Origin of the sequence: Leucobacter sp. CX87 (assembly GCF_018682295.1) — a bacterium.
Lineage (GTDB): Bacteria > Actinomycetota > Actinomycetes > Actinomycetales > Microbacteriaceae > Cx-87.
In genome coordinates this window covers 113,108-168,006 of the sequence record NZ_JAFIRI010000007.1, presented here as the reverse complement: position 1 = coordinate 168,006, position 54,899 = coordinate 113,108, and the positions used below count along the sequence as shown (strand labels likewise).

General features: G+C 65.5%; 66 protein-coding genes and 1 tRNA gene (2 of these 67 running past the window's edge). 55 read left to right on the top strand and 12 right to left on the bottom strand.

Translation table 11 applies throughout. From position 1 onward, the window contains the following. On the bottom strand, positions 1 to 391 hold the 5' portion of the coding sequence (locus tag KOE53_RS11700) for an HAD-IIB family hydrolase (protein WP_188058589.1). Its footprint begins 365 nt before the window's first position; 391 of the gene's 756 nt are visible here — the first part of the coding sequence; its start codon is at positions 389 to 391; the stop codon falls past the left edge of the window. Between the two features lie 105 nt (positions 392 to 496). Here KOE53_RS11700 and KOE53_RS11695 point away from each other — a divergent pair. Then, positions 497 to 570, top strand: a tRNA-Pro gene (locus KOE53_RS11695). An 85-nt stretch (positions 571 to 655) separates the two neighbouring features. Here KOE53_RS11695 and KOE53_RS11690 read toward each other — a convergent pair. From KOE53_RS11690 to KOE53_RS11675, 4 genes are read right to left on the bottom strand one after another with little or no spacing between them, the layout of a single operon-like run. After that, entirely contained in the window at positions 656 to 1,399 is a 744-nt protein-coding gene (locus tag KOE53_RS11690; protein ID WP_188058614.1) for a polyprenol monophosphomannose synthase, read from the bottom strand. Positions 1,400 to 1,427: 28 nt separating this feature from the next. Continuing rightward, positions 1,428 to 2,096 (bottom strand): GntR family transcriptional regulator, encoded by a 669-nt coding sequence (locus tag KOE53_RS11685; protein WP_188058588.1) that lies wholly within the window; start codon positions 2,094 to 2,096, stop codon positions 1,428 to 1,430. Positions 2,097 to 2,145: 49 nt separating this feature from the next. Beyond that, positions 2,146 to 2,901 carry a glutamine amidotransferase gene (locus KOE53_RS11680; protein ID WP_188058587.1) on the bottom strand — a complete coding sequence of 252 codons (756 nt, stop codon included), beginning with the start codon at positions 2,899 to 2,901 and terminating at the stop codon, positions 2,146 to 2,148. Positions 2,902 to 2,906: 5 nt separating this feature from the next. Further along, entirely contained in the window at positions 2,907 to 3,629 is a 723-nt protein-coding gene (locus tag KOE53_RS11675) for an alpha/beta hydrolase (RefSeq protein WP_188058586.1), read from the bottom strand. Positions 3,630 to 3,701: 72 nt separating this feature from the next. On the opposite strand from KOE53_RS11675, the gene KOE53_RS11670 reads away from it, so the two are divergent. Further along, positions 3,702 to 4,262, top strand: a complete 561-nt coding sequence (locus KOE53_RS11670) for a DUF4916 domain-containing protein (protein WP_188058585.1) — start codon at positions 3,702 to 3,704, stop codon at positions 4,260 to 4,262. Between the two features lie 36 nt (positions 4,263 to 4,298). After that, entirely contained in the window at positions 4,299 to 4,862 is a 564-nt protein-coding gene (locus tag KOE53_RS11665; protein ID WP_188045765.1) for a GNAT family N-acetyltransferase, read from the top strand. A 22-nt stretch (positions 4,863 to 4,884) separates the two neighbouring features. On the opposite strand, the gene KOE53_RS11660 is transcribed toward KOE53_RS11665, so the two are convergent. From KOE53_RS11660 to KOE53_RS11645, 4 genes are read right to left on the bottom strand one after another with little or no spacing between them, the layout of a single operon-like run. Further along, positions 4,885 to 5,349, bottom strand: a complete 465-nt coding sequence (locus KOE53_RS11660; RefSeq protein ID WP_188058584.1) for a SprT-like domain-containing protein — start codon at positions 5,347 to 5,349, stop codon at positions 4,885 to 4,887. A 2-nt stretch (positions 5,350 to 5,351) separates the two neighbouring features. After that, entirely contained in the window at positions 5,352 to 6,206 is an 855-nt protein-coding gene (locus tag KOE53_RS11655) for a spermidine synthase (protein ID WP_188045763.1), read from the bottom strand. Positions 6,207 to 6,249: 43 nt separating this feature from the next. Then, positions 6,250 to 6,516, bottom strand: coding sequence for a glutaredoxin domain-containing protein (locus tag KOE53_RS11650; protein ID WP_188045762.1), 267 nt, complete (start codon positions 6,514 to 6,516; stop codon positions 6,250 to 6,252). Positions 6,517 to 6,526: 10 nt separating this feature from the next. After that, the gene (locus tag KOE53_RS11645; RefSeq protein WP_188058583.1) at positions 6,527 to 7,204 is read right to left on the bottom strand and encodes a phosphatase PAP2 family protein; all 678 of its coding nucleotides are present in this window, start codon (positions 7,202 to 7,204) and stop codon (positions 6,527 to 6,529) included. A gap of 211 nt (positions 7,205 to 7,415) precedes the next feature. Between KOE53_RS11645 and rpoB the strand changes: the two genes are divergently transcribed. The 9 genes from rpoB (at position 7,416) to tuf (ending at position 21,929) form a co-directional block, all read left to right on the top strand. Then, positions 7,416 to 10,913 carry a DNA-directed RNA polymerase subunit beta gene (gene rpoB, locus KOE53_RS11640; protein WP_188058582.1) on the top strand — a complete coding sequence of 1,166 codons (3,498 nt, stop codon included), beginning with the start codon at positions 7,416 to 7,418 and terminating at the stop codon, positions 10,911 to 10,913. Between the two features lie 36 nt (positions 10,914 to 10,949). Beyond that, positions 10,950 to 14,843, top strand: a complete 3,894-nt coding sequence (gene rpoC, locus KOE53_RS11635; protein ID WP_188058581.1) for a DNA-directed RNA polymerase subunit beta' — start codon at positions 10,950 to 10,952, stop codon at positions 14,841 to 14,843. A 235-nt stretch (positions 14,844 to 15,078) separates the two neighbouring features. Next, positions 15,079 to 15,984, top strand: coding sequence for a hypothetical protein (locus tag KOE53_RS11630; RefSeq protein ID WP_188045758.1), 906 nt, complete (start codon positions 15,079 to 15,081; stop codon positions 15,982 to 15,984). A gap of 2 nt (positions 15,985 to 15,986) precedes the next feature. Continuing rightward, complete coding sequence (locus KOE53_RS11625) at positions 15,987 to 16,523, top strand: hypothetical protein (protein ID WP_188058580.1); 537 nt, start codon at positions 15,987 to 15,989, stop codon at positions 16,521 to 16,523. 92 nt (positions 16,524 to 16,615) lie between these two features. After that, entirely contained in the window at positions 16,616 to 17,224 is a 609-nt protein-coding gene (locus KOE53_RS11620) for a spermidine/putrescine ABC transporter substrate-binding protein (RefSeq protein ID WP_188045839.1), read from the top strand. Positions 17,225 to 17,498: 274 nt separating this feature from the next. Further along, positions 17,499 to 17,873, top strand: a complete 375-nt coding sequence (gene rpsL / locus KOE53_RS11615) for a 30S ribosomal protein S12 (protein WP_188045756.1) — start codon at positions 17,499 to 17,501, stop codon at positions 17,871 to 17,873. Then, the gene (gene rpsG, locus KOE53_RS11610) at positions 17,873 to 18,343 is read left to right on the top strand and encodes a 30S ribosomal protein S7 (RefSeq protein ID WP_188045755.1); all 471 of its coding nucleotides are present in this window, start codon (positions 17,873 to 17,875) and stop codon (positions 18,341 to 18,343) included. Before rpsL ends, rpsG begins: the two co-directional genes overlap by 1 nt. A gap of 117 nt (positions 18,344 to 18,460) precedes the next feature. Further along, positions 18,461 to 20,575: an elongation factor G gene (fusA, locus tag KOE53_RS11605; protein ID WP_188045754.1), complete on the top strand. Its 2,115-nt coding sequence runs from the start codon at positions 18,461 to 18,463 to the stop codon at positions 20,573 to 20,575. A 160-nt stretch (positions 20,576 to 20,735) separates the two neighbouring features. Next, positions 20,736 to 21,929: an elongation factor Tu gene (gene tuf / locus KOE53_RS11600; protein ID WP_188045753.1), complete on the top strand. Its 1,194-nt coding sequence runs from the start codon at positions 20,736 to 20,738 to the stop codon at positions 21,927 to 21,929. 101 nt (positions 21,930 to 22,030) lie between these two features. Here tuf and KOE53_RS11595 read toward each other — a convergent pair whose 3' ends face one another. Beyond that, a complete protein-coding gene (locus tag KOE53_RS11595) occupies positions 22,031 to 22,267 on the bottom strand; it encodes an antitoxin (RefSeq protein ID WP_188045752.1) in 237 nt (78 codons plus the stop codon). 167 nt (positions 22,268 to 22,434) lie between these two features. Between KOE53_RS11595 and KOE53_RS11590 the strand changes: the two genes are divergently transcribed. The 31 genes from KOE53_RS11590 (at position 22,435) to rplQ (ending at position 41,127) form a co-directional block, all read left to right on the top strand. After that, positions 22,435 to 24,270, top strand: coding sequence for a polysaccharide biosynthesis protein (locus KOE53_RS11590; RefSeq protein WP_353055644.1), 1,836 nt, complete (start codon positions 22,435 to 22,437; stop codon positions 24,268 to 24,270). Then, positions 24,267 to 25,295, top strand: a complete 1,029-nt coding sequence (locus KOE53_RS11585) for an MraY family glycosyltransferase (protein ID WP_353055643.1) — start codon at positions 24,267 to 24,269, stop codon at positions 25,293 to 25,295. The genes KOE53_RS11590 and KOE53_RS11585 overlap by 4 nt, the downstream gene beginning before the upstream one ends. A gap of 345 nt (positions 25,296 to 25,640) precedes the next feature. Further along, positions 25,641 to 25,949 (top strand): 30S ribosomal protein S10, encoded by a 309-nt coding sequence (gene rpsJ / locus KOE53_RS11580; RefSeq protein WP_010156393.1) that lies wholly within the window; start codon positions 25,641 to 25,643, stop codon positions 25,947 to 25,949. Between the two features lie 11 nt (positions 25,950 to 25,960). Next, positions 25,961 to 26,617 (top strand): 50S ribosomal protein L3, encoded by a 657-nt coding sequence (gene rplC, locus KOE53_RS11575; RefSeq protein WP_188045750.1) that lies wholly within the window; start codon positions 25,961 to 25,963, stop codon positions 26,615 to 26,617. Between the two features lie 3 nt (positions 26,618 to 26,620). Further along, positions 26,621 to 27,274 carry a 50S ribosomal protein L4 gene (gene rplD, locus KOE53_RS11570; RefSeq protein WP_188045749.1) on the top strand — a complete coding sequence of 218 codons (654 nt, stop codon included), beginning with the start codon at positions 26,621 to 26,623 and terminating at the stop codon, positions 27,272 to 27,274. Further along, on the top strand, positions 27,274 to 27,573 hold the full coding sequence (gene rplW, locus KOE53_RS11565; protein WP_188045748.1) for a 50S ribosomal protein L23: 300 nt from the start codon (positions 27,274 to 27,276) through the stop codon (positions 27,571 to 27,573). The genes rplD and rplW overlap by 1 nt, the downstream gene beginning before the upstream one ends. 22 nt (positions 27,574 to 27,595) lie before the next feature. Continuing rightward, a complete protein-coding gene (gene rplB / locus KOE53_RS11560; RefSeq protein WP_188045747.1) occupies positions 27,596 to 28,432 on the top strand; it encodes a 50S ribosomal protein L2 in 837 nt (278 codons plus the stop codon). A gap of 13 nt (positions 28,433 to 28,445) precedes the next feature. Beyond that, positions 28,446 to 28,727: a 30S ribosomal protein S19 gene (gene rpsS / locus KOE53_RS11555; protein ID WP_188045746.1), complete on the top strand. Its 282-nt coding sequence runs from the start codon at positions 28,446 to 28,448 to the stop codon at positions 28,725 to 28,727. A 26-nt stretch (positions 28,728 to 28,753) separates the two neighbouring features. Next, complete coding sequence (rplV, locus tag KOE53_RS11550) at positions 28,754 to 29,137, top strand: 50S ribosomal protein L22 (RefSeq protein WP_188045745.1); 384 nt, start codon at positions 28,754 to 28,756, stop codon at positions 29,135 to 29,137. Continuing rightward, on the top strand, positions 29,138 to 29,902 hold the full coding sequence (gene rpsC, locus KOE53_RS11545; protein WP_188045744.1) for a 30S ribosomal protein S3: 765 nt from the start codon (positions 29,138 to 29,140) through the stop codon (positions 29,900 to 29,902). A gap of 2 nt (positions 29,903 to 29,904) precedes the next feature. Beyond that, on the top strand, positions 29,905 to 30,324 hold the full coding sequence (rplP, locus tag KOE53_RS11540; RefSeq protein ID WP_188045743.1) for a 50S ribosomal protein L16: 420 nt from the start codon (positions 29,905 to 29,907) through the stop codon (positions 30,322 to 30,324). Then, positions 30,324 to 30,620 (top strand): 50S ribosomal protein L29, encoded by a 297-nt coding sequence (gene rpmC, locus KOE53_RS11535; RefSeq protein ID WP_188045742.1) that lies wholly within the window; start codon positions 30,324 to 30,326, stop codon positions 30,618 to 30,620. Before rplP ends, rpmC begins: the two co-directional genes overlap by 1 nt. Positions 30,621 to 30,622: 2 nt before the next feature. Beyond that, complete coding sequence (gene rpsQ / locus KOE53_RS11530) at positions 30,623 to 30,916, top strand: 30S ribosomal protein S17 (RefSeq protein ID WP_188045741.1); 294 nt, start codon at positions 30,623 to 30,625, stop codon at positions 30,914 to 30,916. Between the two features lie 33 nt (positions 30,917 to 30,949). Next, positions 30,950 to 31,318 (top strand): 50S ribosomal protein L14, encoded by a 369-nt coding sequence (gene rplN / locus KOE53_RS11525; RefSeq protein WP_188045740.1) that lies wholly within the window; start codon positions 30,950 to 30,952, stop codon positions 31,316 to 31,318. Between the two features lie 2 nt (positions 31,319 to 31,320). After that, entirely contained in the window at positions 31,321 to 31,683 is a 363-nt protein-coding gene (rplX, locus tag KOE53_RS11520; RefSeq protein ID WP_188045739.1) for a 50S ribosomal protein L24, read from the top strand. Then, positions 31,683 to 32,252 (top strand): 50S ribosomal protein L5, encoded by a 570-nt coding sequence (rplE, locus tag KOE53_RS11515; protein WP_188045738.1) that lies wholly within the window; start codon positions 31,683 to 31,685, stop codon positions 32,250 to 32,252. Before rplX ends, rplE begins: the two co-directional genes overlap by 1 nt. Before the next feature lie 104 nt (positions 32,253 to 32,356). Next, entirely contained in the window at positions 32,357 to 32,755 is a 399-nt protein-coding gene (gene rpsH, locus KOE53_RS11510; protein WP_188045737.1) for a 30S ribosomal protein S8, read from the top strand. A 6-nt stretch (positions 32,756 to 32,761) separates the two neighbouring features. Further along, entirely contained in the window at positions 32,762 to 33,298 is a 537-nt protein-coding gene (gene rplF / locus KOE53_RS11505) for a 50S ribosomal protein L6 (RefSeq protein WP_188045736.1), read from the top strand. A gap of 2 nt (positions 33,299 to 33,300) precedes the next feature. Then, positions 33,301 to 33,675, top strand: a complete 375-nt coding sequence (gene rplR, locus KOE53_RS11500; RefSeq protein ID WP_188045735.1) for a 50S ribosomal protein L18 — start codon at positions 33,301 to 33,303, stop codon at positions 33,673 to 33,675. Next, positions 33,672 to 34,394, top strand: a complete 723-nt coding sequence (gene rpsE, locus KOE53_RS13625; protein ID WP_188045734.1) for a 30S ribosomal protein S5 — start codon at positions 33,672 to 33,674, stop codon at positions 34,392 to 34,394. The genes rplR and rpsE overlap by 4 nt, the downstream gene beginning before the upstream one ends. Then, a complete protein-coding gene (gene rpmD / locus KOE53_RS11490; protein ID WP_188045733.1) occupies positions 34,394 to 34,579 on the top strand; it encodes a 50S ribosomal protein L30 in 186 nt (61 codons plus the stop codon). The genes rpsE and rpmD overlap by 1 nt, the downstream gene beginning before the upstream one ends. Continuing rightward, positions 34,579 to 35,052: a 50S ribosomal protein L15 gene (gene rplO, locus KOE53_RS11485; protein ID WP_188045732.1), complete on the top strand. Its 474-nt coding sequence runs from the start codon at positions 34,579 to 34,581 to the stop codon at positions 35,050 to 35,052. The genes rpmD and rplO overlap by 1 nt, the downstream gene beginning before the upstream one ends. Before the next feature lie 165 nt (positions 35,053 to 35,217). Beyond that, a complete protein-coding gene (gene secY / locus KOE53_RS11480) occupies positions 35,218 to 36,537 on the top strand; it encodes a preprotein translocase subunit SecY (protein WP_188045731.1) in 1,320 nt (439 codons plus the stop codon). Then, complete coding sequence (locus tag KOE53_RS11475; protein ID WP_188045730.1) at positions 36,537 to 37,130, top strand: adenylate kinase; 594 nt, start codon at positions 36,537 to 36,539, stop codon at positions 37,128 to 37,130. The genes secY and KOE53_RS11475 overlap by 1 nt, the downstream gene beginning before the upstream one ends. Positions 37,131 to 37,146: 16 nt before the next feature. Then, positions 37,147 to 37,974, top strand: coding sequence for a type I methionyl aminopeptidase (map, locus tag KOE53_RS11470; protein WP_370566975.1), 828 nt, complete (start codon positions 37,147 to 37,149; stop codon positions 37,972 to 37,974). Positions 37,975 to 38,101: 127 nt separating this feature from the next. Further along, complete coding sequence (gene infA / locus KOE53_RS11465) at positions 38,102 to 38,323, top strand: translation initiation factor IF-1 (protein WP_188045728.1); 222 nt, start codon at positions 38,102 to 38,104, stop codon at positions 38,321 to 38,323. Between the two features lie 71 nt (positions 38,324 to 38,394). Then, entirely contained in the window at positions 38,395 to 38,508 is a 114-nt protein-coding gene (rpmJ, locus tag KOE53_RS11460; protein ID WP_009199219.1) for a 50S ribosomal protein L36, read from the top strand. Positions 38,509 to 38,670: 162 nt separating this feature from the next. Then, the gene (gene rpsM, locus KOE53_RS11455; RefSeq protein WP_188045727.1) at positions 38,671 to 39,042 is read left to right on the top strand and encodes a 30S ribosomal protein S13; all 372 of its coding nucleotides are present in this window, start codon (positions 38,671 to 38,673) and stop codon (positions 39,040 to 39,042) included. Between the two features lie 51 nt (positions 39,043 to 39,093). Then, on the top strand, positions 39,094 to 39,492 hold the full coding sequence (gene rpsK, locus KOE53_RS11450) for a 30S ribosomal protein S11 (RefSeq protein WP_188045726.1): 399 nt from the start codon (positions 39,094 to 39,096) through the stop codon (positions 39,490 to 39,492). Between the two features lie 118 nt (positions 39,493 to 39,610). Then, on the top strand, positions 39,611 to 40,600 hold the full coding sequence (locus KOE53_RS11445; RefSeq protein WP_188045725.1) for a DNA-directed RNA polymerase subunit alpha: 990 nt from the start codon (positions 39,611 to 39,613) through the stop codon (positions 40,598 to 40,600). Positions 40,601 to 40,650: 50 nt separating this feature from the next. Continuing rightward, on the top strand, positions 40,651 to 41,127 hold the full coding sequence (gene rplQ, locus KOE53_RS11440; protein WP_188045724.1) for a 50S ribosomal protein L17: 477 nt from the start codon (positions 40,651 to 40,653) through the stop codon (positions 41,125 to 41,127). 144 nt (positions 41,128 to 41,271) lie between these two features. On the opposite strand, the gene KOE53_RS11435 is transcribed toward rplQ, so the two are convergent. Beyond that, complete coding sequence (locus tag KOE53_RS11435) at positions 41,272 to 43,179, bottom strand: acyltransferase family protein (RefSeq protein WP_251364314.1); 1,908 nt, start codon at positions 43,177 to 43,179, stop codon at positions 41,272 to 41,274. A gap of 97 nt (positions 43,180 to 43,276) precedes the next feature. Here KOE53_RS11435 and truA point away from each other — a divergent pair, with 97 nt between their 5' ends. The 8 genes from truA (at position 43,277) to KOE53_RS11395 (ending at position 50,332) form a co-directional block, all read left to right on the top strand. Then, positions 43,277 to 44,296, top strand: a complete 1,020-nt coding sequence (gene truA, locus KOE53_RS11430; RefSeq protein ID WP_353055642.1) for a tRNA pseudouridine(38-40) synthase TruA — start codon at positions 43,277 to 43,279, stop codon at positions 44,294 to 44,296. A 197-nt stretch (positions 44,297 to 44,493) separates the two neighbouring features. Beyond that, the gene (gene rplM, locus KOE53_RS11425; RefSeq protein WP_188045722.1) at positions 44,494 to 44,940 is read left to right on the top strand and encodes a 50S ribosomal protein L13; all 447 of its coding nucleotides are present in this window, start codon (positions 44,494 to 44,496) and stop codon (positions 44,938 to 44,940) included. 42 nt (positions 44,941 to 44,982) lie between these two features. Beyond that, positions 44,983 to 45,465 carry a 30S ribosomal protein S9 gene (gene rpsI / locus KOE53_RS11420; RefSeq protein ID WP_188045721.1) on the top strand — a complete coding sequence of 161 codons (483 nt, stop codon included), beginning with the start codon at positions 44,983 to 44,985 and terminating at the stop codon, positions 45,463 to 45,465. A gap of 22 nt (positions 45,466 to 45,487) precedes the next feature. Continuing rightward, positions 45,488 to 46,837, top strand: a complete 1,350-nt coding sequence (glmM, locus tag KOE53_RS11415; protein WP_188045720.1) for a phosphoglucosamine mutase — start codon at positions 45,488 to 45,490, stop codon at positions 46,835 to 46,837. A gap of 226 nt (positions 46,838 to 47,063) precedes the next feature. Continuing rightward, on the top strand, positions 47,064 to 47,915 hold the full coding sequence (locus KOE53_RS11410) for an ABC transporter ATP-binding protein (RefSeq protein WP_188058578.1): 852 nt from the start codon (positions 47,064 to 47,066) through the stop codon (positions 47,913 to 47,915). Further along, positions 47,912 to 48,616: an ABC transporter permease gene (locus KOE53_RS11405; protein WP_188058577.1), complete on the top strand. Its 705-nt coding sequence runs from the start codon at positions 47,912 to 47,914 to the stop codon at positions 48,614 to 48,616. Before KOE53_RS11410 ends, KOE53_RS11405 begins: the two co-directional genes overlap by 4 nt. Next, positions 48,601 to 49,398, top strand: coding sequence for an ABC transporter permease (locus KOE53_RS11400; protein ID WP_188058576.1), 798 nt, complete (start codon positions 48,601 to 48,603; stop codon positions 49,396 to 49,398). The genes KOE53_RS11405 and KOE53_RS11400 overlap by 16 nt, the downstream gene beginning before the upstream one ends. A gap of 4 nt (positions 49,399 to 49,402) precedes the next feature. Then, entirely contained in the window at positions 49,403 to 50,332 is a 930-nt protein-coding gene (locus tag KOE53_RS11395; RefSeq protein ID WP_188058575.1) for an ABC transporter substrate-binding protein, read from the top strand. Positions 50,333 to 50,347: 15 nt separating this feature from the next. Here the strand turns inward: KOE53_RS11395 and coaA are convergent, their stop codons facing one another. Then, positions 50,348 to 51,316, bottom strand: coding sequence for a type I pantothenate kinase (gene coaA / locus KOE53_RS11390; RefSeq protein ID WP_188045715.1), 969 nt, complete (start codon positions 51,314 to 51,316; stop codon positions 50,348 to 50,350). 32 nt (positions 51,317 to 51,348) lie between these two features. Here coaA and glmS point away from each other — a divergent pair, with 32 nt between their 5' ends. The 4 genes in view from glmS to tsaE are tightly spaced (at most 47 nt apart) and all read left to right on the top strand, a layout consistent with a single transcriptional unit that may run on beyond the window. Beyond that, complete coding sequence (glmS, locus tag KOE53_RS11385; protein ID WP_188045714.1) at positions 51,349 to 53,199, top strand: glutamine--fructose-6-phosphate transaminase (isomerizing); 1,851 nt, start codon at positions 51,349 to 51,351, stop codon at positions 53,197 to 53,199. A 26-nt stretch (positions 53,200 to 53,225) separates the two neighbouring features. After that, positions 53,226 to 53,630 (top strand): holo-ACP synthase, encoded by a 405-nt coding sequence (locus KOE53_RS11380; RefSeq protein ID WP_188058574.1) that lies wholly within the window; start codon positions 53,226 to 53,228, stop codon positions 53,628 to 53,630. Between the two features lie 11 nt (positions 53,631 to 53,641). Next, positions 53,642 to 54,766, top strand: coding sequence for an alanine racemase (gene alr / locus KOE53_RS11375; RefSeq protein ID WP_188058573.1), 1,125 nt, complete (start codon positions 53,642 to 53,644; stop codon positions 54,764 to 54,766). A 47-nt stretch (positions 54,767 to 54,813) separates the two neighbouring features. After that, positions 54,814 to 54,899: the beginning of a tRNA (adenosine(37)-N6)-threonylcarbamoyltransferase complex ATPase subunit type 1 TsaE gene (tsaE, locus tag KOE53_RS11370; RefSeq protein WP_188058610.1), read on the top strand. It continues 397 nt past the right edge of the window; only the first 86 of its 483 coding nucleotides appear in the window; the start codon lies at positions 54,814 to 54,816; the stop codon falls past the right edge of the window.

Genomic DNA, 54,899 nt, shown 5'->3' with positions numbered 1-54,899 from the left:
CGCGGTCTTCCAGGATCTCGCCCCAGACGCGTGACTCCCAGAGCCCGAGCCGTTCGGCCTCCTCGCGCAAGGCGGTCAGCGCCGACGCACGCTCATCGGGCGTGAGGTTTTCTTCGTACACGCTTACCCACGCGCCGTCCTGACGCCGCACATAGCGGGTGCCGCAGGTCGGCATCAGGTGCAATCGCTCGAGCCGTGACTCGGGGATCGCACCGAGGCGGTCGAGGATCTGGGCCTCGAACTGGGCGAAGTTTCCACCCGAGATGACCGCCACGCTGGTGGCTTCGAGCAGTCGTTCCAGGAGCCCGAGCATGCGTGGGTCGAGCGGGGACTTTGACGGGGCGAGGGTGTCGTCGAGGTCAAAGGCGATGAGTGCGGGGAGGGAAGTCACACGTCTGATTCTTCCACGTACGCCAGCGTGCCCCGCCCGGGAAGCGACCTCATTTTCGTTTTTCGCGCAGCGTTCGGTAGGGTTGTCCTTGCATGAAAATGCGATCGGGATGTGGCGCAGCTTGGTAGCGCACGTCGTTCGGGACGACGGGGTCGCAGGTTCAAATCCTGTCATCCCGACAAATTGCCCCGGAACAACGTTGAGAAATCAACGAGGTTCCGGGGCTTTCTTGTTTCAGTCCAGGGCTTCGCGCCCGTGCCGTTCCTATTTCGAGGTGGAAAGCGGTGTTCCGGCGACCGGTGTGGGGAGTCGGCCCGGCCGGAACCGGCGCATGAATCCCCACCGCAGCACCGCATAGAGCGCCTCCAACACGATCGCGGCGCTCATCTTCGACCTGCCGCCCTCGCGCTCGACGAAAGTGATCGGAACCTCGACGATTTTCGCCCCGAACCGCTCAAGCGTCCAGGCGAGTTCGACCTGAAAACCATAGCCGTGTGAGGTGAGGGTGCCGAGGGGCACCGACGCGAGTGCGATTGTCCGGATGGCGCGGAACCCGCTCGTCGCGTCGCGCAGCCGAGAACCAAGCACCAGGCGCGTCACCGCGGTGCCCGCGCGTGAGATCCACTGTCGATATCGCGGCCAGCCGTGAATGACGCCGCCAGGGACCCAGCGCGAACCCAGGGCGAGATCGGCCCCTCCCGCGACCGCCCTGAGCATAGACGGGAGCTGCTCGGGCAGGTGCGACCCGTCGGCGTCGATCTCGATGGCCACTGTGTAGCCCTCGGCGAGTGCACACTCAAACCCCGTGATGTACGCCGTCCCGAGGCCCAACTTTCCCGGCCGATGCAGCACGCGAACGGCGGGATCCTGCGCCGCCAATGCCTCGACGATCGCGCCCGTGCCGTCGGGGCTCGCGTCGTCGACGACCAGGATGTCGGCATGCGGGACCGCGGCGCGCACCCGTGCGATCACGGCCCCGATGGTGGCCGCCTCGTTGTAGCTCGGCATCACGACGAGAATGCGGGGGAGCGCCACGTTACTTCCCCGCGAGCGCGCGCAGGCCGTCGGCGTCGTGTGCAGACGTACCGTCGCGGTGCTCGCGCATCAGCCGCTCGATCTCGGCGGGAACCGCCCCCGCAGCGATGCGGTCGAGCAGCTCGGTGTGTTCCTGCGACAGCCGTTCGGCGATGTCGGCGCTGTACCCGATGACGGCCGCCCGGACGGCGGCAATGCGCAGCTGCCCGCGCTCGAGCGTCTCGCGCAAATACCGGTTCGGGCAGGCCGACTGCAGGATCCGGTGGAACTCCAGGCTGCCTTCGTTGTAGCGGTGGAAGTCGCCGTCTCGGTGCGCCGCGTCCATGTCTCGGTTGAGTTCCCGTGCGCGGTCGAGCTCGTCAAGCGTGAGGTGCGGGGCCGAGAGGGACACGGCGAGCGCCTCGAGCACGGCCTGCGTCTGCATGACGTCGCGGTAGGCGTTCGGCCCCACCTCCGCCACGCGCGCGCCGCGATGGTGCTCGACGATGATCACGCCCTCGGACTGCAGGCGGCGCAGCGCCTCGCGTACCGGAATCATGCTCACCCCGGTCTCGCTCGCGATGATGCCGATATTCAAGTTCTGACCTGGAACCAGCCGGCCGCCGACGACGCCCTCAAGCAGGTGGTCATAGACCCGTTGAGACTTGCTCGGCGTCGGGGAAGCGGTCATATCAATCACTGTATCGCGGCCTACGCGCCTGCGCCCGGGGACCGCCGACCTAGGCGGACAGCGTGCGCGGGGTGGCGCGCGCGTACTGCTCGACGAACCGACCCAGCACGAGGTGCGAGGCGCGGACGTCAGCGGTGGCGACGCCGTGTAGGATCTCCCCGATCGTCTCGGGGGCGAAGTAGCCGTGCTGTGAGTAGGCCTCGACCCTGGCCGCCATCGCTGCCTGATCAAGCTCGGGGTGGAACTGGGTCGCGTAGACGTTTTCGCCCACCCGGAAGGCCTGCACCGGGCAGCTGGGCGAGCTCGCGAGCACGGCGATATGCGCGGGGACGTCGCTGATGGCCTCCTTGTGGCTGACGAACGCCTCGAACTCCGGCGGTAGCTCCCGAAACAGCGGGTCGACGAGCCCGGCTTCGGTCAGCGCGATCCGCACCGCCTGGGAGGTCTCGCCGTAGACGTTGTTGACGGAGGCTCCCTGATGCGCGCCGATGGTCCCGATGCCGTAACAGACCCCGAGGAACGGCACGTCTCGCGCCACCACCTCGTCGAGCAGTTCCGCGAGCTCCCGCTCGACGCGCAGCTCGACCGCTGACTTACGCTCGATGGGCTCGCTCACGGTGAACGGGCTTCCCGCCAGGATCACACCGGAGTAGCTGGCAAGGTCGAGCTGGCCGAGCGGGGCCTGGTCAGCCCGGCGCCATTCGAGGTCGTCGCCCTCGAGCCCCGTGAGGGTGCAATACGAGGCATACTCCCCGGCGGCGACTTCGTCGTCGTCGCGGGTAGTGATGAGGAGAAACGGCTGCATGGGTTCTACCGTATCGGCAGAGCCCCCGGCACGTTCTGAGAGAGGAACACGAAGACGTCGTCGAGCTCGTCACGACTGACGGAGTGGCCGACGCCGGGGTACTCGCGCGCTTCGAGCGTCGAGTGCGTCGGTAGCCACGCGGCGGTGCGCGCGATTGCCTCTGCGCCGATGACGGGGTCGGCGACGTCTCGGCCCCAGAACAGGGGCGGGCGGAGCGCTTCGAGTTCGGCATCGCCCGGGAACACGCCAGGGGCGGTGAAGCCCGAGCAGTTGACGGCCGCGGCGAACCGTTGCGGCCGCGCGCGCAGCATCGAGGTGGCCATCACCCCGCCCTGGGAAAAGCCCATCACTGCGGAAGTCACCTGCGCGCCGGGCACGCGCGCTTCGACGTCATCGAGCCACTCCAGCACCGCCTGCGCGGCCAGCCAGGCGGCGTTCTCGGCACGGGACTCGGGGGCCGCGTCAGCCGACTGCAGCGACTCAGGGAACCAGGTGTACCCGCCGGTCAGAGGCGCGGCGACCGCGAACGGTGCGCGCAGCGACGCACAGACGAAGCCCTGGGGGAGCAGCGGCACGAGCCCGATCAGGTCACCCTCGTGCGAGCCGAGGCCGTGCATGAGGATGAGCAGCGGCCGTTCGGCGAGCGCGGCGACTGCGGAGGCTTCGTCGGCGGGCACGCCGCCGATCGTCCAACGAATGACCTGGGGATCGAGTGCGAGGGCGTGCATGCCGCCCAGACTAGCGATGAATGGTGAGTGATGCCTCTCCCCAGAGCCGCCCGCGTCAGGCAGAATGGCACCATGAGTGTGGACACCGAGGACCTCCCCGAACCGTCGCGCGTGCCGAACGAGAATCCCGGCTGGCTGAGTGAGCGCGAGCTCACCGAGGCCCGTGGCCGACTGCCGATGCTCTATGTCGAGGCGGTCCCGGTGCGCGTCGACGGGGTCGGCCAGGTGACCGAGGTTGGCTTGCTCTTGCGCAGCACCCCCGACGGCGTGATGACGCGTGCGCTGGTCGCCGGCCGTGTGCGGTTCGGCGAGACCATTCGCGACGCCCTGTTTCGTCACCTAGAGACGGACCTCGGCCCGATGGCGTTCCCGCTCATCCCGGCTGCCCCGGTCCCGGCGCAGGTCGCCGAGTACTTCCCGATGCCGGGGATGTCGCCGTACACCGACGAACGCCAGCACGCCGTGTCGCTCGTCTTCGTGGTGCCGGTGACGGGCACGTGCAACCCCCGCCACGACGCGCTCGAGGTGACCTGGATGGCGCCGGAGGAGGCGCTCTCGGGCGAGATGTCCCTCGAGCTCTCCGGCGGACGCGGGCGCCTGTTGCGCCAGGCCCTCGCGACCGTGGGCTGCTAGCGCACGCGGCGTTCGCCCGGCCGGTATTCTCGAGGGGTGAGCGACATCATCCTCGAGACCGAACGACTGACCCTGCGCCGGCCGACCGAAGCCGACCGCGCGACCGTCATTGACGCGTGCAACGACCCGGCGATCGTGCAGTGGGTGCCCCGCATCCCGAACCCTTACACGGGCGGCGACTTCGAGTGGTTCCTGCACACCTTCGTCGCCGACGGCTGGGACGCCGGCACCTTCTACACCTGGGCCATCGAGCACGAGGGCGAGCTCGTGGGCATGGTGAGCCTTGACAACATCGGATCCGGACAGTGCACGCTCGGATACTGGATGACGCCCGGCTCACGGGGCAAGGGGCTGCTTATGGAGGCGGTGCGCCGCGCCATTGACTACGCCTTCGCGACGGACGGCCTCGCGCTCGAGCGCATCGAGTGGCACGCGCTCGCCGGTAACGAGGCCTCGGCCCGGATCGCCCAGCGCGCGGGGTTCCGCTACGAGGGCCTGCTCCGCAAGGGCGAGGCCGGTCGCAATGGCCGCGTCGACGGACTCGTCGCCGGCCTCCTGGCGACGGACGAGCGCTCGCCGCAGGACTGGCAGCTGGCTTAGCGGCAGGATCCGGCCCGAGGGCTCACGCGGCGTCGGCCTCACGGCGACGCCAACGGATGAGGTGCTCGGGCGAGAACCGTTTCGCGCACTTGCCGCAGGACTGCGGCCGTGTGGGCTTGCGGTACCTGGCGTGCGCGTGACCCGCCGGGCAGTCGCCCAGCCACGGCGCGAGGTGCTGCGACGCGGCGTCGTCGTGGGTGCGGCCACCGACATAGCCGAGCTCGCGCGCGATGGCCTTCCACCTGGGGCCGTGCCCGGCGTGCGGTCCGGCGAGCGCGTGCGCGATTTCGTGCAGGATTACCTGGTGCACGTCGTCGTCCTTGCCGAGTTCGGCGAGCGGGCGAGACAGCGTGATCCGGTGGTCGGTGAAGTTGCAGAGGCCGGCCCGGCGCTTGGCCCGGTCGAACCCGAACGTCCAGACGTTCGGGTCGAGGTGTGTCCTGATGAGCGCCTCCGCCCAAATCCGAACCTTCGCCGGGTCGCTCATGGCTAGCGCTTCTCGAAGATCCGTCGCGCCGGCTCGGGGGACGCCGTCGCAGTCTCGTCGTTCACCGGCTTCGCGCCGGCGATCAGGGTGCGAAGCTCTGCGCCCTCGACCATGCGTGCCGGGTGCGGGCCGCCGGCGAGCAGGCGCGGCAGCCAGTCCCAGGCGTCGGGATCCTGCCCCGCGACGATGACGACATTGCCGAAGCGGCGCCCCTTGAGGACCTGCGCCTCCGCGACCGCAGCGACGGCGGGAAAGAGCGCGCGGAGCGTCGCGAGTTGCCCGCGCACGAATGGCAGGCCCGGACCGTCGGCAGCATTGATAGCGATCACGCCGCCGGGGGCCAGCAGCGGTGCGAGCAGCCGATAGAACTCGAGACTTGTGACGTGGGCCGGGGTGCGGGCGCCGGCGAACACATCGACGACGATGACGTCGCAGGCGCCGTGCAGCCCAGCCGGAAGCTTCGCGACCACTTCGCGGGCATCGCCGCGGCGCACCCGAATTTTCGCGCGTTTGGGCAGCGGGAACGACTCGCGGACGTAATCGACGAGGTCGCCCTCGAGCTCGATCACCTGCTGCGATGAGCCGGGGCGCGTCGCCTCGACATAGCGTGGGAGAGTGAACGCGCCGCCGCCCAGGTGCAGCGCGGTGATGGGCTCGCGATCGGGCCGCACCAGGTCAATCACATGCCCGATGCGGCGCACGTACTCGAAGAACAGGTCGCTCGGGTCGTCAAGGTTCACGTGCGACTGCGGGGTGCCGTCGATGAGGAGCTGCACGGCACCTTGGACGTACTTGTCCTCCTCGAACTCGGCGAGGTGACCTGATCCGGTCAGGGTACGGGGAGGGGGAATGATCACCCCTCGATGGTACGCGGCGGCACCGACACCCACCGACCGTGGGCTAGGCCAGCCCGAGCTCTGCGATCTTCGCGAGCATGTCCGCGTTGGACGGCTCCACCTGGTGGCTGCGGTCCGGGTACAGGATCACCGGAATGTTCGTTCGCCCGCTGATCTCGCGCGCGATTTCTGCCGCAGACTCTTCCGCCACCAGGTCGACGTACCGGTAGCTGGCGCCCGCCTCATCGAATACCCGCTTCGCGCGTCGGCAGTCACCGCACCAGTCCGCGCCAAAGATGATCGTTTCGCCGGAAGTGTTCGTCGCTGTCATGGCCGGGAGTCTACGCCGCGACGCTGACGGTGGGCTTGGGCGGTACGCAGAGCCTGCGGGCGATGAGTGCCGCTCCGATGCCGAGCGCGGCGCCGGCGAGCGTGTCGCTGAGCCAGTGCACATGCAGCGCGGTGCGGCTCCACATCATCACGAGGGTCCACGCGATCGCGAGCACCGTCGCGGCGCGGGAGAGGCGGCGGTCGAGATCGCGTGCGCCCAGGGCTACGAGCGCGAGGGACACCGCGAGCGCCGCCGCGGCCATCGAGTGCCCAGACGGGTAGGAATAGCCGTGTGAGGAGAAGAACTGCTCGGGCGGGCGGGGTCGCTGCACCAAGCGTTTCAGGATTTCTGAGCCTGCGACTCCGAGTACCCCAGCAAATCCGACAGCGAGAGCATCCCGCCCACGGCGTGCGAGGATGAGAATGCCGAACGCGATGACGAAGCAAACGAGCGCGCCAATTTGCCCGCCAACGATGGCCAGGAAGGCGGCAATCGCATGTAGCGCAGTCCCTGGTGCGGCGCCCACGTGCGCGTGCCACCAGGAATCTACGGGCAGTGGGCCGGATCCTGCGATGAAGAAATAGACACCGCCGGCCGCCACAAGCAGCACCAGAACGGCGCCAATCAGCGCCGCATATCGAGGCGACGGACGGGCCAGAGGTCCGGCGGGATCAGAATTCGAGCTCATGCGGGGGAGGGTACCGGGAGAAATTTCGCGATCGCGCTGGACACGCCCGAGTTCTTCGCATAAAGTAGAGCTTTGCGCTTCGGATACATTTCTGCCTTCATATTGCGGTCGGCCGGCATACCTCCATTGGGGGTTCGTGCACCGTCTCCGTCGTCGCTTCTTCTGCAACAATCGGCTATCCGACCCGACGGGGTCCACGGAGGTAACTTCCTTGGCTGCTGCGCGCAACGCAACTTCCAGCAACATGCCCAAGAACGGCCGCGATCACTCGCGCGTCTCGTTCGCCAAGATTTCCGACACCTTGACGGTTCCGGACCTGCTGGCATTGCAGACTGAGAGCTTTGACTGGCTCGTCGGCAACGATGCCTGGAAGGCGCGCGTCGCCGAGGGTACGGCTCAGGGGCGCGACGACCTCGCGCTGAAGAGCGGCCTCGAGGAGATCTTCGAGGAGATCTCTCCCATCGAGGACAACGCCGGCACGATGCAACTGTCGTTCGAGAACCCGATTCTCGACGAGCAGAAGTACACGATCGACGAGTGCAAGGAGCGCGGTAAGACGTACTCCGCCCCGCTCTACGTCGAGGCGGCGTTCTACAACACCGAGACTCAGGTACTGAAGAGCCAGACGGTCTACATGGGCGATTTCCCCATCATGACCGGCAAGGGCACCTTCATCATCAACGGCACCGAGCGCGTCATCGTTTCGCAGCTGGTCCGTAGCCCCGGTGTGTACTTCGAGCGCGCTCAGGAGAAGACCTCCGATAAGGACGTCTTCACCGCACGCGTAATCCCGAGCCGTGGCGCATGGCTCGAGTTCGAGATCGACAAGCGCGACCAGGTGGGCGTCCGCATCGACCGCAAGCGCAAGCAGTCGGTCACGGTCTTCCTCAAGGCGCTCGGCATGACGAGCGAAGAGATCTTGGAAGAGTTCGCCGGCTACGAGTCGATCGCCCTCACGCTGGAGAAGGACGCTGTCCTCACCCAGGAGGAGGCGCTCAAGGACATCTACCGCAAGCAGCGCCCGGGCGAGCAGGTGGCCATCGAGGCGGCGCGTGCGCTCCTCGACAACAGCTACTTCAACTCGAAGCGCTACGACCTGGCGAAGGTCGGTCGCTACAAGATCAACCGCAAGCTCGGCATCGATGCGCCGATCACCGATTCGGTGCTCTCGCTCGAGGACATCGTTCGCACGATCAAGTACCTCGTCGGCCTCCACGCTGAGACCGAGACCATCCCGGGCGTTCGCGACGGCAAGGTCATCGACCTCCGCCTCGACACGGACGACATCGATCACTTCGGCAACCGTCGCATCCGCGCCGTGGGCGAGCTGATCCAGAACCAGGTCCGTACCGGCCTGTCGCGCATGGAGCGCGTCGTGCGCGAGCGCATGACGACCCAGGACATCGAAGCGATCACCCCGAACACCCTGATCAACACGCGCCCCGTGCTCGCGGCGATCAAGGAGTTCTTCGGTACCTCGCAGCTGTCGCAGTTCATGGATCAGAACAACCCGCTCGCGGGCCTGACCAACAAGCGCCGCCTGTCGGCCCTCGGCCCGGGTGGTCTCTCACGTGACCGCGCAGGCGTCGAGGTTCGTGACGTTCACCCGTCGCACTACGGCCGCATGTGCCCCATTGAGACCCCGGAAGGCCCGAACATTGGTCTGATCGGTGCGCTCGCAACCTTCGCACGCATCAACGCGTTCGGCTTCATCGAGACGCCGTACCGTCGCGTGCTCGACGGTCAGGTCACCGACCAGGTTGACTACCTCACCGCGCACGAAGAGGACGAGTTCCTCATCGCGCAGGCAGGCGCCCCGCTGACTCCGCAGGGCACCTTCGCCGAGGCTCAGGTGCTCGCTCGCCCCCGTGGCTCCGAGGTGATCCTGGTCGACGCAGGCCGCGTTGACTACATGGACGTCTCGCCCCGCCAGATGGTGTCGGTCGCGACCTCGCTCATCCCGTTCCTCGAGCACGACGATGCGAACCGCGCCCTCATGGGTGCCAACATGCAGCGTCAGGCGGTCCCGCTGGTGCGCAGCGAGAGCCCGCTCGTCGGTACCGGCATGGAGGGCTACGCAGCCATCGACGCCGGTGACGTCGTCATCGCGAAGGATGCCGGCGTGATCGCCGACGTCTCGGCCGATGTCGTCACGGTGCAGCTGGACGAGGGCGGCACGCGCTCGTACTACATGCGCAAGTTCGACCGCTCGAACCAGGGCACGAGCTACAACCACCGCGTCATCGTCAAGGCTGGCGAGCGCATCGAAGCCGGCGAGGTTATCGCCGACGGCCCTGCAACGGAGAATGGCGAGCTCGCGCTCGGCAAGAACCTCCTCGTGGCATTCATGCCGTGGGAGGGTCACAACTTCGAGGACGCGATCATCCTGAGCCAGAACCTGGTGAAGGACGACACCCTCTCCTCGATTCACATCGAAGAGTACGACGTCGACGCTCGCGACACGAAGCTCGGCAAGGAAGAGCTCACGCGCGACCTGCCGAACGCTTCGATGGAGGCCCTCAAGGACCTCGATGAGCGCGGCGTGATCCGCATCGGCGCCGAGGTTCGCCCCGGCGACATCCTCGTCGGCAAGGTCACGCCCAAGGGCGAGACCGAGCTCTCCGCCGAGGAGCGCCTGCTCCGCGCGATCTTCAACGAGAAGAGCCGCGAGGTTCGCGACACGTCGCTCAAGGTGCCTCACGGCGTCTCGGGCACCGTCACCTCCGTCAAGGTGTTCGACGCAGAGAACAACAAGGAAGACGAGCTCGGCTCTGGTGTCAACCAGCGCGTCGTCGTCTACATTGCTCAGCGTCGTAAGATCACCGAGGGCGACAAGCTTGCTGGCCGTCACGGCAACAAGGGCGTCATCTCGAAGATCCTCCCGATCGAGGACATGCCGTTCCTCGAAGACGGTACGCCGGTCGACATCATCCTGAACCCGATGGGTATCCCGGGCCGAATGAACTTCGGTCAGGTCCTCGAGACCCACCTGGGCTGGATCGCGAAGCAGGGCTACAAGGTCGAGGGCACCCCCGAGTGGGCTGCTCAGCTGGCCGACAACGCCCGCGAGGTCGCTCCGAACACGAAGCTTGCTACCCCCGTGTTCGACGGCGCTTCCGAGCTCGAGATCGAGGGGCTGCTCGACTCGACGCTGCCCACCCGTGACGGCGTGCGCCTGATCGACTCCTCCGGCAAGACCCGTCTCTTCGACGGTCGCTCGGGCGAGCCGTTCCCGTACCCGGTCTCGGTCGGGTACATGTACATCTTGAAGCTGCACCACCTGGTGGACGACAAGATTCACGCTCGCTCGACGGGTCCGTACTCGATGATCACCCAGCAGCCGCTCGGCGGTAAGGCCCAGTTCGGTGGCCAGCGCTTCGGTGAGATGGAAGTGTGGGCGCTCGAGGCCTACGGTGCGGCATACGCACTGCAGGAGCTCCTCACCGTCAAGTCGGACGACATCCTCGGCCGCGTGAAGGTGTACGAGGCGATCGTGCGTGGCGAGAACATTCCGGAGCCTGGTGTTCCCGAGTCGTTCCGCGTGCTCATGAAGGAAATGCAGTCGCTCTGCCTGAACGTTGAGGTGCTCGGCGCAGACGGCCAGGCCGTGAACCTGCGTGACAACGATGATGAAGCCCACCGCACTGCGGAAGAGCTCGGTATCAACCTCTCGACTCGCTTTGAGTCCTCGTCTATCGACGAGATCTAAGCCAGTCCCAGACAGAATTTGATTCAAGGAGAGAAATTGCTCGAGCGCGAGAATTTTAACGAGCTGCAGATCCGTCTGGCGACTGCCGATGATATCCGTAGCTGGTCGTATGGCGAGGTCAAGAAGCCTGAGACCATCAACTACCGCACCCTGAAGCCCGAGAAGGACGGTCTGTTCGGCGAGCAGATCTTCGGACCGAGCCGCGACTGGGAGTGCGCGTGTGGCAAGTACAAGCGTGTCCGTTACAAGGGCATCATTTGTGAGCGTTGTGGCGTAGAGGTCACGAAGTCCAGCGTGCGTCGTGAGCGGATGGGTCACATCGAGCTGGCCGCTCCCGTCACGCACATCTGGTACTTCAAGGGTGTGCCGAGCCGTCTCGGTTACCTGCTCGACATGGCGCCGAAGGACCTCGAGAAGGTCATCTACTTCGCTGCGTACATGGTCATCTCGATCGACGAGGAGGGCCGTCACGAAGACATGCCCGGTCTCGAGAACGAGCTTCGGCTCGAGCTCAAGACCCTCGAGGATCAGCGCGACATCGCCATCGGCGAGCGTCAGCAGCAGGCGGAGAGCGACCTTGCGGCGCTCGAGGCCGAGGGTGCGAAGGCCGACCAGCGCCGCCGCGCCCGCGACTCTGCGGACAAGGACATGGCGTCGCTGCGCAAGCGTTACGACGACGAGATTGCTCGTCTCGAGCGCGTGTGGGAAGACTTCCGCAACCTGAAGGTCGGCGATCTCAAGCCCGAGGACGCAGTCTTCGCTGAGCTCATGGACCGCTACGGCAGCTACTTCGACGCCTTCATGGGCGCCGAGGCGATCAAGCGTCGCCTGCTGGCGTTTGACCTCGCGGCCGAGTCGGAGATGCTGCACCTGCAGATCGCCGAGGGCAAGGGTCAGAAGAAGATCCGTGCGATCAAGCGTCTGAAGGTTGTCAGCTCGTTCCTGCAGACGGGCGCAAGCCCGGCTGCGATGGTCCTCGACGTTGTCCCGGTGATCCCGCCGGAGCTGCGCCCGATGGTGCAGCTCGACGGTGGCCGCTTCGCGACCTCGGATCTCAACGATTTGTACCGCCGCGTGATCAACCGCAACAACCGCCTGCGTCGTCTGCTCGATCTCGGTGCTCCCGAGATCATCGTGAACAACGAGAAGCGCATGCTGCAGGAAGCCGTCGACGCACTGTTCGACAACGGCCGCCGTGGTCGCCCCGTTACGGGCACCGGCAACCGTGCGCTGAAGTCACTGTCCGACATGCTCAAGGGCAAGCAGGGCCGGTTCCGCCAGAACCTGCTCGGCAAGCGCGTGGATTACTCGGGCCGTTCGGTCATCGTGGTCGGCCCGCAGCTCAAGCTGCACCAGTGTGGTCTGCCCAAGCAGATGGCACTCGAGCTGTTCAAGCCGTACGTGATCAAGCGCCTCATCGATCTGTCGCACGCACAGAACATCAAGGCCGCGAAGCGCATGGTCGAGCGCAGCCGTTCCGAGGTCTGGGACGTGCTCGAGGAGATCATCCGCGAGCGCCCCGTGCTGCTGAACCGCGCACCGACGCTGCACCGCCTGGGCATCCAGGCCTTCGAGCCGATGCTCGTTGAGGGTAAGGCCATCCAGCTGCACCCGCTCGTCTGCACCGCGTTCAACGCAGACTTCGATGGTGACCAGATGGCAGTCCACCTGCCGCTGTCGGTCGAGGCTCAGGCCGAGGCCCGCGTGCTGATGCTCGCGTCGAACAACATCCTGAAGCCGTCTGATGGCCGCCCGGTGACCCTGCCCTCGCAGGATATGATCATCGGTCTGCACCACATCACCACGGTGAAGGCTGGGGCGGCCGGCGAAGGCCGCGCGTTCTCGTCGGTCGCTGAGGCGATCCTGGCGAAGGATCAGGGCTCGCTCGATCTCGGCGCGGTCGTCAAGATCCGCCTGCTCGGGTACACGAGCGCCGAGGGTGTCACGACGGAGGGTCCGCTCCTCGTCGAGACCACACTTGGTCGCGCGCTGTTCAACGAGACCCTTCCGGTCGACTACCCGTACTTCGAGCGGGTTGCCGACAAGACGAGTCTCTCGGCGCTGGTCAACGACCTCGCCGAGCGCTACCCCAAGGTGGAGGTCGCCGCAACGCTCGACCGCATCAAGGACGCGGGTTTCTACTGGGCTACTCGCTCGGGCGTCACCGTCGCACTCTCGGACATCGTGACTCCGTCGAACAAGGCAGAGATCCTCGAGAGCCACGAGAAGAAGGCCGCGGACGTTCAGAAGAAGTTCGACAAGGGTCTCATCACCGACGCCGAGCGTCGCAGCGAGCTCGTCGAGATCTGGACGGAGGCGACCGACGAGGTTGCCGCCGCCATGCGCGCGGCGTTCACCGAGGACAACACCATCTACCGGATGGTCTCGTCAGGTGCTCGTGGTAACTGGCTCCAGATCCGCAACATTGCGGGTATGCGCGGCCTGGTGAACAACCCGAAGGGTGAGATTATCCCTCGCCCGATCATCTCCTCGTACCGTGAGGGCCTGTCGGTTGCGGAGTACTTCATCGCGACCCACGGTGCTCGTAAGGGCCTGGCTGATACCGCTCTGCGTACCGCCGACTCGGGTTACCTGACCCGTCGTCTGGTGGACGTCTCGCAGGACGTCATCATCCGCGAGGTGGACTGTGGCACGCGCCGCGGCCTCGAGCTCGACATCGCCGCTCGCGGCGCTGACGGCCAGCTCGTCCGTGACGAGAACGTCGAGAACTCGGTCTACGCACGTACCCTCTCCACCGATTCGGTGCTGGAGGACGGCACGGTGGTTGCGACCGCTGGAGCCGACGTGGGTGACGTGCTCATCGACCGCCTGGTGGCGGCCGGCGTGCGCGAGATCAAGGTTCGCTCGGTGCTCACCTGTGAGTCAGCGGTTGGCGTCTGCGCCATCTGCTACGGTCGCTCGCTTGCGACCGGCCAGCGCGTCGACATAGGCGAAGCGGTCGGCATTATCGCCGCTCAGTCGATCGGCGAGCCGGGCACGCAGCTCACCATGCGTACCTTCCACACCGGTGGTTCTGCTTCGGCCGACGACATCACGCAGGGTCTGCCCCGCGTGCAAGAGCTCTTCGAGGCACGTACCCCCAAGGGTGCGTCGCCGATCGCGGAGGCTGCTGGCCGGATCACGATCGAGGACACCCCCAAGGGCCGGAGCGTTCTCTTGACGCCGGACGACGGCACCGAAGAGAAGATCTACCCCGTCCTGAAGCGTTCGACGCTTCTCGTTGAGGATGGCGACCGGGTCACGCTCGGACAGCCGTTTATCGCGGGCACGCTTGACCCGAAGGACATCCTTCAGGTCGGTACGACCGACGAGGGCAAGCACATTCCGGGCGAGCGCGCCGTTCAGAAGTACCTCGTTGAGGGCGTTCAGAACGTGTACCGCTCGCAGGGCGTGCCGATCCACGATAAGCACATCGAGGTCATCGTTCGTCAGATGCTGCGCAAGGTCACGGTCGTCGATCACGGCGAGACTGATCTGCTCCCGGGCGAGCTCGTTGACCGGGCCCGCTACCAGCGGATCAACCGCGAAGCGCTGCTCGAGGGCAAGCGTGCCGCGACGGCTCGCGCCGAGGTCATGGGTATTACGAAGGCGTCGCTTGCGACCGAGTCGTGGCTGTCGGCCGCCTCGTTCCAGGAGACGACCCGCGTCCTTACCCAGGCTGCGATGGAGGGAAGCCGCGATCCGCTGATCGGTCTCAAGGAGAACGTCATCATCGGTCAGCTCATCCCCGCCGGAACCGGTCTCGAGGTCTACCGCAACGTGACCGTCGAGGCGACCGAAGAGGCGAAGGCGGAGCGTTACCCGAACCGCATCTTCACCGAGGACGCCGGCTTCGACGAGAACGACCTGTCGTTCGTCGATTTCGACAGCTTCACGTCGGACGAGTTCAACCCGGGCACCTACAACTAGTCGGTTCCCAGTAGAACGGGGTGGTCACCTTCGGGTGGCCGCCCCGTTTTCGTTTTCCCCGCAGGATCCGCCCCGCGCCTTGGCGACCGCGAGTTCGCGCGGCGCATTCACGCCGAACACGGCGCGGGATCCTGCCGGGCGTCGGTGGCCGTTGCTATGGTGACGTCGAACGGTCCTCACGGCCCGCTCTCTGGCGCGACGGCGCCGGAACCCGCATCGAGGAGAGGCCACAGCGATGACCGAGGAACGCGACACCGAGCAGGCGGGCGCCCCGATCGACGAGACGGGTGCCACCGAGACCGAGGTTATGGCCGCCGTGGAGCGCGCAATCGACCCGGCTGATGCGAAGGTCGAGTCCGCCCCGGCAGACGCCGTGCAGGCCGAGAGTGAGCCCGTCGTCGACGCGGCTATCGATCCCGCTGCGACGGGCGAGATCGTCGCTGAGCAGCCCGGCGCCGAGCCCGTCGTGATCTCGGACCTCGACATGCCGAGTGCGGCCGCGCCTGTCGCTGAGCCGGTCGTTCCGGCTGCCGCGCCCGCGCCTGAGCAGATTCAGATCGCGACCGACCACCCGATGGCCGGCTTTTACGTGCAGACGCCGCTGCCCCCCGAGGTGCGCGGAAACCGTGGAGCAGGCGTGCTCATCGCGCTCGTGGCGACTGCTGGCTTTGCGCTCGTGTACGCCGGGGTCATCTCCGGGCTGATCGCCTTCGAGTTCCCGCCCTCGACATTCCTCTCGGAGGGGCTGCTCCCGATTCTCACGTCGTGGGCCTTTATCTTCCCGGTCGCGGCCTTCTTCGTGGGGCTGAGCGCACTGGTGCTTATCGTCGGCCGCGCAGGCTGGTGGGCGTACGTACTCGGCGGCTTCCTCGTCGCGGTGCTCGTCTGGGCGGCGGCGGTCGTCGGGCTGGTGCTCGCGCCTGAGGCGTTTGGCCGCCCGAGCGGGTTCAGCACGGACCCGATGGTGGTACTGAACCTCATCGGCCTCTCGCTGCCGGCACTCGGAGCCGCGCTCGTCGCCCGTGAAACCACGATTTGGTTTGGCGCCTGGATTGGCGCACGTGGTCGCAAGATGACCGCGAAGAACCGCGAGGCCCTCGCCGAGTACGAGCAGCGCGTCGCGGAGGCCCAGGCCGTCTAGCCATGGTTCCCGGCGAGCGACGTGGAGTCACCCGCGGCTACGCCGTGGGACTGATCGGCGCCGTCACGTTGCTCGCGTTCGCACTGCTCGTCGCCGGCTGGGGCGCCATCGCGCTGGCGACCGGCACGCAACCGGTGCAGACCGATAGCGTGCCGTTTGTGGCGGCACCCCTAGCGGTCGGGCTGAGCCTGGCCCTGCTCGGGGGCATGCTGTGGACGTCGACCGTCACGTTGCTGCGAGGAACGCGCACGCCGCCGCTGGCTCAGTCAGTTGTCGCCGCCTGCGGCGCGTACCTGCTGTGGTGCCTGGTCGGCATGCTCGCGGGCATGAGCATCGGCGAGACCTGGCTGAGCTGGTATTCCGTCGTGCTCGCGGTGTTCTGGGCGTTAGCCCCGCTGATCCTGTGGGCCGTGCTCACTCGTCGGGTCTACTCCGACCGCCGGCCGCCCCGCTGGTACTGGGAGAATCACCCGGCGCCCGGCGACCTGCAGTATCCGGACCAGCCGGTGGACCCCGAAGGCGGCCCCCGGGGTCCATAGCCGACGGCCGCCCCGCGCGGCATGTGCCACAATCTCGACTCGCCCGGGTAACATTGGGCACCGTGGCAGAGGAGAGCATCGAGCAGCGCGTGATGAACGCCGTTGACGCCTGGCTGCGCTGGCTCCCGACCTGGGCGCCCGGCACGCACCGCGGACGCAGCCGAATCTGCCGCCGCTGCACCGGATCGCCGATTGTCGCCGCGGTGGGCTTGACCGAGGACGTGCCGCATCAGGTCCTCCACGCTCTGGTCTCTCGAATGCAGCGCATCGTCGATCGTGAGGTCGATACGTTCACGGAGCGCGAGCTGCCGATGCTGCACGCCGAACTGGACGGTGAGAAGAACTGGTCGCCTGCCGTGTTCGACCCGACGGCTGGCCTCGACCCCGAGTACGACGGGCTCGACCTCGACCCAGAGCCTGCCGAGGACGCCCAACCCTTCCTGTTCACGCTCGCCGGCCTCGCCGCCACCAGCCAGCCGGAGCCCCCGCTGCCCCGGCCGCCACTTACCGCCGCCGAGAAGGCGCAGCTTCGCGCCGAGATCGCACGCGCCGACCAGTGCGCAGAGGACGCCGGGCGCGAGGTGTGTTTCGCGGTCGCGGGGCATCGCCCGCGCGTAACTGCCGCGGTGACCCGTTTCGTCGAACCCCAGATCCGTTCGATGCTCGAACATCTGAGCGAACAGTTGGAAGCGCCCGAGTAGCGAGCGCTCGCCCAGCCTTGCCAATTCCCGGGAACTGCAGGTACAGTTGACTCTCGGTGTGCTCCACCGCGCGTTTTGGCGTGCCTCGGCATGGTTTTCGCGAGCGGGGGAGAACACGATTGGGTTCTCCGTTCCATTCGGGGCGGTACCCCCACGGCATACCTGCACTCCGTTCGCGTCTAACGCGGCAGCAGGTCAGCGACCGCGTGAGCGGCCGCACATGCTCAGTCCATGAAGCATTCCTGTCACCGTGCAGGATAACCAAGGAGAATCAGTGCCAACGATTCAGCAGTTGGTTCGCAAGGGGCGTACGCCGAAGGTCGTCAAGACCAAGGCTCCCGCTCTGAAGGCGAACCCGCAGCAGCGCGGGGTATGCACCCGTGTCTACACCACCACCCCGAAGAAGCCGAACTCGGCGATGCGTAAGGTCGCTCGTGTAAAGCTCTCGAACGGGACCGAGGTTACGGCCTACATCCCCGGTGAGGGCCACAACCTGCAGGAGCACTCGATGGTGCTCGTGCGCGGCGGTCGCGTGAAGGACCTTCCCGGCGTGCGTTACAAGATCGTGCGCGGCGCGCTCGATACGCAGGCCGTCAAGGGCCGTAAGCAGGCGCGTAGCCTCTACGGTGCGAAGAAGGAGAAGAAGTAATGCCTCGTAAGGGACCTGCTCCGAAGCGCCCCGTAGTTGCCGATCCGGTATACGGCGCCCCCATTGTGAGCCAGCTCGTCAACAAGATCCTCCTGGACGGCAAGAAGGGGCTCGCCGAGCGCATTGTGTATGACGCACTCGCTGCGGTGGGCGCCAAGTCCGATCAGGATGCGGTCACGGTCCTCAAGAAGGCGCTCGACAACGTGCGCCCCACCCTTGAGGTCCGCTCGCGTCGCGTCGGCGGATCCACCTACCAGGTGCCCGTCGAGGTCAAGCCGCACCGTGCGAACACGCTCGCACTTCGCTGGCTGACCAGCTACGCAAAGGCTCGTCGTGAGAACAGCATGACGGACCGACTCACCAACGAGATCCTCGACGCATCCAACGGCCTCGGCGCCGCTGTGAAGCGCCGCGAGGACACTCACAAGATGGCTGAGTCGAACCGCGCATTCGCGCACTACCGCTGGTAGGTCGCGTTTCACGTTGCTTCGCCCGGGCTTCGCGGCCCGGGCGGAGCAACCGCTTCGGCGGCTGACCCAGTCGTCAGGCACACCACACTTCCCTCACCGATCCCTGGAGGATTCCCCGTGGCACAAGACGTGCTCACCGACCTGAGCAAGGTCCGCAACATCGGCATCATGGCCCACATCGATGCCGGCAAGACCACCACCACCGAGCGCATCCTGTTCTACACGGGCGTGAACCACAAGCTCGGCGAGACCCACGATGGTGGCGCGACCACTGACTGGATGGAGCAGGAGAAGGAACGCGGCATCACGATCACCAGTGCCGCGGTGACCTGCTTCTGGAACAAGAACCAGATCAACATCATCGACACCCCCGGTCACGTCGACTTCACCGTTGAGGTGGAGCGCTCGCTCCGCGTCCTCGACGGCGCAGTCGCAGTGTTCGACGGCAAGGAGGGCGTTGAGCCCCAGTCCGAGACCGTCTGGCGCCAGGCCGACAAGTACAACGTGCCCCGCATCTGCTTCGTCAACAAGATGGACAAGATGGGCGCCGACTTCTACTTCACCGTAGACACGATCGTCAAGCGCCTCGGCGCGAAGCCGCTCGTGATGCAGCTTCCGATTGGATTCGAGTCGGGCTTCGAGGGCGTTGTCGACCTCATGGAGATGCGTGCGCTGACCTGGCGCGGCGACGCCAAGGGTGACGTGACCCTCGGTGCGAACTACGAGATCGAAGAGATTCCTGCTGACCTGCAGGAAAAGGCCGTGGAGTACCGCGCCAAGCTCGTCGAGACGATCGCCGAGAGCGACGACGCACTGCTGGAGAAGTACTTTGCCGGCGAGGAGATTTCGATCCCCGAGCTCAAGGCTGCGCTTCGCAAGATGGTCGTCAACAGCGAGATCTACCCGGTCTTCTGTGGCTCGGCGTTCAAGAACCGCGGCATCCAGCCGATGCTCGACGCGGTCGTTGACTACCTGCCGAACCCGCTCGACGTCGGTGCCATCGAGGCACACGACCCGCGCGACGAGTCGATCGTCATCGAGCGTCTCCCCGATTCCTCGCAGCCGTTCGCGGCTCTCGCGTTCAAGGTTGCCGTGCACCCGTTCTTCGGTCGCCTCACCTACGTTCGCGTGTACTCGGGTCACGCCGAGTCGGGCGCTGCCGTCATCAACTCGACCAAGGGCCGCAAGGAGCGCATCGGAAAGATCTTCCAGATGCACGCCAACAAGGAGAACCCGGTCGATCAGCTCACCGCTGGCAACATCTACGCGGTGATCGGTCTCAAGGACACCACGACCGGCGACACGCTGTCGGACATCAACAGCCAGGTTGTCCTGGAATCGATGACCTTCCCGGAGCCCGTCATCGAGGTGGCCATCGAGCCGAAGACCAAGGCTGACCAGGAGAAGCTCGGCACGGCGATCCAGAAGCTCGCTGAAGAGGACCCCACGTTCCGCGTGAGCCTCAACGCCGAGACCGGCCAGACGGTTATCGCCGGCATGGGCGAGCTGCACCTTGATATCCTCGTTGACCGCATGAAGCGCGAGTTCAACGTCGAGGCCAACGTGGGCAAGCCCCAGGTTGCGTACCGCGAGACGATCCGCAAGACCGTCGAGAAGCACGACTACACCCACAAGAAGCAGACCGGTGGTTCGGGTCAGTTCGCTAAGGTGCAGATCTCGCTTGAGCCCCTCGATCCGGCCGGCGACAAGATGTACGAGTTCGCGAACAAGGTCACCGGTGGCCGCGTTCCTCGCGAGTACATCCCCTCGGTCGACGCAGGTATCCAGGACGCCATGCAGTACGGCATCCTGGCCGGCTTCCCCCTCGTGGGCGTCAAGGCGGCTCTGCTGGACGGTCAGTACCACGACGTTGACTCGTCGGAAATGGCGTTCAAGATCGCCGGCTCCATGGCGTTCAAGGAGGCTGCTCGCAAGGCGAGCCCCGTCCTCCTCGAGCCCATGATGGCTGTCGAGGTCCGTACTCCCGAGGAGTACATGGGCGACGTCATCGGCGATATCAACTCGCGTCGTGGCCAGATCCAGTCGATGGAGGACGCGAGCGGTGTGAAGATCATCAACGCGCTCGTCCCGCTGTCTGAAATGTTTGGGTACATCGGCGACCTGCGGTCCAAGACCAGCGGCCGCGCCGTGTTCTCGATGACTTTCCATTCCTACGCTGAGGTCCCCAAGGCCGTGGCTGAAGAGATCATTCAGAAGGTCAAGGGCGAATAACTTCGCCCTCTCCGGTGGAGGCTGGGCGTCTGTCCAGCCTCCGCCACCGCTCCAGGTCGAAATTCATCGGCTGAGCAAGTAACATATCTATATCCCCTGTGCCCATATCTCCGGAATCCATCGGAAGGTGTGCGCACTCGATGTCCTGAGGAGGACCACAGTGGCGAAGGCCAAGTTCGAGCGGAACAAGCCGCACGTAAACATCGGAACGATCGGTCACGTTGACCACGGTAAGACGACCCTTACCGCGGCCATCTCGAAGGTGCTTGCTGACAAGTTCCCGTCGGCCACCAACGTGCAGCGCGATTTCGCTACCATCGACTCCGCTCCCGAGGAGCGCCAGCGTGGTATCACGATCAACATCTCGCACGTCGAGTACGAGACCCCGACCCGTCACTACGCTCACGTTGATGCACCCGGCCACGCCGACTACATCAAGAACATGATCACCGGTGCGGCTCAGATGGACGGCGCGATCCTCGTGGTTGCTGCTACCGACGGCCCCATGGCACAGACCCGCGAGCACGTGCTGCTCGCGAAGCAGGTTGGCGTTCCCTACCTGCTCGTTGCGCTGAACAAGTGCGACATGGTTGAGGACGAGGAGATCCTGGAGCTCGTTGAGCTCGAGGTTCGCGAGCTGCTCTCGAGCCAGGGCTTCCCCGGCGACGACGCTCCCGTTGTCCGCGTCTCGGGCTACCAGGCGCTGCAGGGCGAAGAGAAGTGGGTTAACGCCATTCTCGAGCTCATGGAGGCTGTTGACACGGCTATCCCGACCCCCGAGCGTGACAAGGACAAGCCGTTCCTCATGCCCGTCGAGGACGTCTTCACGATCACCGGTCGTGGCACGGTTGTGACGGGTCGCGCCGAGCGCGGTACCCTCGCGATCAACTCCGAGGTCGAGATTGTTGGCCTCAAGCCGACCGTCAAGACCACGGTCACCGGTATCGAGATGTTCCACAAGCAGCTCGACGAGGCGTGGGCTGGCGAGAACTGTGGCCTCCTGCTCCGCGGCACCAAGCGTGAAGACGTTGAGCGCGGCCAGGTCATCGTGAAGCCGGGCTCGATCACTCCCCACACGGAGTTCGAGGGCACCGCTTACATCCTTTCCAAGGAAGAGGGCGGCCGTCACAACCCGTTCTTCACGAACTACCGCCCGCAGTTCTACTTCCGCACCACGGACGTGACCGGCGTCATCACCCTCCCCGAGGGCAAGGACATGGTCATGCCTGGCGACACCACCGACATGTCGGTCGTGCTGATTCAGCCGATCGCTATGGAAGAGGGCCTCGGCTTCGCTATCCGTGAGGGTGGCCGCACCGTCGGCGCCGGCACGGTGACGGCGATCACCAAGTAGTCGCTTTTCGCGAGTAAACAACAACGCCCCGGAGCCATGTGCTCCGGGGCGTTGTTGTTGTTGTGTGACGTGGTCGCAGCGTCGCGACGACGCGCGGGGGACTATTCGTTTCCGACGGCCCCATCGATGTTCTTGCGGACATCCTCTGCCTGATCGGCGAACTTGTCGCCGGTGATCTTATTGAAGAGACCGGTGGCGCCATCGAGCACCTTGTCGCTGAGGCCCTCGGCCTGCTCGCTCTTGAGCGCCGCTTCGATCTTTTCCTTGTTCTGGCCGATGACGTCGCCGACCTGCTTCGCAGCCTGCTCCGCCTTTGCGCCGAGATCTTCAATACCCATAGTGTTTCCTCCTCATAAGAGTGCCGCGTGCTCGCCACGGACGTTGCGGGCGATCGCCCACTCCCCATCCTGCCGCGCGGACAGTTCTCCGTCGAGAGGGAATCTGATTCGCCCGGCGACGGCCCGCCCTGAGCATGTGCACTTGGCGGCAGCGGTATCCTCGAATGGTGGAATCCCTGGAACTGCCCCGCCCGCTCGGCCGAGACACCCGAAGCTCTGGCGAGCGTTTCACGCATTTCATTCGCCAGTTTGGGCTGCTGTTCGTCTGCGACGTCCTTGCCTGGGCGGTGGCGATCGTGGCAGCGCTGCTGCTCCGCTTTGATTTTTCGCTCACCCTCGTCCACTGGGGGTGGACCGCTGCGCTGATCGGCGCGACTGCCCTGCTCCAGCTCGTGGCAGGCTGGGGCTTCTGGCTCTATCGTTCGCGCTACCAGACCGGGAGCTTCGACGAGGTTCGGGCCCTCTTCTTCAGTACCGTCGCGGTGAGCGCGTTCGCCTGGGTGTTTGCCTTCTGGGTCGGCTATGGCAACGGCATTCCCCGCAGCACGATGGTCATCGCAGGTCCGATCGCTTTCAGCCTGATGGGGATTTTGCGCTACCTCATTCGGTTGGCCGACGAGCAGCGCATGAAGCCCGGCGCCGAGGCAGAGCGGGTCCTGATTTATGGCGCCGGCTATGTCGGTTCCGCAACGGTGCGCCGCATGCTCACTGACGCGGTGGCGGGGAGCCTCCCCGTGGGGTTTCTCGACGATGATGTGGCGAAGCGTAACCTCGAGGTGCGCGGAGTGCGTGTACTCGGCGGCCTGGACGACCTTGCGGAGGTCGCGCGCCAGACATCGGCGAGTGCCGTGCTGGTCTGCATCGGGTACGCGGACTCCTCGCTTCTGCGCCGCGTCAACGACGCCGCAGCGCGCGCCGGCCTGCGGGTCATGGTGCTGCCCCCACTCGAGCGGCTCCTCCAGGGCAAGGACGCGATCAGCGATCTGCGGGATCTCTCCATCGAGGACCTCATCGGCCGCCACCCCGTGCGCCTCGAGATGTCCTCGATCGCCGAGTACCTCCAGGATCGGGTCGTCCTCGTCACCGGCGCCGGGGGCTCGATCGGCTCGGAGCTGTGTCGCCAGCTCAGCCGTTTTGCCCCCAAGGAGCTGATCCTGCTCGATCGCGACGAGACCGCCCTGCAGGGAGCGCAGCTCTCCATCAGCGGCCACGGGCTCCTCGATACCCGCGATGTGGTTCTCGCGGATATTCGTGACGAGGAGGCGCTGCGGCGGATCTTTGCCGAGCGCCGCCCCGAGGTGGTGTTCCACGCGGCCGCGCTGAAGCACCTGCCAATGCTTGAGCAATACCCGGACGAGGCGTGGAAGACCAACGTGCTCGGCACGCTCAACGTGCTCCGCGCGGCCCAGTCGGTCGGTGTCGGCACCTTCGTGAACATCTCGACCGACAAGGCGGCGAACCCGACGAGCGTGCTCGGGCACTCGAAGCGGGTCGCTGAGAAGCTCACGGCCTGGATGGCCGAGGAGAGCGGGATGCGTTACCTCTCGGTACGTTTCGGAAACGTGATCGGGAGCCGCGGCTCGATGCTGCCGACGTTCCAGCAGCTCATCGAGGCGGGCGGGCCGGTCACGGTCACCCACCCCGACGTGACCCGCTACTTCATGACCATCCCCGAGGCCTGCCAGCTCGTGATTCAGGCGGGCGGGATCGGCCGTCCGGGGGAGGTCCTCATCCTGGACATGGGTGAGCCCGTGCGCATTCTCGATGTCGCCGAGCAGATGATCGCGCAGTCGGGGAAGCCGATTGAGATCGTCTTCACGGGATTGCGTCACGGCGAGAAGCTGCACGAGGAGCTCGTGGCGGCGGGGGAGGGCGACGAACGGCCCTTCCATCCGAAGATCTCGCACGCCCATGTGTCGACCATCTCGCCGGATCGCGTCGACCACGACGGCTGGATCGCTCGCCTCAACCTGACCTCCGAGGCGGAAGGGCGCGCGCAGTGAGCGGAGCCAGCGCCGCTGCGGTCGCCGCACTGGCCGGCGCAGCCACGCTCCTCCTCAGCCTCGGGCTGCCGCCGCTGCTCAGGCCGCTGCTTGAGCGCCTGGGCATCATGGATGTGCCGAACGAACGTTCCTCCCACGCGCGCCCTGTGCTGCGCGGTATGGGACTCGCCGTCCTGATCGCTCTGGTGGCCGGCGGGGGACTCGGCGCCTGGGGCCTTTCCTCGAGCGGGCAGCCCGGCACCGCGATCCTGCTGGTCGCCGTACTCGCTGGCCTCGCCTCGGGCCTCACCGGGCTGGCTGAGGACCTGCGCGGCCTCAGCGTGCCAGTGCGGAGTGCACTGCAGATCGGGATCGCCCTCGCCTCGAGCATTGCGATCGTCGCGCTGACCGGGATGTCCTGGTGGCTCGTGATCTACGCAGTACTGTTCGTGTCGAGCTACATCAACGTGGCGAACTTCATGGATGGCCTGAATGGCATCAGCGGATTCCACGGGGTCGTCGCGGGGCTGACCTTCGCCGCCGCGGGATGGCTCGGGGGCTATGCCTGGCTGGTCGTCGCGGGGCTCGTGCTGGCCGCTGGGTTCGCCGGGTTCCTGCCCTGGAACCTGTTCGGTCGCGGCGCGTTCCTCGGCGACGTTGGCAGCTACCTGCTCGGCGGCGCGACGGCGGTGACGAGCATGGCGGCCTTCGCGGCGGGCGTGCCGATCCTCGCATCGATCGGCCCCATGATCCTGTACTTCGGTGACGTCGGGACCACGCTCGTGCGCCGCACCCGCGAGGGGAAGAAGTGGGACGAGCCCCACAAGGAGCACGTGTATCAGCGGATCCAGCAGCTCGGATACTCCCACCTCGCCGCCTCCGGCATGACCGCCGGCCTCTCCGCGGTCGCCTCGGTGCTCGGGCTCATTTCGTTCTTCGTGGCCCCGATCTGGTGGCTCGCGCTCACCGCAGCGGGCCTGGCGGTTCTGGCGCTGTATCTCGCGCTTCCGAGCATCCTCCCGGCGCGACACGCCCGGGTTGCGTAAATGCCCCCTGCTGTGACAGAATGGGTGAGTTCAGTACTCCTTGCCTTCGGGTAGGGATCACTGCCAGGTTTGTGCATAGTCAACCGGAAGAGCGGCGTATCGCTGCGGAACGGGTTTGGCTAGGCCGCGGGTAGCGAACAACTTCCCAATCATTCGATCGGTCGCGCGTTTCGGCGCCGGCCGAATTCGTCTGTGTGGGGAGTTCGCGCCTTTGTGCGCGATTGACAGGTGAACAGCGAAGCCGCATCAAGATCCTCGGAACGAGATGTTAGAGCGCTACGTACGCAAGACGTCCAATGCGCGGGCCAACAGCCCGAGTAAGACGCAAGAGAAAGAGAGAGTCACATGGCGGGACAGAAGATCCGCATTCGACTGAAGTCGTATGACCACGAGGTCATCGATTCCTCGGCTCGCAAGATCGTTGACACGGTAACCCGCGCGGGTGCCACTGTCATCGGCCCCGTGCCGCTGCCGACTGAGAAGAACGTGATCGCAGTGATCCGTTCGCCTCACAAGTACAAGGACAGTCGCGAACACTTCGAGAAGCGCACGCACAAGCGCCTCATCGACATCGTCGATCCGACCCCGAAGGCCGTCGATTCGCTCATGCGTCTCGACCTGCCGGCGGATGTCAACATCGAGATCAAGCTGTAAAGGGGAGGATCATGACGAACGTAAATAACACCGTCAAGGGCCTCCTTGGCACCAAGCTGGGCATGACTCAGGTCTGGGATGAGAACGGCAAGCTGGTCCCCGTGACCGTTGTTGAGATCAACCCCAACGTGGTCACCCAGATCCGCACCCCCGAGCTCGATGGCTACAACGCCATTCAGATCGCTGCAGGCGACATTGACCCCCGTAAGGTCAACCAGCCCGCGACCGCTCACTTCGCGAAGGCCGGCGTCACGCCGCGCCGCCACCTCGCAGAGGTGCGCACCGCGAACGCAGGCGAGTACGCGCTCGGCCAGGAGCTCACCATCGGTGAGACCTTCGAAGCCGGCCAGCTGGTCGACGTCGTTGGCACCTCGAAGGGCAAGGGCTTCGCTGGCGTTATGAAGCGCCACAACTTCAGTGGCGTCGGCGCATCGCACGGTGCACACCGCAACCACCGCAAGCCCGGCTCGATCGGCGCCTCGGCTACGCCGGGCCGCGTGTTCAAGGGTCACAAGATGGCTGGCCGCATGGGTGGCGAGCGCGTGACCGTGCAGAACCTCACGGTTCACGCGGTTGACATCGAGAAGGGTGTCGTCCTGATCAAGGGCGCCGTCCCCGGTGCACGTGGTCGCCTTGTATTCGTTCGCAACGCAGTGAAGGGGGCGTAGTTCATGGCTACCGCTACCACGCTCGACGTCCTGAGCGCGAAGGGTAAGAAGGTCGGCACTGTCGATCTGCCCGAGTCGATCTTCGGCGTCGAAGCTAACGTTCCGCTGATCCACCAGGTTGTTGTCGCGCAGCTCGCTGCCGCACGCCAGGGGACGCACAAGACCAAGAACCGTGGCGAAGTGTCCGGTTCGGGTGTCAAGCCGTTCAAGCAGAAGGGCACCGGCCGCGCTCGTCAGGGTTCGGTACGTGCACCTGAGCACCGCGGCGGCGGCGTCGTCCACGGCCCCAAGCCGCGTGACTACTCGCAGCGCACCCCCAAGAAGATGATCGCTGCTGCTCTTCGCGGCGTGCTCTCGGACCGCGCACGCGGTTCGCGGATCCACGTCCTTGAGTCGTTCGGTCTCGACAACAAGCCCAGCACCAAGGCTGCCCGCGAGGTCATCGCCCTGGTTGCTCCTGGCAAGCGTGTACTCGTGGTCATGGACCGCGCTGATGCGTTGACCGAGCCCAGTGCTCGCAACCTTGAGAACGTGCACCTGTTGTTCCAGGATCAGCTCAACGCGTACGACGTTGTCGTCAGCGATGACATCGTTTTCACCAAGGCCGCCTTTGACGATTTCGTCGCCGCGCGCGCCGTCAAGGAGGTCTCGAAGTAATGAGCCTGAACAAGAACCCGCACGACGTCGTCATCGCGCCGGTCGTTTCGGAGAAGAGCTATGCGCTCATCGACGGCAACGGACAGTACACCTTTGAGGTGCACCCGGACTCGAACAAGACCGAGATCAAGCTCGCAATCGAGCAGATCTTCAACGTGAAGATCGACAAGATCAACACGCTGAACCGCAAGGGCAAGACGCGCCGCACCAAGTTCGGCCAGGGCAAGCGCAAGGACACCAAGCGTGCCATTGTGACCCTGAAGTCGGGCTCCATCGACATCTTCACGGCCGCGCTGTAGAAGGGGCGAAGAGGAACTAGATATGGCTATTCGCAAATACAAGCCGACTACCCCGGGTCGTCGTGGCGCGAGCGTCTCTGACTTTGCAGAGATCACGCGTTCGACCCCCGAGAAGTCGCTGCTCCGCCCCCTGCACAAGACCGGTGGCCGTAACAGCTCCGGTCGGATCACGACCCGTCACATCGGTGGTGGCCACAAGCGCCAGTACCGTGTCATCGACTTCCGTCGCCATGACAAGGACGGCGTGAACGCCAAGGTTGCGCACATTGAGTACGATCCGAACCGTACGGCTCGCATCGCACTGCTGCACTACTTGGACGGCACGAAGCGTTACATCATCGCGCCGAACAAGCTGAGCCAGGGCGACATTGTCGAGAGCGGTCCCGCTGCCGACATCAAGCCCGGCAACAACCTGCCGCTGAAGAACATCCCTACGGGTACCGTCATTCACGCGATCGAGCTGAAGCCGGGCGGGGGCGCCAAGATGGCGCGTTCCGCTGGTGCCTCGGTTCGCCTCGTGGCGAAGGATGGCCCCTACGCGCAGCTGCGTCTCCCCTCGGGCGAGATCCGCAACGTCGACGTGCGCTGCCGCGCAACCGTCGGCGAGGTCGGCAACGCCGAGCAGTCGAACATCAACTGGGGTAAGGCCGGCCGTATGCGGTGGAAGGGCGTTCGCCCGACTGTCCGTGGTGTCGTCATGAACCCGGTTGATCACCCGCACGGTGGTGGCGAAGGCCGCACCTCGGGCGGCCGTCACCCGGTCAGCCCGTGGGGTCAGAAGGAAGGGCGCACGCGCCGTCCGAACAAGGAAAGCGACAAGCTCATCGTGCGTCGCCGCACCGTTGGCAAGAAGCGCTAGGTAGGGAGAGAATATGCCTCGCAGTCTCAAAAAGGGCCCCTTCGTCGATAACCACCTGCTCAGCAAGGTTGTTACGCAGAACGAAGCTGGTACCAAGAACGTCATCAAGACCTGGTCGCGCCGCTCGATGATCGTGCCGTCCATGCTCGGACACACGATCGCGGTTCACGATGGGCGCAAGCACATCCCCGTGTTCGTCACCGAGACGATGGTTGGTCACAAGTTGGGCGAATTCGCTCCGACTCGTACCTTCCGCGGTCACGTGAAGGACGACAAGAAGGGCCGTCGCCGCTAACGCGGTGGCGTGAAGGAGGAATAAGAATGGTGGAGTCGACCGCACGTTTGCGTCATATCCGCATCACCCCCATGAAGGCCCGTCGCGTTGTGAACCTCGTACGTGGAAAGCAGGCCGAAGAGGCCCTCGCAATCCTGAAGTTCGCGCCGCAGGCCGCTGCCGAGCCCGTGTTCAAGCTCGTTGCTTCGGCAATGGCGAACGCACGTGTCAAGGCCGATAAGGAAAACCTTCGTCTCAACGAAGAGGAGCTCTATGTAGCTACCGCTTTCGTCGACGAGGGTGCAACCCTGAAGCGCTTCCGCCCCCGGGCACAGGGTCGCGCATTCAAGATCATGAAGCGCACGAGCCACATCACGATCGTCCTCAAGACGGCCGATGAGCTCGAGGCAGTCAAGAAGGGAGCCAAATAAATGGGCCAGAAGATTCACCCGTATGGCTTCCGCCTCGGGATCACCACTGATCACGTATCGCGTTGGTTCTCGGATTCGCAGAAGCCGGGACAGCGTTACGCGGATTACCTCGCAGAGGACATCCGTATCCGTGAGTACCTGACCAAGTCGCTTGACCGCGCAGGCGTTTCGCGTGTCGAGATCGAGCGCACTCGTGACCGCGTCCGCGTGGACATCCACTCGGCGCGTCCGGGCATCGTCATCGGTCGCCGCGGCGCCGAGGCGGAGCGCATTCGTGCCGACCTCGAGAAGCTCTCGGGCAAGCAGATCCAGCTGAACATCCTCGAGGTCAAGAACCCCGAGGCCGACGCTCAGCTCGTCGCACAGGGCATTGCCGAGCAGCTCGCTGCTCGCGTGGCGTTCCGTCGTGCGATGCGCAAGGGTCTCCAGGGCGCCCAGCGCGCTGGCGCCAAGGGCATCCGGATCCAGGTCTCGGGTCGCCTCGGCGGCGCCGAGATGAGCCGTTCAGAGTTCTACCGCGAGGGTCGCGTGCCCCTGCACACGCTCCGCGCGAACATCGACTACGGCTTCTACGAGGCCAAGACGACGTTCGGCCGTATCGGCGTGAAGGTCTGGATCTACAAGGGCGACATGACGAACAAGGAGCTCGCTCGCGAGCAGGCTTCGCAGAAGTCGTCGTCGCGCGGCCGTGATGACCGTCGTCGCGCTCCCCGTGAGGGTCGCGCTCCCGAGGCTGCGGCTGCCGCAGCAGGATCGGAGAAGTAAGCATGCTGATTCCCCGTCGAGTCAAGTACCGCAAGCAGCACCACCCGAAGCGTTCGGGCCACGCAACCGGCGGCACCAAGGTGTCGTTCGGTGAGTTTGGTATCCAGGCGCTCACCCCCGCGTATGTGACCAACCGTCAGATCGAGTCCGCTCGTATCGCGATGACGCGTCACATCAAGCGCGGTGGCAAGGTGTGGATCAACATCTACCCTGACCGTCCTCTCACGAAGAAGCCCGCCGAAACCCGCATGGGTTCCGGTAAGGGTTCACCTGAGTGGTGGGTGGCAAATGTCAAGCCGGGTCGCGTCCTCTTCGAGGTCGCGGGCGTCGACGAGGAGCTTGCGCGTGAGGCATTGACTCGCGCAATTCACAAGCTCCCGCTGAAGGCCCGGATTATCAAGCGTGAGGAGGGCGACGCGTAATGGCGATCGGTACCAAGGAACTTGCCATCACCGAACTCGACACGTTCGAGGATGAGCGCCTCGTAGAGGAGCTCAAGAAGTCGAAGGCAGAGCTGTTCAACCTGCGCTTCCAGTCGGCCACCGGCCAGCTGGAAAGCCATGGCCGTGTGAGCCACGTAAAGCGTGACATCGCTCGCATCTACACCGTGATCCGTGAGCGCGAGCTCGGGATTCGGGCAACGCCCGCTCCGACTCCGGTCAAGACGGCGAAGAAGAGCAAGAAGGCGGACGATTCCGCCGAGACGAAGGAGGCCTAACCATGGCTAAGGTCGAGGAACAGGCCGGCCAGGAGTCGGCTGAGGCACGCGCGGATCGCAAGACCCGCCGTGGCTACGTCGTCAGCGACAAGATGGATAAGACCATCGTCGTTGAGGTCGAGGACCGCGTGAAGCACCCTCTCTACGGCAAGGTGATTCGTCGCTCGTCGAAGATCAAGGCACACGATGAAGAGAACACCGCCGGCATCGGCGACATGGTCCTCATCGCGGAGACCCGCCCGTTGAGCGCCACCAAGCACTGGCGCCTCGTCGAGATCCTCGAGAAGGCGAAGTAAGCCTCGCGGCTTACCTGGAATAAGGAGTAGCAAGTGATTCAGCAGGAATCCCGACTTAAGGTGGCCGATAACACGGGCGCCAAGGAGTTGCTCACCATTCGCGTTCTCGGTGGCTCAGGCCGTCGGTACGCGAGCCTTGGGGATACCATCGTGGCGACTGTCAAGGACGCCATCCCCGGTGGCAACGTGAAGAAGGGCGATGTCGTCAAGGCGGTCATCGTTCGTACCAAGAAGCAGGTCCGTCGCGTTGACGGCTCGTACATCAAGTTCGACGAGAACGCTGCCGTGATCCTGAAGACTGACGGGGAGCCTCGCGGCACCCGCATCTTCGGTCCGGTTGGCCGTGAGCTTCGTGACAAGAAGTTCATGAAGATCGTCTCGCTCGCGCCGGAGGTTATTTAATCATGGCGAAAAGGATCAAGAAGGGTGACCTCGTAGAGGTCATCTCGGGCGCTACGCAGGAGCGTGGCGGCGACCGGGGCAAGCAGGGTCGCGTTCTCGCGATCAACACTGAGACCGAGCGCATCATCGTTGAGGGCGTCAACTACGTCACCAAGCACGCGAAGGTCGGCCAGTCGGCTGGCGGCACGAAGGAGGGTGGCATCCAGACGATGGAGGCCCCCATCCACGTGTCGAACGTCGCACTCGTTGACCCCTCGACCAAGAAGCCGACTCGCGTTGGCTTCCGCGTCGAGGAGATCGAGAAGGACGGTAAGAAGAAGACCGTCCGCGTCCGTTACGCGAAGACGTCTGGGAAGGACCTCTGATGACTGAACAGGCTGTCAAGGCTCAGCCCCGGCTGAAGCAGAAGTACCAGAGCGAGATCGTTCCCGCCCTCCGCGAGGAGTTCGGGTTCGGCAACATCCACCAGGTTCCCGGCCTCGTCAAGATCGTCGTGAACACGGGTGTGGGTGAAGCAGCTCGCGATGGCAAGGTCATCGACGGTGCAATCGCCGACCTGACCAAGATCACGGGCCAGAAGCCCATGGTCACCAAGGCACGCAAGTCCATCGCGCAGTTCAAGCTTCGCGAGGGTCAGCTGATTGGTGCGCACGTTACGCTGCGCGGCGATCGTGCCTGGGAGTTCATGGATCGTCTGGTTTCGCTCGCACTGCCCCGCATCCGCGATTTCCGCGGTCTGTCGGCCAAGCAGTTCGACGGAAACGGCAACTACACCTTCGGTATTCAGGAGCAGAGTGTGTTCCACGAGATCGATCAGGATAAGATCGATCGGGTGCGTGGGTTCGACATCACTGTCGTGACCACCGCAAAGACCGATGATGAGGGTCGCGCGCTGCTCAAGGCGCTCGGCTTCCCGTTCCGGGTAGACAACTAAATAGTCCATGCGAGGTGGGCGCCCGTTTCGGGCGCCCACCCGTGTACACCCAGGTCGCCAGCCCTGACCGGCTCGGCGAAACCAGGCGAGAAAGTAGAGTCATTATGACGATGACAGATCCGGTAGCAGACCTGCTCACCAGACTGCGCAATGCAAACTCGGCTCACCATGAAACGGTGGCCATGCCCGGCTCCAAGCTCAAGCTCCGCATCGCGGACATGCTGAAGCGCGAGGGCTACATTGCTGACTGGAGCGTCGAAGACGCTCGCGTTGGCACCACGCTGACCCTGTCGCTGAAGTACGGCCCGAACCGCGAGCGCTCCATTGTGGGCATCAAGCGCGTTTCGAAGCCCGGCCTTCGCGTGTACGCACGTTCGACCGAAATCCCCACCGTTCTCGGTGGCCTCGGCGTAGCGATCCTGTCCACCTCCTCGGGGCTTCTCACCGACCGCGAGGCCGAGCAGAAGGGCGTTGGCGGGGAAGTCCTCGCCTACGTGTGGTAATCCCAGATGTCACGTATCGGTAAGCTTCCCATCTCCGTTCCCGGAGGGGTAAATGTCTCGATCGACGGTCAGTCGGTCACCGTGAAGGGCCCGAAGGGCGAGCTCAAGCTCGTCATCGCAGAGCCCATTCGCGTCTCGCTCGAAGAGGGCCAGGTGCTCGTCACCCGTCCCGACGATGAGCGCGACTCGCGGGCGCTGCACGGCCTCTCCCGCACCCTCATCAACAACAACATCATCGGTGTGACCGAAGGCTACTCAAAGGGCCTCGAAGTTGTCGGCACCGGTTACCGCGTGGTCGCAAAGGGCACGGGCCTCGAGCTCGCCCTCGGCTTCTCGCACCCCGTGCTCGTTGATGCTCCTGAGGGCATCTCGTTCGAGCTCGAGGGCAACACCAAGATCACCGTTCGCGGTATCGACAAGCAGGCGGTCGGCGAGACCGCTGCGAATATTCGCAAGCTGAAGAAGCCGGAGCCCTACAAGGGCAAGGGCATCCGCTACGCAGGCGAGATCGTTCGCCGCAAGGCTGGAAAGGCTGGTAAGTAACCATGGCCGCATCGATTACTCGGGCAAAGGGCCGCGCAGCGGCTCGTATCCGTCGTCACGTCCGCCTTCGCAAGAAGGTCGTCGGCACGGAGCTTCGTCCGCGCCTCGTCGTGACTCGTTCCTCGCGTCACGTCTTCGTGCAGGTTGTCGACGACGCAGTGGGTCGTACCCTCGCGTCGGCGTCGACCATGGAAGCCGATCTTCGCTCGTTTGAGGGCGACAAGTCCGCAAAGGCACGCCGTGTTGGCGTGCTCGTCGCGGAGCGCGCAAAGAGCGCCGGCATCGAGAGCGTTGTGTTCGACCGTGGCGGTAGCAAGTACGCCGGTCGCGTCGCAGCGGTCGCCGATGGCGCTCGAGAGGCAGGTTTGAGCCTGTGAGCAACGAGACGAAGGAGCAGGCAGTGACTGCAGAGACCCAGGCCGCGGAGGCCGCACCGGCCGCCGAGGCTGCGCAGGCCCCCGCTCAGGACCACCGCAACGAGCCTCGCGAGGCGCGTCGTGGAAGCCGCGACCGCGGCACCCGCAACGAGCGCGGCGGACGCGATCGCAACGAGAGCCAGTTCCTCGAGCGCGTCGTGACCATCAACCGCGTGTCGAAGGTCGTCAAGGGCGGCCGTCGCTTCAGCTTCACCGCGCTCGTCGTGGTGGGCGATGGCAACGGCATGGTCGGCGTCGGCTACGGCAAGGCCAAGGAGGTGCCGCTCGCAATTGCGAAGGGTGTCGAAGAGGCAAAGAAGAACTTCTTCCGCGTCCCCCGCGTTGGCAGCACCATTCCTCACCCCGTACAGGGCGAGGCAGCTGCTGGCGTCGTGCTGCTGCGTCCCGCAGCTGCCGGTACCGGTGTTATCGCGGGTGGCCCGGTTCGCGCCGTCCTCGAGTGCGCTGGCATTCACGACGTGCTGAGCAAGTCGCTCGGTTCGTCGAACACTCTGAACATCGTGCACGCGACCGTCGAGGCGCTGCAGCAGCTCGAGGAGCCCCGCTCCGTCGCAGCTCGCCGCGGCCTCCCGTTCGACCGCGTTGCTCCGGCACGCCTCGTGCGCGCAGAGGCAACGGCTATGGCGGAAGCTGCAGCTAAGGCAAAGGCAGGTGCGTAATGGCTAAGAGCCTGAAGGTTACGCAGATCAAGTCCGTTATCAGCGAGAAGCAGAACCAGCGGGACACGCTGCGCAGCCTCGGCCTGAAGCGGATCGGCGATTCCGTTGTCCGCGAGGACACCCAGGCCAACCGCGGCTACGTCCGCACGGTTGCGCACCTGGTCGAGGTTGAGGAGATCAACTGATGAGCGAGAAGAAGGAAGAGGCCGTGGAGGCACGCGAGCAGGTGCTCAAGGCGCACCACCTGCGTCCCGCCCCGGGCTCGAAGAAGGCCAAGACCCGTGTGGGTCGCGGTGAAGGCTCGAAGGGTAAGACGGCTGGCCGTGGTACCAAGGGCCAGAAGGCGCGTTACCAGGTCAAGGCTGGTTTCGAGGGTGGGCAGATGCCTCTGCACATGCGCACCCCGAAGCTGCGCGGGTTCAAGAACCCGTTCCGTACCGAGTACCAGGTCGTGAACCTCGCGAAGCTGGCGGAGCTCTACCCCAAGGGTGGAGACGTCACGAGCGCGGATCTCGTTGCCAAGGGTGCGGTTCGCAAGAACCAGCCGGTCAAGGTGCTCGGCGATGGCGACATCGCAGTGGCACTGACCGTTCAGGTTGACAAGGTCTCGAGCTCGGCTGAGCAGAAGATCGTCGCCGCTGGCGGTTCGGTTAAGTAGCACTCAACCATTACGCGGGGGACGGTTCCGACTGCGGCATTTGTGCCGTAACGTCGGGGCCGGCCCCCGTTGATGTTTCGCCACACCCTGCTTAGGCGTGTAGGCTCAATTTTTGGCCCGTGTCTGCAGACGGGGCCTTTGACGACACCCCTCAGGAGGCAGCTTTTGTTCAGCGCCATTGGACGGATCTTGAAGACGCCCGATCTTCGTACCAAGATCCTGTTCACGCTCGCGATCATCGCGATCTTCCGCCTCGGCTCATTTGTGCCGGCGCCGTTTGTGAACTTCAACAATGTCCAGGTCTGCCTCGCCTCTAACCAGGGGACAAGCGGGCTGTACGACATGATCAACCTCTTTAGCGGCGGAGCCCTCCTGCAGCTGTCGATCTTCGCGCTCGGCATCATGCCGTACATTACGGCGTCGATCATCACGCAGCTGCTGCGCGTCGTTATCCCTCACTTTGAAACGCTGCACAAGGAAGGCCAGGCCGGTCAGGCCAAGCTCACCCAGTACACGCGTTACCTCACGATCGCGCTCGCGATCCTGCAGTCCACGACGCTGGTCACTGTCGCCCGCTCGGGAATGCTGTTCGGTTCGTCCGGCTCCGTCGCCTGCCAGAACCTGATCTCGCAGGAGTGGTGGGCCATCGTGATGATCATCATCACCATGACCGCTGGCACCGGCCTGATCATGTGGCTCGGCGAGCTCATCACCGAGCGTGGCGTGGGCAACGGAATGTCGCTGCTGATCTTCACGTCGATCGCTGCCACCTTCCCCGGCGCACTCTGGGCCATCAAGGACGCAAAGGGCTGGAACGTCTTCTTCGTCGTGCTGGCGGTGGGCCTCTTGGTCGTCGCGGCCGTCGTGTTCGTCGAGCAGTCACAGCGCCGGATCCCGGTGCAGTACGCCAAGCGCGTCGTCGGGCGTCGGACGTACGGTGGAAACAACACCTACATCCCGATCAAGGTCAACATGGCCGGCGTGATCCCCGTGATCTTCGCCTCGTCGATCCTGTACCTGCCGATGTTGGTGGCGCAGTTCAACCAGCCCGGAATCGGCGAGGAGCCGAAGCCCTGGGTCGTCTGGGTCTCGAACAACCTGGTGCAGGGTGATCAGCCCATCTACATGGCCATCTTCTTCCTCCTGGTGATCGCGTTCACGTTCTTCTACGTGCAGATCACCTTCAACCCTGAAGAAGTCGCGGACAACATGAAGAAGTACGGCGGCTTCGTGCCCGGCATTCGTGCCGGTCGCCCGACCGCGGAGTACCTCAGCTACGTGTTGAACCGTGTCACCTCCGCTGGTTCGCTCTACCTCGGCGTGATCGCGCTCATCCCGCTGATCGCCCTGTCGTTCTTTGGCGCGAACCAGAACTTCCCGTTTGGCGGTGCATCGATCCTCATCATCGTGGGTGTCGGCCTCGAGACGGTGAAGCAGATTGATGCTCAGCTGCAGCAGCGGCACTACGAAGGACTGCTCAAATAATGACCCACCCCGCACCCGCACGCCTGTTGATTGTCGGCCCCCCTGGGGCCGGCAAAGGCACCCAAGCCGGACGGATCGCCGACCGCTACCAGGTCCCCGCGATTTCCACGGGAGATATCTTCCGCGCGAACATCAAGGGACAGACCGAGCTCGGTCAGCGCATTCAGGAGATCATCGAATCCGGTGAGCTCGTCCCCGACGCCCTGACTAACGAGATCGTCGCCGACCGCCTTGCGCAGGATGACGCTGCCGAGGGATTCCTGTTGGACGGGTATCCTCGCACGGTCGACCAGGTCCACGCGCTCGACGCCGTACTCGCCGAAAAGGGCGCGGCGCTTGACGCTGTCGTCCTGCTTGAGGCCGACACCGACGCCGTCGTGGCTCGCCTCTTGAACCGCGCGCTCGTAGAGGGTCGCGCGGACGACACTGAGGACGTGATTCGCCACCGCCAGGAGGTGTACGCGGCGCAGACCGCCCCGCTCATCGCGCTATTCGACGGCCGTGGAATCCTGGTCTCGGTCGATGGACTGGGCGAGATCGACGAGGTTGCCGAACGCATCGCCACGGCGCTCGATCTGAAGCTGGGCCGATAGCACGATGGCTCGGAACATGTTCCGTCGTTCGATCTACAAGACGCCGGCGCAGCTTCGCCTGATGCGTGAGCCGGGGCTTGCAACCGCGGCGGCCCTGGAAGCCACCCGTGGCGCCCTGAGGGCCGGTATCACCCCGCTGGAGCTCGACGCACTTGCCGAGGCCGCGATCCGCGACCGTGGCGGTCGCCCGAACTTCATGATGGAGCCGGGCTACCGGCACACCATCTGCGCGAACGTCAATGCGCACGTGGTGCACGCGATCCCCACCGATCGGCCGCTGCGCCCCGGCGACATCGTCGCGATTGACGCGGGGGCAGAGATCGGCGGCTGGCACGGTGACTCCGCATACACCGTGGTGGTACCGGACCCGGCCGACCCGAAGAAGACTGCCGCGCTGCAGGAGCTCAGCCGCGTGACCGAACAGGCCATGTGGCACGGCATCGCGCAGCTGGCGCGCGCCACGCACCTCAATGAGGTGGGCGATGCGATCGCCAAGTACGTCCACTCCGAGAGCAACTACGGCATCCTCGAGGACTACATTGGCCACGGCATTGGCCGGAGCATGCACGAAGACCCCCCGGTCTTCAACTACCCCGTGCGCGGCAAGGGTCCCGAGGTTCGCCCGGGTCTTGTCGTCGCGATCGAACCGATCATCGCCGCGGGCGGCATTGACACCTTCACCGAAGACGACGGCTGGACCGTCACGATGGAGGACGGCGGCGCGAGCGCCCAGTGGGAGCACACTGTCGCCGTACACGAGAACGGCATTTGGGTGCTCACCGCATCCGATGGGGGAGCGGCTGGACTCGCGCCCCTCGGCATTACGCCGACGCCGATCCCGTAATTCGCGACACGCCCGGCTAGACAGCTGAGCATATCCGGACTACGATAGTCCCTTGGTGCGTTATGCCGATTTTTCGGCGTCGCATCACGCAAGACCAGTATTCAACTACTCAAGCGATAGTGAGGCTATGGCCAAGAAAGACGGCGTCATCGAGATCGAGGGCCAGGTTGTCGAGGCTCTGCCCAACGCGATGTTCCGCGTTGAGCTGACCAACGGACACAAGGTTCTCGCACACATCTCGGGAAAGATGCGTCAGCACTACATTCGGATCCTCCCTGCGGATCGCGTGATTGTAGAGCTGACCCCGTACGATCTGACCCGCGGTCGGATTGTCTACCGCTACAAGTAGGCCGAACGCTGGAAAGTAACGGCTCGCAGCATCCTGCGAGTACGAGGACAGCGAAGTATTAAGGAACTCCCATGAAGGTCAAGCCCAGCGTCAAGAAGATCTGCGACAAGTGCAAGGTCATCCGCCGCCACGGACGCGTCATGGTGATCTGCGAGAACCCCCGCCACAAGCAGCGCCAGGGCTAGCCCCGAGCGCCGCGGTCGCGTGGGTCATCCCAAAGATCGCAAATTGAACAACTGAAACAGCGCATCGAAGAACCCGCAGCCTCGGCTGTGGGGGACACCTCGGGTTGGAGGCCCGAACCCCCGATGCGCACCACACCTCCATAACCCATGAGGAGAGCCACAATGGCACGTCTCGCCGGAGTAGACATTCCCCGCGAAAAGCGCGTGGAGATCGCACTCACGTACATCTATGGCGTCGGCCGCACCAGCGCGCTGAAGACGCTTGCGGAGACCCAGATCGATGGGAACATCCGTGTGAAGGACCTCACCGACGAACAGCTCGTTGCGCTTCGCGATCACATCGAAGGCAACTTCAAGGTTGAAGGTGACCTGCGCCGCGAGGTGGCAGCGGACATCCGCCGCAAGGTCGAGGTCGGCAGCTACCAGGGCATTCGCCACCGCAAGGGGCTGCCCGTGCACGGTCAGCGCACGAAGACGAACGCACGCACCCGCAAGGGCCCGAAGCGTACCGTCGCCGGCAAGAAGAAGAAGTAGTCGCCGGCTCGGCTCTGACCTAACACGTAGAAATCTTTCAGGAGAAAACACATGGCTGCACCCAAGTCGGCTGCTCGCAAGCCGCGCAAAAAGGATAAGAAGAACATCGTCGTGGGCCAGGCCCACATCAAGTCGACGTTCAACAACACGATCGTGTCGATCACGGACCCCACGGGCGCCGTCATCACCTCGTCTTCGTCGGGCAACGTCGGGTTCAAGGGCTCTCGCAAGTCCACCCCGTTCGCTGCTCAGCTCGCTGCCGAGTCGGCTGCGCGTCAGGCGCAGGAGCACGGTATGAAGAAGGTTGACGTCTTCGTCAAGGGCCCCGGATCCGGTCGCGAGACCGCGATCCGTTCGCTGCAGGCAGCGGGCCTCGAGGTCGGTTCCATCACCGACGTCACCCCGCAGACGCACAACGGCTGCCGCCCGCCCAAGCGTCGCCGCGTCTAACGAGCACGAGCGAGTAATCGGTGTGCGGGGCTTCCCGCCTCGCACACCGATCCATCTTCGAACCCATCCCGATCACGCATGAGTCATATAGCGGACTCGCAGCGAAAGGACATCAACCTTGCTCATTGCACAGCGCCCCACTCTGACTGAAGAGTCACTCTCTGAGAACCGCTCGCGCTTCATCATCGAGCCCCTCGAGCCCGGCTTCGGCTACACGCTCGGCAACTCGCTGCGTCGCACGCTGCTCTCGTCGATTCCCGGCGCAGCAGTCACCAGCGTTCGCTTCGAGGGCGTCTCGCACGAGTTCACCACGATCCCCGGCGTGACCGAGGACGTTACCGAGATCATCCTGAACATCAAGGGTCTCGTTGTCTCGAGCGAGCACGACGAGCCCATCACCGCCTACCTGCGCAAGACCGGCGCAGGCGAGGTGACCGCCGCTGACATCTCGGCTCCGGCCGGTGTCGAGGTGCACAACCCTGAGCTCGTCATCGCGACGCTCAGCGACAAGGCTCAGTTCGAGCTGGAACTGACCATCGAGCGTGGCCGCGGCTACGTTTCGGCGGCGCAGAACCGGAACGACGAGGCCGAGGTAGGCCGCATCCCGGTCGACTCGATCTACTCGCCCGTACTGAAGGTCACCTACCGCGTCGAGGCAACTCGTGCCGGTGAGCGCACCGACTTCGACCGCCTCGTGGTCGACGTTGAGTCGAAGCCCGCGATCACGCCCCGCGATGCAATCGCGTCGGCTGGTTCGACCCTGGTCGAGCTGTTCGGTCTCGCTCGCGAGCTGAACACGGCTGCCGAGGGTGTCGAGATCGGGCCCGCGCCCGTGGACGCCGTCGTCGATGGTGAGCTGTCGATTCCGATCGAGGATCTCGATCTGTCGGTCCGTAGCTACAACTGCCTCAAGCGCGAGGGCATCAACACCGTGAGCGAGCTCGTTGCGCTCTCGGAGGCCCAGCTGATGAACATCCGCAACTTCGGCCAGAAGTCGGTGTTCGAGGTTCGCGACAAGCTGACCGAAATGGGTCTGTCGCTCAAGGACGCCGTTCCCGGCTTCGACGGGGCTCAGTTCTACAGCTACGAAGACGACAACAACAACTAGGGAACCGTCGGCTTCCGGCCTTCTCGAACCTCAATCCACTGGAGTATTAAATGCCTAAGCCCACTAAGGGTGCACGCCTCGGAGGCGGCCCCGCTCACGAGCGTCTGATGCTGAACAACCTCGCATCGCAGCTCTTCACGCACAAGAAGATTCAGACCACGGAGACCAAGGCCAAGCGCCTGCAGCCTGTCGCCGAGCACCTGATCACCTTCGCGAAGCGTGGCGATCTGCACTCGCGTCGTCGCGTCCTGCGCCAGGTCACCGACCAGGGCGTGGTGCACGAGCTCTTCACCGAGATCGCGCCCCTCGTTGCTGATCGTCCGGGTGGCTACACCCGCATCATCAAGACCGGCTTCCGCAAGGGCGATCGCGCCCCCATGGCAGTCATCGAGCTCGTTCTCGAGCCCGTGACCCCCAAGGTCAAGGCAAAGAAGGCGGCCCCCAAGGCTGCTGCTGAGCCCAAGGCTGCCGAGCCTGTTGCCGAGGAGGCCGCTGTCGAGGCTCCCGCCGAGGCTGCTGCCGAGTAACTCTCGGACTCACGAACGCCCCGCACCCCTTTGGGGGAGCGGGGCGTTCTGCGTTGTCGGTGAGGCCGGTGAGGCCATCGCCGGGCACTGGTGACAGCGTCGAGCGCGCGCGGTCGACGCAGGGGCAGCAGGCGAGCGGCCGAACTACCGGCGGGGTCCGCCGAAGCCGACGCTTTCGCTCGGCGTGTGCAGGCGCGCGAGGGCCTCCTCGATGGCCGAGGCATAGAGCTCGCCGCCCGACGGCTCGGGGTGGATCCCGTCGCCGGCCAGCATCTCCGGGTGGGGGGTGATCGCGGTGTCCCATTCGGCGAGGACGACCCCGCGGTGGGCGGCCGCGTACTGCGCGAGCAGCGCATTCACTCCCGGAATCCAATCGCGGTCGGCGTGCGCGCTCACGAGCACAAGCGGGCGTGGGCCAGCGGCCGCGCGGAGCGCATCGAGATCGGCCTCGTCGATCGGCCCGTTCGTGCCGAGTCCGACCACGAGGGCGTATCGGAGGCTGCCGCTGGCGAGCTGATCCTGGGCCAGGCCCACACCGACGGACAGTCCGCGTGAGACCTCGGCATCAATGCTGATCCCGGGGAACCGGGCGGCGAGCTCGGGGCTGCTCGCGAGCATGACCGAGTCGCCGATTGCGGTCAACTGCGCGCCAGTGGGCAGCAGCGGTCCGCTCTCAGGCGCGCTCGTCGTCGGGGCTTGCTCGGCGGCCTCTTGCTCGGCGGCCTCGAGGAGCACGCGGCCTCGCTCGATCGCGGCCTCCGCGGACGTGGTCTGTGGGGCCGTGACCACCGCGGCGATCGTCGCCGGGACGGTGATCGCGAGAACGGTGACGAATGAGAGCGCGATGACGCGCGCTCGCCGATCGCCTCGGCCGAGCTGGCCGAGCCTGCGGAGGGATCGCATGAGCCCGAGTCGGCGGACGGGCTGCTCGACATACCGATACGAGAGTTGGGACAGCACCAGCGTCAGCGCCAGAACGCACAGGCCGGTGGTGAGCCAGCCGGTACCGGAGGACGCCCACTCTCCGAAGACGGCCTGCGCGAGCAGGAGCAGCGGCCAATGCCAGAGGTAGATGCCGTACGAGCGTTCTCCGACCCACCGCAGCGGGCGCGCGTCGAGGTGCGGCGCGAGCCCCATGCCCGGGCGTGTGACCGCCCCGATGACCGCGAGGGCCGCGAGCGTCGCTAGCTGGATCCCGCCGCGGAAGCTCTCGGGGCTGCCCTCGCGTAGCGTGAGCGCGAGCGCCCCCAGGACGATGAGGCCTGCTGCTGCGGTAACCCAGAGCTGCCACTGGCGTGCCGGGCGCTCTGCCGCGGTCCCCTCGCGGGCGCCCTGGTGCAGTACGCAGGCGAGCGCGGCGCCGAGGAGGAGGCCAAAGCTGTGCGTATCGGAACCGAAGTACAGGCGGGACGGTTCAGCGCCGGCGAATGATCCCGCCGCCATCAGGACGGCGGAGGTCAGCCCGAGCGCTGCGAAGAGCACGGGGCGCCCGATCCTGCCGGCGCGACCGGGCAGGCGCACGAGCACGAGCGCGAGTAAGGGGAGGACGAGGTAGAACTGTTCCTCGATGCCGAGGGACCAGGTGTTCCGGAAGAGCTCTGGCGCGTCCTTCGCGAAGTAGTCGGAGCCGGCCGCAATCGAGGTCCAGTTGCTCACAAATAAGGCGGCGCCGGCGATCTGGCGGCCGATGCCCACAAGGACGTCGCCACCCACCACGAGCGCCGCCGTCGACACGGTTGCGATCACGAGCCCGAGGGCTGGCAGCAGGCGGCGGGCTCGACGGCGCCAGAAGTCCGCCAACCGGATCCTGCCCGACGCGGACCACTCGCTCAGCAGGAGCGAGGTGATGAGGAAGCCGCTGATCGCAAAGAAGACGTCGACGCCCAGGAAGCCGCCGGGTAGGAGGCCGGGGAAGAGGTGATAGACCAGCACGAGACCGACCGCAATCGCGCGCAGCCCGTCGAGGCCCCGGTACCGTGCCCGTACCATGGGAGCTTGGGTCGCCTTCGGAATCGCCGGTTCGGCGTGACCGGTGGCGGTTCCGAGTGACATGGGGGTGGCTGTGCTCCTGAGCTGGGGGACCCATCGAGTGTAGGCCAGAATGGTCGACACTCCCTGGCAGAGCAGTCGAACGGACGAAGGGATATAGGTGGTGTACGAGACGAGCGAGTCCTCAGCGCAGAACGAATTGGCGCGGGGGAATCTTGCGCGCCGGCCCGAGCGCAGCGCGGACCTCGTGCGGCTTCGCCTCGACATCGCGTACGACGGCACCGACTTCTTCGGGTGGGCGATGCAGCCCGGCCTCCGCACGGTGCAGGGCGAGCTCGAGCGTGCCCTCGGAGTGCTGCTGCGCTCGCCGGACAAGCGCGTCGCGGTCACCGTCGGCGGGCGCACCGACACCGGTGTCCACGCGCGTGGCCAGGTCGCGCACATTGACGTGACGCCCCAGCAGTTGGCGCGCTGGGCAGGCCAGATCACCGACGCCAGCCTGCTCCCGACGCTGCGGGCCCGCCGCATCAACGGGATTATCAAGCGCACCGCTCCTGACCTGGTCGTGCACGAGGTCACCGAGGTTCCCGACGGCTTCGAAGCGCGGTACTCGGCGATCAAGCGACGCTACGAGTACCGTCTCCGCGGTCTCGGCGTGCGCCGAGACCCGCTGAGCCGCGCCACCACCGCCGACGTGCCGCACGAGCTCGATTTCGCCGAGATGCAGCGGGCAGCCTCCTCGCTGGTCGGGCTGCGGGATTTCACGAGCTTCTGTAAGGCGCGCGAGGGCGCTACCGCGGTGCGCAACCTCCTCGAGTTCAGTTGGCGCGAAGACCCCGACGGGGTATTCGTCGCCCGCATCGAGGCCGACGCGTTCTGCCACTCCATGGTGCGCTCGCTCGTCGGGGCGGTGGTTTCGGTCGGCACCGGCAGGATCGACGTGGCCGAGCTTGACCGGCTGCTCGAGGCGCGGGAACGTCCGAACCGCTTCGCCGTCATGCCGCCGCACGGGCTCAGCCTCGAGGAAATTACGTACCCGCCGCACCACGAGGTCGCCGATCGCGCCGCCCTCACGCGTGCGAGGCGAGCGGCGATCCCGCCCCAGGCCCCCGCCGAGCTGCGCGAGATTGCCGCGGCCGGAGAGCTGCGCGAGGGCTGCGGCCCGGATCCTGCGGAGTAGGCTGCCGGTTCGCCAGGCGCGCGCGCTCGGGTGACACGCCCACCCTGTGATAAGATTTCTCTTTGGTGCTCGGCGTTGTACGTCGGCACCCGAAGTTGAGCCCTCCACCGACTCGGTTTTTCGCGGCATCTGCCCGGCAAACCGGCAACGGAGCGGGATTCACGGACACCTCCATTTCGATAGAAAGCAGCACGACAGTGACTCGCACTTATTCCCCGAAGGCAGCCGAGCAGAAGCACGACTGGCTCATCATTGACGCCACCGACGTAGTGCTCGGCCGTCTCGCTTCGCAGGTTGCAATCCTCCTGCGCGGCAAGCACAAGACCACCTTCGCCCCCCACATGGACATGGGCGATTACGTTGTCATCATCAACGCGGACAAGGTCGTTCTCACGAACAACAAGGCCGAGACCAAGCGCGCGTACCGCCACTCGGGCTACCCGGGCGGCCTCCGTTCGGTGAGCTACACCGAGCTGCTCGGCAAGAACCCGGAGCGCGCCGTTGAGATGGCGATCCGCGGCATGCTGCCGAAGAACTCGCTTGGTCGCGATCAGATCAAGAAGCTGAAGGTCTACGCAGGCCCGAACCACCCCCACACGGCTCAGCAGCCGGCGACCTTCACCCTCGGACAGGTCGCGCAGTAGTTCGCGCACCCGATCAGACTTCAGAGAAAAAGGATTCACAACGTGACCAACGCAGACCAGACTGTCGCTCCTGAGAGCTACACCACCGAGACCCCGGCCGCTGAGGCAGCGGCAGCGGCTCCCCGCCCCGCGCTGACCGTTCCCGGTGCAGCTGTGGGCCGTCGCAAGCAGGCTATTGCCCGCGTGCGCCTCATCCCCGGCGCCGGCACCATGACGGTGAACGGCCGCGAGCTGGCTGAGTACTTCCCGAACAAGCTGCACCAGCAGCTCATCACGGACCCCTTCACCGTGCTCGAGCTCGGTGGCGCGTACGACGTCATCGCGAAGATCACCGGTGGTGGCCCCTCGGGTCAGGCCGGCGCGCTTCGCCTCGCGATCGCTCGTGCCCTCAACGAGATCGACGAAGAGCACAACCGCGCGACCCTGAAGAAGGCCGGCTTCCTGAGCCGTGACGCTCGCGTCAAGGAGCGCAAGAAGGCTGGTCTCAAGAAGGCCCGCAAGGCGCCTCAGTACTCGAAGCGCTAAACAGGCGTTCGGAGAGACTGCCGTGGCGCGGTTGTTCGGCACCGACGGGGTTCGGGGCTTGGCTGGGGTCGATGTGACCGCAGAACTTGCCCTGAACCTCGCCCAGGCGGCGGCACTGGTTCTGGGACGCGATGCGCGTTCCGAGAGCCGGCGCCCCACCGCAGTGGTGGCCCGGGATCCCCGGGTGTCGGGCGAGTTCATCGCCGCGGCAGTCTCTGCCGGTCTTGCATCGGCCGGCGTAGATGTACGCGATGCAGGGGTCATTCCCACCCCAGCCGCCGCCTACTTGGTGGCGGACACGGGAGCCGACTTTGGCGTGATGGTTTCGGCCTCACACAATCCGGCTCCGGACAACGGGATCAAGTTCTTCGCGGCTGGCGGGCGCAAGCTCGCCGACGACGTTGAGGACCAGATTGAGGCCGCGCTCGCCGGCCCGCTGGTCGGCACGACGGGCCGCCAGGTCGGTCGCATCCGGCGTTTCGCCGATGCCGAGGACCGCTACATTCTGCACCTGCTGAGCACGCTCGCAGGGACCTCCCTTGCAGGGATTCACGTCGTGCTCGACTGCGCCCACGGCGCCGCGGCTGGCATCTCGCCGCAGGTCTTCACCGATGCCGGCGCGAAGCTCTCGGTCATTGGGAACGACCCCGACGGCTTTAACATCAACGACGGCATCGGCTCGACTCACCTTGAGCAGCTCATTGAGCGCGTGCGTTCCGAGGGCGCCGACCTCGGCATTGCCCACGACGGCGACGCGGATCGATGCCTCGCGGTCGACGCCGACGGCAACGTCATCGACGGCGACAAGATCATGGCGATCCTTGCCCTGTCGATGTCGAGCCGGGGCATGCTGGAAAAGAACACGCTCGTTGCGACAGTGATGAGTAATCTCGGGCTGAAGCTCGCGATGGCCGACAACGGCATCGACGTGATCGAGACCGGCGTGGGGGACCGCTACGTCCTCGAGGCCATCAACGAGCACGGGTACTCGCTGGGCGGCGAGCAGTCCGGGCACGTCATCATGAGCGAGTTCGCCACGACCGGCGACGGGATCCTGACCGGTCTGCACCTGGCCGCCGAGATCGCGCGCACCGGCCGCACGCTCGCGGACCTGGCCTCGTGCATGACGGTGTACCCGCAGGTGCTCGTGAATGTGCGCGGCGTCGATCGCACGCGGGTGGCCGAGGACGAGGTGCTGGCTCAGGCCGTCGCGCAGGTCGAGCGCGACCTGGGCGGCAATGGGCGCGTCTTGCTGCGCCCGTCGGGCACCGAGCCGGTGGTACGCGTGATGGTCGAGGCCGCCGAGGTGGCCCAGGCGCAGCAGCTCGCTGATTCCCTGGCCGCGGTGGTCGCGGAGCGCCTCGCCGTCTAGCTGACGCGCCGCTTTTTGTGCCCGGCGAGCGACTCTCAGGCTGCCATACTCCGCCTGGCGCACGGCCTTGCTTCGCCCGATCTGACGCCCTCGTGGGTGTCCCGCAGAGTCGACTCGCCCTGCGCTTGCGCCTAGGGTGGGTACGTAGGTGGGCGCGTTTCACGCGTGTGATTTGCGCGAGGGGCAGAGGTTTCCTTGCGTCGCCGCCGGAAATGAGAGCATCACGATGATCGAGTTTCGCCAGGTTTCCAAGGTCTTTGACGATGGTACGAGAGCCGTCGAGGACTTCACGCTGACTCTGCCCTCGAACAAGACGACGGTCTTCGTCGGTTCATCGGGTTCGGGCAAGACCACCCTGCTGCGCATGATCAACCGGATGGTGGAACCGAGCAGCGGGCAGATCCTGATTGATGGCGAGGACATCGCCGGAATGAACCCCGTGCAGTTGCGCCGGAGCATCGGCTATGTGCTCCAGGCGTCTGGCCTGCTGCCGCACCGGAACGTTGTGGACAACATCGCAACCGTGCCCCGCCTCAATGGAATGCCGAAGGCCGATGCGCGCCGCGCCGCGCGCCAGCTCCTGAACACAGTGGGGCTCGACGAGTCGCTCGCGAAGCGGTACCCGCGCCAACTATCGGGTGGGCAGCAGCAGCGCGTGGGCGTCGCCAGGGCGCTGGCGAGCGACCCCCAGGTGCTGCTCATGGACGAACCGTTCGGGGCGGTTGACCCGATCGTTCGCGCAGAGCTCCAAGTCGAACTGAACCGGTTGCAGCGCGAGCTGGGCAAAACCATCGTGTTCGTGACACACGACATCGACGAGGCATTCACCCTTGCCGACCAGGTCGTCATTCTCAAGACGGGCGGCATCGTCGCGCAGGTGGGCACCCCCGCCCAGATCCTGGCGGATCCCGCTGACGAGTTCGTTGCGAGCTTTATCGGGGCTGACGCCGGAAAGCGGCAGCTGTACCTGCAGCACCGCCAAGGAGATGGCGAATTGACGTTGGTCGTGGACCGCGACGGGCGCCCCGCCGGTGTACTGGCGGATTCCCCAGCGCCTTCGGGGGTGGACTCACCGTGAGTTGGACTCTCGACAATCTCGAACTGATTGCCGAGCTCACGCTCAACCACATCCGGTTGAGCGTGATTCCGATCGTCCTTGCCTTCGTTGTCGCGGTCCCCTTGGGGTGGGTCGCAAATCGCAATCGGATCCTGCGAGCGGTGACCATCACCTCGGGCAGCTTGCTCTATACGATTCCGTCCCTCCCGCTGTTCGTGATCCTCCCCTATGTACTCGGCACCCGCGTCCTGAGTGAGGTCAACGTGGTCGTCGCGCTCTTGATTTACGGCGTCGCAGTGATGGTCAGATCCGCGGCCGACGCGCTTGCCTCGGTCGACGCGACGACGCGTCAGGCGGCGACGGCGATCGGGTTCTCGTCGTGGTCGCGGTTCTGGCGGGTCGAGCTCCCGCTCGCCGGCCCCGTCCTGCTCGCCGGGCTGCGCGTGGTCTCGGTGAGCACGATCGCGCTCGTCTCAGTGGGCGCGATCATCGGCTCGCGCAACCTGGGCTACCTCTTCCTCAACGGCCGTCAGCGCAACAATCTCGAGGAGATCTTGGTGGGCATCGTGGCGAGCGTGCTCATTGCGCTCGTGTTTGATCTGCTCTTGGTTGCTCTGGGGCGACTGCTCATGCCGTGGCATCAGGTGTCCCGCCTGCGCCTGCCCCGGGTAACCCGGCCGGCGCGCAAGACCCAGGGAGGTTCGCGTTGGACTTCTTCGTAAGTGCCCTGGCGTGGCTGTTCGATCCGAACAACTACGTCCCAGGTTCGCAGACCCCCTTGCCCATCGATGACCGGATCGTGGAGCACCTGACGTATACGGCGATCGCCGTCGCGCTATCCTCGTTCATCGCGCTCCCGCTGGGGTTCTTCATCGGACACACGGGTCGGGGACGGCAACTCGTGATCGCGGTCACCGGTGGCGCGCGCGCCATGCCCACGCTGGGCCTGTTGATGGCGTTCTCGGTCATCTTCGGAGCGATGTTCAGCTTTACCGTTGGTGGATATGTGGCGGCATTCGCGGCGCTGACGATCTTGGCGATCCCATCTACCCTTGCTGGGGCGTATGCGGGGATCGAGTCAGTCGATCGGGTCACGGTCGATGCAGCGCGCGCGAGCGGCATGAGCGAATGGCAGATCCTGATCAAGGTCGAAATCCCCCTCGCGCTGCCGCTCATCATTGGGGGCATTCGAGCCTCCGCGCTCCAGGTCATCGCTACCGCGGTGATCGCCTCCTACATCGGGCTCGGCGGCATCGGCCGCATCATCTCGAGCGGCATCGGTCTCAATGACAACGATCGAATCTTGGGTGGAGCGCTGCTCGTGACCGCACTCGCGCTGGCCGTTGACGGCGCACTTGCGCTGATCCAACTTCTGGTTCGGCCCCGCGGAGTGCGAGTCTCACGCACGCGTCGCACTGCGCATCGCTCCGAACTGGTCGAAGCCCACACACCATCAGCCGTGCACGTCACGGCGGCAGAAGTTTCTGCTCACGAGGGGAAATAGTTCCATGCACACATCACGTTCGAAGATACGCATCACTGCCAGCCTGTTCGCGGTCGGGGCGTTGTTCGCTCTAGCCGGGTGCGCCTCGGCTGACCCCACGGGAGCCGCGCCTGCAGGTGAGGGGGGCGGCGAGAGTGTCATTGTCGGGTCGTTCGCCTACCCGGAGAGCGAGATTCTCGCCGAGATCTACGCAATTGCGCTCGAGGAAGCGGGGTTTGAGGTGAAGACTGCGCTGAACCTGGGCCCGCGACAGGCCACGATCCCGGCCCTAGAGGACGGCTCGATCGACCTCATCCCCGAGTACAACGGCAACCTGTTATTCCACTACGACGCTGAGAATGCGGCCCGTACAACGGAGGACGTCGACGCGGCACTTGCCGACGCGGTGCCGGAGGGGTTCCAGGTACTGGACTCCTCGCCCGCAGAAGACAAAGACGCCTACGTAGTGACCCGCGAGACCGCCGAGAAGTCCAAACTGGTCGAGATCGGTGACTTGAGCGCGCTCGAGCCGTTCACGATTGGCGCGTACCCGCAGTTCAGCGAGCTGGGATTTGGCCTGCCGGGACTCGCCTCGGTATACGGCGTCGCGGATGTCACGCTCCTCCCGATCGAGGACTTCGGTGGCCCCGACACCGTGCGCGCGTTGGTCGACGGCACCGTCCAGGTCGCCAACATCTTTACGACGTCCCCAGCGATCGTTGCGGAGGACCTCGTCGTCCTTGAGGATCCGAAAAACCTGATCGCGGCCCAGAACGTCGTACCGCTGCTCAACACCGAGGTGTACAGCGACGAGCTCGCCGCGGTGCTCAACAAGGTCTCTGCCGCGCTGAGCACGGATGATCTGATCGCGCTGCGCGAGCGGGTCGAGGGCGACGAGAATGCTCAGGCGCAGGTTGCCGCCCGCGAATGGCTTGAGGAGCAGGGCCTGATCTAGGCGGGCTGGGGCGGACTACTGCTTGCGGAGCAGCACCTTCTGCACGCGGTGGTTCGCCTCCTTGCGCAGCACGAGCGATGCCCGAGCCCGCGTCGGGCGGATGTTCTCGATCAGGTTTGGCTCGTTGATGTTGTGCCAGAACTCGCTCGCGAGCGCCCGCGCCTCGTCCTCCTTGAGCCCCGCGAAGCGCCGGAAGTGCGAGTCGGGGTTCGTGAAGGCCGCCTTCTGGAGTCGCAAGAAGCGATCCTGGAACCAGCGCTCGATGTCGGAGGTGCGTGCGTCGACGTAGATCGAGAAGTCGAAGAGGTCGCTGACCGCGAGCGGGTGGGCCATCGAGGCGGGTTGGAGAACGTTCAGACCCTCGACGATGAGGATGTCGGGGGCGTTCACGGTGGTGAATTCGCCCGGCACGATGTCGTACACGAGGTGGTTGTAATGGGGCACCTTCGCGCCCGGTAGTCCGTTCTTCACCTGCGAGACGAAGCGCAGCAGCGCGCGCCGGTCGTAGGACTCGGGGAATCCCTTGCGGTGCGCGATTCCGCGCCGCTCGAGCTCCGCGTTTGGCAGCAGGAAGCCGTCGGTCGTCACGAGGTCGACGCGCGGGGTCTCCGGCCAGCGGGCGAGCAGATCGCGCAGGATCCTGGCGACGGTCGACTTGCCCACGGCGACCGACCCGGCAATCCCGATCACAAACGGCGAGGGGTTCTCGTCGGGATGGTGCAGGAAGCGGCGGACCCGGGAGTGCGCCTCGCGAGCTCCGATGGCGTACTGGTTGATCAGGCGACTGATCGGACGGTACACCTCGCTGACCTCGGCGAGGTCGAGTGGTTCGCCGAGGCCGCGGAACGACTCGACCTCGGCCTCCCGGAGAGGCATCGGGGTCTCGCCTGCCAGTCGCGCCCATTCGTCGCGGTCGATCTCGGTGAACGGGGAGATCACGTCGGGGCGAAGAATTGCGCGTGTGTCGGTGGGGTACTCAGCCATGGTCCACTCATCGTGCCACTAAACTTGGCTGCATGTGTGGAATCGTTGGATACACCGGGCCGAACCAGACGCTCGACGTGCTGATGGGCGGCCTCGGCCGCCTCGAATACCGGGGGTACGACTCGGCGGGTGTCGCGGTCGTTGATGAGACGGGCGAGCTCGTGGTGCGCAAGCGCTCGGGCAAGCTGGTGCGGCTGCGCGAGTCGCTGGCCGAGGAGCCGATCGTTGCCGGGAACACCGGGATCGGGCACACGCGTTGGGCGACGCACGGCGGACCCACCGATCTGAACGCTCACCCGCACCTGGGTGATGCGGGCAAGCTCGCGCTGATTCACAACGGTATCGTCGAGAACTTTGCGCAGCTTCGCGCCGAGCTCGAGGCCGATGGCTACCAACTTGCCAGCGAGACCGACACCGAGGTCGTTGCGGTGTTGCTCGGCCGCGAGGTCGCGCGCGTCGGATCTCTGGAACCTGCCTTCCGCGCGATCGTGCGCCGACTCGAGGGCACGTTCACCCTCCTCGCGATGCATCGCGACGAGCCGGGCACCGTGGTCGGCGCACGCCACCACTCGCCCCTCGTGGTGGGACTGGGCGAGGGCGAAAACTTTATGGGCTCAGATGTCGCTGCGTTCGTCGAGTTCACGCGCCGCGCAGTCGCGATCGGTGAGGATCGTATCGCGGTGATCACCCCCGAGGGCGTGCGCGTCACTGACTTCGAGGGGACTCCCGAGGAGTTCGAGGAATACGAAGTTGCCTGGGACGCCGGGGCGGCCGACAAGGGCGGCTGGCCGTCGTTCATGGCCAAGGAAATCACCGAGCAGCCGGATGCCGTCGGGAACACGACCCGCGGTCGGATCACCGATGGACACGTCGTCCTTGACGAGCTCGCGGGTCTCGGCGACGAGGTGCTGCGTGACATCGATCGGATCATCATCATCGCCTGCGGCACGGCCTCGTACGCCGGGGTCGTCGGCAAGTACGCAATCGAGCAGTGGGCGCGCGTGCCGGTCGAGGTCGAACTGAGCCACGAGTTCCGCTACCGCAACCCCATCCTGACCCCCCGCACCCTGCTGGTCTCGGTGAGCCAGTCGGGCGAAACCATGGACACCCTGATGGCGGTGAAGTACGCCGTCGCGCAGGGCGTACGCACGCTCTCGATCTGCAACACGCAGAGCGCCACCATCCCGCGCGAGTCGGACGCGGCGCTCTACACGCACGCCGGCCCCGAGGTCGCGGTCGCCTCGACCAAGGCGTTCGTCGCCCAGATCACCGCCCTCTACCTGTTCGGGCTGCACCTCGGCCGCGTGCGCGGTTCGCTGGACAGCGCCGACGAGGCCGCGGCCGTGGCGCAGTTCGAGCGTCTGCCCGAGGCGATGGCCGAGGCCGTCGCAACGCACGAGCAGATCACGCAGCTCGCGCACTGGATGGCGGACACGCGTTCGGTGCTCTTCCTGGGGCGCCACGTCGGGTTCCCCGTGGCGCTCGAGGGCGCGCTGAAGCTCAAGGAGATCGCCTACATCCACGCCGAGGGCTTTGCCGCCGGTGAGCTGAAGCACGGGCCGATCGCGCTGATCGATCATGGGCAGCCGGTGTTCGTGCTTGTGCCGAGCCCGCGCACCGCGCCGCTCATGCACTCCAAGGTGGTCTCGAACATTCAGGAGATCCGCGCGCGCGGTGCTCGTGTGATCGCGATCGCGGAGAAGGGGGACACTTCGGTGCTGCCCTACGCCGACGACGTGATCCGCCTGCCCCTCGTTGACGAGTACTTCGAGCCGCTCACCCAGGTCGTGCCGCTGCAGTGGTTCGCCCTCGAGCTCGCGAGCGCGAAGGGCCTGGACGTGGACCAGCCGCGCAACCTGGCAAAGTCGGTCACGGTCGAGTAGTCGGACACGGGCTGGGGGCGGCAGAGGTGATCTGCGGAGTCGGGGTTGATCTGGTCGACGTGGTGCGTTTCGCACGCCAGCTCGAGCGCACCCCGGCGCTCCGCGATCGCCTCTTCACCCCGGCCGAGCGCGGCCTGAGTGATCGGTCGCTCGCGGCACGGTTCGCCGGCAAGGAAGCCCTCATTAAGGCCCTCGGCGGGTCGGGGGAACTGGGTTGGCACGATCTCGAGATCGTGCGCGGTGAGAACCGCGCTCCGAGTTTTACCCGCACGGCCGAGCTGGCACGAGTGTTGACCGCCCACGGCGCTGGGCAACCGTGGTTGTCCATCGCGCACGACGGCAACCACGCCATCGCGACGGTCGTGCTGGAAACTGCGCCGGCGTCGCCCGGGGCATCGACGATCGAAGCAGCGAACAGGGGAGAGCAATGAGGACAGGCTGCATGCGCGCCGCGGAGATCTCGCTGCCGGCGATTCGACACAATGTGCGGACCATCCGCGAACGCGCGAACGGCGCGGCCCTCATAGCGGTCGTGAAGGCGAATGGCTACGGACACGGCGCCGCTGCCGCCGCGCAGGCGGCGGTGGACGCGGGGGCGGCCATCATTGGCGTCGCCGATCTTGAAGAGGCGCTCGCTCTGCGCGAAGCCGGCATTGATGCCCCGGTGCTCTGCTGGCTCCACGGACCCGCAGTGGACTTCGCAGCCGGAGTCGAGGCCGACATCGAGATTGGCATTAACAGTCTCGCCCAGCTCGAGTCGCTCGCGAGCGCCGCCGAACAGGTGGGCGTCACCGCGAGTATTCACCTCAAGGTCGATACGGGGCTGAGCCGCAATGGCGCAGCGCCCGATGAGTGGGCGGCGCTCTTCGCCCGGATGGCTGAGCTGAGCGCTGCCGGGCGGATCCGGGTGCGCGGGCTCTTCAGCCATCTCGCGAACGCGGGTGAGGAGAGCGACCTCGCCCAGGCCGAGCAGTTCGATCGTGCCATCGCCGCGCTGGCCGAGCGTGGCGTGCGACCCGAGTACCTGCATCTCTCCGCCTCCGCGGCCACCTTCTCTCGGCCTCAGCTTCGCTACACCGCGGTGCGCGTTGGGATGGCGATCTACGGGCTCAGCCCCTTTGCCGGGACGAGCTCTGCCGAGCTCGGCCTGGTCCCCGCGATGACGCTCACGTCCCAGCTGGTGGCGCTGCGCCGCGTATCCGCAGGGACGGGGGTCTCGTACGGCTACAACCACGTCTGCGAGACCGACACGACGCTCGGCCTCGTCCCGATTGGCTACGCGGACGGCATGCCCCGCGCGCTGAACGGCGCCGGGGCAAGCGTCACGGTGCACGGGGTGCGCTGCCCCATTGTCGGGCGCATCGGGATGGACCAGTTCATCGTCGACCTCGGCGCCGTCGCCGACCGGGCCGCGATCGGCGACGCGGTCGTGCTGTTTGGTGACCCCGAGAGCGGGGCCCCGGCGATCGAGGAATGGGCTGAGCTCATGCGGACGATCAACTACGAGATCGTCGTCGGCATCGGCGCGCGCGTCGTGCGGATCCCTGTCGAGGAGGAGCTCGCGTGAGCGTCGAACACTTCGTGAACGTCGTTGAAGCGAGCGACCCTGACGAGATGCATCGCATCGGTGAGCGCCTCGGCGCCCAGCTGCAGGCGGGCGACCTCGTCGTACTGACCGGCCCCCTGGGCGCCGGCAAGAC

Excerpts from the sequence above, each read along its gene's own strand:
- KOE53_RS11690 (WP_188058614.1), bottom strand. The coding sequence starts at position 1,399 with ATGCCGAGCTACAACGAGGCGGCCACCATCGGGGCCGTGATCGCACGG.
- KOE53_RS11685 (WP_188058588.1), bottom strand. The coding sequence starts at position 2,096 with ATGACCGCTTCCCCGACGCCGAGCAAGTCTCAACGGGTCTATGACCAC.
- KOE53_RS11680 (WP_188058587.1), bottom strand. The coding sequence starts at position 2,901 with ATGCAGCCGTTTCTCCTCATCACTACCCGCGACGACGACGAAGTCGCC.
- KOE53_RS11675 (WP_188058586.1), bottom strand. The coding sequence starts at position 3,629 with ATGCACGCCCTCGCACTCGATCCCCAGGTCATTCGTTGGACGATCGGC.
- KOE53_RS11670 (WP_188058585.1), top strand. The coding sequence starts at position 3,702 with ATGAGTGTGGACACCGAGGACCTCCCCGAACCGTCGCGCGTGCCGAAC.
- KOE53_RS11660 (WP_188058584.1), bottom strand. The coding sequence starts at position 5,349 with ATGAGCGACCCGGCGAAGGTTCGGATTTGGGCGGAGGCGCTCATCAGG.
- KOE53_RS11650 (WP_188045762.1), bottom strand. The coding sequence starts at position 6,516 with ATGACAGCGACGAACACTTCCGGCGAAACGATCATCTTTGGCGCGGAC.
- KOE53_RS11645 (WP_188058583.1), bottom strand. The coding sequence starts at position 7,204 with ATGAGCTCGAATTCTGATCCCGCCGGACCTCTGGCCCGTCCGTCGCCT.
- KOE53_RS11630 (WP_188045758.1), top strand. The coding sequence starts at position 15,079 with ATGACCGAGGAACGCGACACCGAGCAGGCGGGCGCCCCGATCGACGAG.
- KOE53_RS11625 (WP_188058580.1), top strand. The coding sequence starts at position 15,987 with ATGGTTCCCGGCGAGCGACGTGGAGTCACCCGCGGCTACGCCGTGGGA.
- KOE53_RS11620 (WP_188045839.1), top strand. The coding sequence starts at position 16,616 with ATGAACGCCGTTGACGCCTGGCTGCGCTGGCTCCCGACCTGGGCGCCC.
- rpsG (WP_188045755.1), top strand. The coding sequence starts at position 17,873 with ATGCCTCGTAAGGGACCTGCTCCGAAGCGCCCCGTAGTTGCCGATCCG.
- KOE53_RS11595 (WP_188045752.1), bottom strand. The coding sequence starts at position 22,267 with ATGGGTATTGAAGATCTCGGCGCAAAGGCGGAGCAGGCTGCGAAGCAG.
- rpsJ (WP_010156393.1), top strand. The coding sequence starts at position 25,641 with ATGGCGGGACAGAAGATCCGCATTCGACTGAAGTCGTATGACCACGAG.
- rplC (WP_188045750.1), top strand. The coding sequence starts at position 25,961 with ATGACGAACGTAAATAACACCGTCAAGGGCCTCCTTGGCACCAAGCTG.
- rplD (WP_188045749.1), top strand. The coding sequence starts at position 26,621 with ATGGCTACCGCTACCACGCTCGACGTCCTGAGCGCGAAGGGTAAGAAG.
- rplW (WP_188045748.1), top strand. The coding sequence starts at position 27,274 with ATGAGCCTGAACAAGAACCCGCACGACGTCGTCATCGCGCCGGTCGTT.
- rplB (WP_188045747.1), top strand. The coding sequence starts at position 27,596 with ATGGCTATTCGCAAATACAAGCCGACTACCCCGGGTCGTCGTGGCGCG.
- rpsS (WP_188045746.1), top strand. The coding sequence starts at position 28,446 with ATGCCTCGCAGTCTCAAAAAGGGCCCCTTCGTCGATAACCACCTGCTC.
- rplV (WP_188045745.1), top strand. The coding sequence starts at position 28,754 with ATGGTGGAGTCGACCGCACGTTTGCGTCATATCCGCATCACCCCCATG.
- rpsC (WP_188045744.1), top strand. The coding sequence starts at position 29,138 with ATGGGCCAGAAGATTCACCCGTATGGCTTCCGCCTCGGGATCACCACT.
- rplP (WP_188045743.1), top strand. The coding sequence starts at position 29,905 with ATGCTGATTCCCCGTCGAGTCAAGTACCGCAAGCAGCACCACCCGAAG.
- rpmC (WP_188045742.1), top strand. The coding sequence starts at position 30,324 with ATGGCGATCGGTACCAAGGAACTTGCCATCACCGAACTCGACACGTTC.
- rpsQ (WP_188045741.1), top strand. The coding sequence starts at position 30,623 with ATGGCTAAGGTCGAGGAACAGGCCGGCCAGGAGTCGGCTGAGGCACGC.
- rplX (WP_188045739.1), top strand. The coding sequence starts at position 31,321 with ATGGCGAAAAGGATCAAGAAGGGTGACCTCGTAGAGGTCATCTCGGGC.
- rplE (WP_188045738.1), top strand. The coding sequence starts at position 31,683 with ATGACTGAACAGGCTGTCAAGGCTCAGCCCCGGCTGAAGCAGAAGTAC.
- rpsH (WP_188045737.1), top strand. The coding sequence starts at position 32,357 with ATGACGATGACAGATCCGGTAGCAGACCTGCTCACCAGACTGCGCAAT.
- rplF (WP_188045736.1), top strand. The coding sequence starts at position 32,762 with ATGTCACGTATCGGTAAGCTTCCCATCTCCGTTCCCGGAGGGGTAAAT.
- rplR (WP_188045735.1), top strand. The coding sequence starts at position 33,301 with ATGGCCGCATCGATTACTCGGGCAAAGGGCCGCGCAGCGGCTCGTATC.
- rpmD (WP_188045733.1), top strand. The coding sequence starts at position 34,394 with ATGGCTAAGAGCCTGAAGGTTACGCAGATCAAGTCCGTTATCAGCGAG.
- rplO (WP_188045732.1), top strand. The coding sequence starts at position 34,579 with ATGAGCGAGAAGAAGGAAGAGGCCGTGGAGGCACGCGAGCAGGTGCTC.
- KOE53_RS11475 (WP_188045730.1), top strand. The coding sequence starts at position 36,537 with ATGACCCACCCCGCACCCGCACGCCTGTTGATTGTCGGCCCCCCTGGG.
- map (WP_370566975.1), top strand. The coding sequence starts at position 37,147 with ATGTTCCGTCGTTCGATCTACAAGACGCCGGCGCAGCTTCGCCTGATG.
- infA (WP_188045728.1), top strand. The coding sequence starts at position 38,102 with ATGGCCAAGAAAGACGGCGTCATCGAGATCGAGGGCCAGGTTGTCGAG.
- rpmJ (WP_009199219.1), top strand. The coding sequence starts at position 38,395 with ATGAAGGTCAAGCCCAGCGTCAAGAAGATCTGCGACAAGTGCAAGGTC.
- rpsM (WP_188045727.1), top strand. The coding sequence starts at position 38,671 with ATGGCACGTCTCGCCGGAGTAGACATTCCCCGCGAAAAGCGCGTGGAG.
- rpsK (WP_188045726.1), top strand. The coding sequence starts at position 39,094 with ATGGCTGCACCCAAGTCGGCTGCTCGCAAGCCGCGCAAAAAGGATAAG.
- rplQ (WP_188045724.1), top strand. The coding sequence starts at position 40,651 with ATGCCTAAGCCCACTAAGGGTGCACGCCTCGGAGGCGGCCCCGCTCAC.
- KOE53_RS11435 (WP_251364314.1), bottom strand. The coding sequence starts at position 43,179 with ATGTCACTCGGAACCGCCACCGGTCACGCCGAACCGGCGATTCCGAAG.
- KOE53_RS11410 (WP_188058578.1), top strand. The coding sequence starts at position 47,064 with ATGATCGAGTTTCGCCAGGTTTCCAAGGTCTTTGACGATGGTACGAGA.
- KOE53_RS11395 (WP_188058575.1), top strand. The coding sequence starts at position 49,403 with ATGCACACATCACGTTCGAAGATACGCATCACTGCCAGCCTGTTCGCG.
- coaA (WP_188045715.1), bottom strand. The coding sequence starts at position 51,316 with ATGGCTGAGTACCCCACCGACACACGCGCAATTCTTCGCCCCGACGTG.
- glmS (WP_188045714.1), top strand. The coding sequence starts at position 51,349 with ATGTGTGGAATCGTTGGATACACCGGGCCGAACCAGACGCTCGACGTG.
- alr (WP_188058573.1), top strand. The coding sequence starts at position 53,642 with ATGCGCGCCGCGGAGATCTCGCTGCCGGCGATTCGACACAATGTGCGG.